This window comes from Streptomyces similanensis, assembly GCF_039543625.1.
In the GTDB taxonomy this organism is placed as follows: Bacteria; Actinomycetota; Actinomycetes; order Streptomycetales; family Streptomycetaceae; genus Streptomyces; species Streptomyces similanensis.
In genome coordinates this window covers 1-52,017 of the sequence record NZ_BAABKC010000036.1, presented here as the reverse complement: position 1 = coordinate 52,017, position 52,017 = coordinate 1, and the positions used below count along the sequence as shown (strand labels likewise).

Annotated in this window: 31 protein-coding genes; 12 read left to right on the top strand and 19 right to left on the bottom strand. The window is 73.3% G+C overall.

Features of this window, described 5'->3' with window-relative positions; all coding sequences use genetic code 11:
• Positions 1–91: 91 nt before the first annotated feature.
• From ABEB07_RS11365 to ABEB07_RS11350, 4 genes are all read right to left on the bottom strand, one after another.
• A complete protein-coding gene (locus ABEB07_RS11365) occupies positions 92–1,189 on the bottom strand; it encodes an FUSC family protein (RefSeq protein WP_345668169.1) in 1,098 nt (365 codons plus the stop codon).
• A gap of 89 nt (positions 1,190–1,278) precedes the next feature.
• A complete protein-coding gene (locus ABEB07_RS11360) occupies positions 1,279–2,727 on the bottom strand; it encodes a sugar porter family MFS transporter (protein ID WP_345668168.1) in 1,449 nt (482 codons plus the stop codon).
• Between the two features lie 269 nt (positions 2,728–2,996).
• The gene (locus ABEB07_RS11355) at positions 2,997–4,043 is read right to left on the bottom strand and encodes a glucose 1-dehydrogenase (RefSeq protein WP_176146664.1); all 1,047 of its coding nucleotides are present in this window, start codon (positions 4,041–4,043) and stop codon (positions 2,997–2,999) included.
• A gap of 192 nt (positions 4,044–4,235) precedes the next feature.
• On the bottom strand, positions 4,236–5,246 hold the full coding sequence (locus tag ABEB07_RS11350) for an aldo/keto reductase (protein ID WP_345668167.1): 1,011 nt from the start codon (positions 5,244–5,246) through the stop codon (positions 4,236–4,238).
• A gap of 206 nt (positions 5,247–5,452) precedes the next feature.
• On the opposite strand from ABEB07_RS11350, the gene ABEB07_RS11345 reads away from it, so the two are divergent.
• Positions 5,453–5,932 carry a diadenosine tetraphosphate hydrolase gene (locus ABEB07_RS11345; RefSeq protein WP_345668166.1) on the top strand — a complete coding sequence of 160 codons (480 nt, stop codon included), beginning with the start codon at positions 5,453–5,455 and terminating at the stop codon, positions 5,930–5,932.
• Between the two features lie 159 nt (positions 5,933–6,091).
• Positions 6,092–7,432: an endonuclease domain-containing protein gene (locus ABEB07_RS11340; protein ID WP_345668165.1), complete on the top strand. Its 1,341-nt coding sequence runs from the start codon at positions 6,092–6,094 to the stop codon at positions 7,430–7,432.
• 131 nt (positions 7,433–7,563) lie between these two features.
• Here ABEB07_RS11340 and ABEB07_RS11335 read toward each other — a convergent pair whose 3' ends face one another.
• The 3 genes from ABEB07_RS11335 to ABEB07_RS11325 all read right to left on the bottom strand — a co-directional run bounded on the left by ABEB07_RS11335 (position 7,564) and on the right by ABEB07_RS11325 (position 11,379).
• Positions 7,564–8,532 (bottom strand): formylglycine-generating enzyme family protein, encoded by a 969-nt coding sequence (locus tag ABEB07_RS11335; RefSeq protein ID WP_176146660.1) that lies wholly within the window; start codon positions 8,530–8,532, stop codon positions 7,564–7,566.
• A gap of 89 nt (positions 8,533–8,621) precedes the next feature.
• Positions 8,622–10,031 carry a sulfatase family protein gene (locus tag ABEB07_RS11330; RefSeq protein ID WP_164586491.1) on the bottom strand — a complete coding sequence of 470 codons (1,410 nt, stop codon included), beginning with the start codon at positions 10,029–10,031 and terminating at the stop codon, positions 8,622–8,624.
• Positions 10,032–10,317: 286 nt separating this feature from the next.
• A complete protein-coding gene (locus tag ABEB07_RS11325; RefSeq protein WP_345668164.1) occupies positions 10,318–11,379 on the bottom strand; it encodes a GlxA family transcriptional regulator in 1,062 nt (353 codons plus the stop codon).
• Positions 11,380–11,450: 71 nt separating this feature from the next.
• On the opposite strand from ABEB07_RS11325, the gene ABEB07_RS11320 reads away from it, so the two are divergent.
• A complete protein-coding gene (locus ABEB07_RS11320) occupies positions 11,451–12,410 on the top strand; it encodes an NADP-dependent oxidoreductase (protein ID WP_345668163.1) in 960 nt (319 codons plus the stop codon).
• Positions 12,411–12,576: 166 nt separating this feature from the next.
• Here ABEB07_RS11320 and ABEB07_RS11315 read toward each other — a convergent pair whose 3' ends face one another.
• Together ABEB07_RS11315 and ABEB07_RS11310 are read right to left on the bottom strand one after the other, a co-directional pair.
• Positions 12,577–13,089 (bottom strand): hypothetical protein, encoded by a 513-nt coding sequence (locus ABEB07_RS11315; RefSeq protein WP_176146657.1) that lies wholly within the window; start codon positions 13,087–13,089, stop codon positions 12,577–12,579.
• 192 nt (positions 13,090–13,281) lie between these two features.
• Positions 13,282–14,019 carry an SDR family NAD(P)-dependent oxidoreductase gene (locus tag ABEB07_RS11310; RefSeq protein ID WP_345668162.1) on the bottom strand — a complete coding sequence of 246 codons (738 nt, stop codon included), beginning with the start codon at positions 14,017–14,019 and terminating at the stop codon, positions 13,282–13,284.
• A gap of 84 nt (positions 14,020–14,103) precedes the next feature.
• On the opposite strand from ABEB07_RS11310, the gene ABEB07_RS11305 reads away from it, so the two are divergent.
• Positions 14,104–14,745, top strand: coding sequence for a TetR/AcrR family transcriptional regulator (locus ABEB07_RS11305; protein ID WP_345668161.1), 642 nt, complete (start codon positions 14,104–14,106; stop codon positions 14,743–14,745).
• A gap of 211 nt (positions 14,746–14,956) precedes the next feature.
• The gene (locus ABEB07_RS11300; RefSeq protein ID WP_345668160.1) at positions 14,957–16,420 is read left to right on the top strand and encodes a hydrolase; all 1,464 of its coding nucleotides are present in this window, start codon (positions 14,957–14,959) and stop codon (positions 16,418–16,420) included.
• Here the strand turns inward: ABEB07_RS11300 and ABEB07_RS11295 are convergent.
• Positions 16,410–17,612 (bottom strand): MFS transporter, encoded by a 1,203-nt coding sequence (locus ABEB07_RS11295; protein WP_345668159.1) that lies wholly within the window; start codon positions 17,610–17,612, stop codon positions 16,410–16,412. The genes ABEB07_RS11300 and ABEB07_RS11295 overlap by 11 nt on opposite strands.
• A 525-nt stretch (positions 17,613–18,137) precedes the next feature.
• On the opposite strand from ABEB07_RS11295, the gene ABEB07_RS11290 reads away from it, so the two are divergent.
• A complete protein-coding gene (locus ABEB07_RS11290; RefSeq protein WP_345668158.1) occupies positions 18,138–21,074 on the top strand; it encodes a helix-turn-helix transcriptional regulator in 2,937 nt (978 codons plus the stop codon).
• A gap of 60 nt (positions 21,075–21,134) precedes the next feature.
• Here ABEB07_RS11290 and ABEB07_RS11285 read toward each other — a convergent pair whose 3' ends face one another.
• From ABEB07_RS11285 to ABEB07_RS11250, 8 genes are all read right to left on the bottom strand, one after another.
• Positions 21,135–23,234 (bottom strand): oxidoreductase, encoded by a 2,100-nt coding sequence (locus ABEB07_RS11285; protein ID WP_345668157.1) that lies wholly within the window; start codon positions 23,232–23,234, stop codon positions 21,135–21,137.
• A 37-nt stretch (positions 23,235–23,271) separates the two neighbouring features.
• Positions 23,272–24,132: a 1-cyclohexenylcarbonyl-CoA reductase gene (gene chcA, locus ABEB07_RS11280; protein WP_176146650.1), complete on the bottom strand. Its 861-nt coding sequence runs from the start codon at positions 24,130–24,132 to the stop codon at positions 23,272–23,274.
• Positions 24,129–25,298 (bottom strand): acyl-CoA dehydrogenase family protein, encoded by a 1,170-nt coding sequence (locus tag ABEB07_RS11275; RefSeq protein ID WP_345668155.1) that lies wholly within the window; start codon positions 25,296–25,298, stop codon positions 24,129–24,131. The genes chcA and ABEB07_RS11275 overlap by 4 nt, the downstream gene beginning before the upstream one ends.
• A gap of 78 nt (positions 25,299–25,376) precedes the next feature.
• Positions 25,377–28,430, bottom strand: coding sequence for a 3-phosphoshikimate 1-carboxyvinyltransferase (gene aroA, locus ABEB07_RS11270; RefSeq protein ID WP_345668154.1), 3,054 nt, complete (start codon positions 28,428–28,430; stop codon positions 25,377–25,379).
• A gap of 140 nt (positions 28,431–28,570) precedes the next feature.
• A complete protein-coding gene (locus ABEB07_RS11265) occupies positions 28,571–29,824 on the bottom strand; it encodes a 3-deoxy-7-phosphoheptulonate synthase (RefSeq protein ID WP_345668153.1) in 1,254 nt (417 codons plus the stop codon).
• Positions 29,825–30,032: 208 nt separating this feature from the next.
• A complete protein-coding gene (locus ABEB07_RS11260) occupies positions 30,033–30,728 on the bottom strand; it encodes an HAD-IA family hydrolase (RefSeq protein ID WP_176146646.1) in 696 nt (231 codons plus the stop codon).
• Between the two features lie 101 nt (positions 30,729–30,829).
• Positions 30,830–31,972 carry a Gfo/Idh/MocA family protein gene (locus tag ABEB07_RS11255; RefSeq protein ID WP_345668152.1) on the bottom strand — a complete coding sequence of 381 codons (1,143 nt, stop codon included), beginning with the start codon at positions 31,970–31,972 and terminating at the stop codon, positions 30,830–30,832.
• Positions 31,969–33,132 (bottom strand): DegT/DnrJ/EryC1/StrS family aminotransferase, encoded by a 1,164-nt coding sequence (locus ABEB07_RS11250; RefSeq protein ID WP_345668151.1) that lies wholly within the window; start codon positions 33,130–33,132, stop codon positions 31,969–31,971. Before ABEB07_RS11250 ends, ABEB07_RS11255 begins: the two co-directional genes overlap by 4 nt.
• Before the next feature lie 348 nt (positions 33,133–33,480).
• Here ABEB07_RS11250 and ABEB07_RS11245 point away from each other — a divergent pair, with 348 nt between their 5' ends.
• The 4 genes from ABEB07_RS11245 (at position 33,481) to ABEB07_RS11230 (ending at position 38,457) form a co-directional block, all read left to right on the top strand.
• Positions 33,481–33,918, top strand: a complete 438-nt coding sequence (locus ABEB07_RS11245) for a type II 3-dehydroquinate dehydratase (protein ID WP_164586458.1) — start codon at positions 33,481–33,483, stop codon at positions 33,916–33,918.
• Positions 33,919–34,022: 104 nt separating this feature from the next.
• Entirely contained in the window at positions 34,023–34,949 is a 927-nt protein-coding gene (locus ABEB07_RS11240; protein WP_345668150.1) for a GNAT family N-acetyltransferase, read from the top strand.
• A gap of 44 nt (positions 34,950–34,993) precedes the next feature.
• Positions 34,994–37,528, top strand: a complete 2,535-nt coding sequence (locus tag ABEB07_RS11235; protein ID WP_345668149.1) for an amino acid adenylation domain-containing protein — start codon at positions 34,994–34,996, stop codon at positions 37,526–37,528.
• Between the two features lie 41 nt (positions 37,529–37,569).
• On the top strand, positions 37,570–38,457 hold the full coding sequence (locus ABEB07_RS11230) for an ROK family protein (RefSeq protein WP_345668148.1): 888 nt from the start codon (positions 37,570–37,572) through the stop codon (positions 38,455–38,457).
• Between the two features lie 428 nt (positions 38,458–38,885).
• Here the strand turns inward: ABEB07_RS11230 and ABEB07_RS11225 are convergent, their stop codons facing one another.
• The gene (locus tag ABEB07_RS11225; protein ID WP_345668146.1) at positions 38,886–39,923 is read right to left on the bottom strand and encodes a 3-dehydroquinate synthase family protein; all 1,038 of its coding nucleotides are present in this window, start codon (positions 39,921–39,923) and stop codon (positions 38,886–38,888) included.
• Between the two features lie 368 nt (positions 39,924–40,291).
• Here ABEB07_RS11225 and ABEB07_RS11220 point away from each other — a divergent pair, with 368 nt between their 5' ends.
• Entirely contained in the window at positions 40,292–50,233 is a 9,942-nt protein-coding gene (locus tag ABEB07_RS11220; RefSeq protein WP_345668145.1) for an SDR family NAD(P)-dependent oxidoreductase, read from the top strand.
• Positions 50,234–50,268: 35 nt separating this feature from the next.
• A partial coding sequence (locus ABEB07_RS11215) for a type I polyketide synthase (protein WP_345668143.1) occupies positions 50,269–52,017 on the top strand: 1,749 nt, incomplete at its 3' end.

Genomic DNA, 52,017 nt, shown 5'->3' with positions numbered 1-52,017 from the left:
CGAGTTCTACCAGCCCGGACCGGCCCACCATGGAGCCTCGACAAGATCCGAACCCCGAACAGTCCCTAGGCCGACACCTTCGGGCCGTCGTTCAGCGGCGGCGCCGGAGGGCGCCGCCGAGGCGCGGTCCGGCGGTCCACCGGAGCGTCGGCGGGGCGCCGACCCGGACCCGGGCGGTTCGGGCGCGGACGGCCTCCCGGGCCTCGCCGGCCGGGACGCCGACGAAGGCGAGGACGTCGAGGACGACCATCGTGAAGCCGGTGGCGGCCGCGGCGCGCTCGACGGGTTCCCCGGCCGCCGGGGCGGGTGCGAGGGCGGCGGCCCTGAGGGCGCCTTCCGCGCCCCGCTGCCGTACCGCGTGGTCGCCGGGGGCGGCGGCGAGCCGCCGCAGCGTGTCCGACAGCGCCCCGACGGCCGGAGTGAACGCGGCCCGGCCACGGGCGTCCAGGGCGAAGAGCGTCCGGGTGCACGTCAGACAGCTCGCGCCCAGCAGGTCCAGTCCGGCCGCGTACCGGGTCTCCCGCTCGATGGGCTCCCGGCGGCCCCACCACAGGGGCGAGCGCCGGGCGGCCGTGGCGGCGTCGGCGCGGGCCTCGCCGAGTTCGGCCAGCCGGGTGTAGGCGGGGCGCAGATGCTCCCAGGTCCACTCCCGCTGTGCGGTGTCGCCGCCCTCCAGGGCCCGTGCGGTCAGGGCCAGCGCTCCCGCCAGCTCGGCGAGCGTGACGGACTCGGCGCGGCGCAGCAGGGCGAGCGGGTGGGCGGGGAACAGCAGCTGGCTGAAGAGCAGGGCCACGCCCGCGCCGAGGAGCGCGTCCACGACCCGGTTCGAGCCGGCCTGGATGCCGGTGCCGACGGCGATGACGGCGCTCACGGCCGCCTGGGCGATGGTGACGCGTTCGCCGCCGACCACCAGGGCAGCGAGGATCGCCAGGAAGACGGCGAGCGCCACGGTGGGGTATCCGTCGCCGAGCAGGGCGACGGCCGCCTCGGCGACGAGGACGCCCGCGACGACGCCCGCGACGAACCGCACCGCGTTCGTGCCGCGCCCGCCACGCGAGGTGTTCAGCGCGACGAGGGTCGTGATGGGGGCGAAGACCGGCTGGTGATGGTGGATGACGTGTTTGGCGATCCACCAGGACAGGGTGGCGGCCGCCGTCTGCTGCGCGACGGGCCACAGGCTCCCGGTCACCCGACGGCAGGCGGCCCGGGCCGCCCGACGCGCGCGGGCCGCGGCCCGCCGGATCGCCGCGCGCGGACGCCGGGGCCAGGGGGCCCGCGTCAACCTCGCTGCCTGAGCGCGGCGGACCCCGGGCGGCGTCCGAAGCGGGACTGGAGGTCGGCGTCGACGGCGTCGTAGTCGCGGTCCTTCGTCTCGGGGACGAAGCGGGCGACGAAGCCCAGTCCGAGCAGGCAGACCACCCCGAAGAGCCAGAACGTCTGCCCCTGTCCGAGCACACCGGCCAGCGGCAGGAACGCCTGGCTCACCACGAAGTTCGACAGCCAGTTGACCGTCGTGGACGCGCTCGACCCGACGGCCCGCTCGGAGGGCGGGAAGACCTCGCCCACCAGCACCCAGAACACCGGGCCCACACCGGCGGCGTAGGCGGCGATGTAGAGGATCATGAAGACGAGCGAGAGCACGGACGGCAACGTGGCCACGAAGCTCAGGCCGAGGAGAGCCAGGGTGACGAGCATCCCGAGCAGCGATCCGATCATCAGCTTCCGGCGGCCGAGCCGGTCCACGCATCTGATGGACACCAGGGTCATGGCGAGGTTGATCAGGCCGATGAACACCGAGTAGAAGATCGAGTTCGACGCGGTCAGCCCCGTGTTCTGGATGATGGTCGGCGCGTAGTAGATGATCGTATTGATACCGCCGAACTGCTGGATCACGGCCAGCGTGACGCCCACGATCAGCGCGGGGCGGACGGCGGGCGCGGTCAGGGCGCGCCAGCCCCGGGACACCGGCTCGCCGGAGCCCTCGGCGCGCCGCCGCTCCTCCCGTCGGTGCCGGAACCTGGCGATCAGCTGGTCGGCCCGCTGTTCGCCGGCCACCGACACGAGCAGTTCCCGCACTTCGCCGGTGCGGTGGTTGCGGATCAGCCATACGGGTGATTCGGGCACGAGGAGCAGCGCGCCGAGGGTGAGGGCGGCGCCCGGGATCAGGCCGACCGCGAACATGGCGCGCCAGTCGCCGCTGGCGGAGAAGGCCAGGTCGATCAGGTAGGAGACGAGGATGCCGACCGTGATCATGAGCTGGTTGGCGCTGAGGATCCGCCCCCGGATCTCGGCGGGGGCGATCTCCGAGAGGTAGACGGGCACGGTCGCGGAGGCGCCGCCGACGGCCAGCCCCAGCACCACGCGGCCGGCCAGCAGCATGCCGTATCCGCCGGCGGAGATCGCGATCAGGGTGCCGATGACGAACACGACGCCTTCCAGGGCCAGGGTCCTGCGCCGGCCCAGGCGGTCGGCGACGCGGCCCGCCGCCAGCGCGCCCGCCATCGCCCCGATCAGCAGGACGCTCACGATGCTGCCCTGCTGGGCGGCGGTCAGGCCGAAGTCGCGGGTGATGAAGAGCAGCGCCCCGGAGACGACGCCGGTGTCGTAGCCGAAGAGGAAGCCGCCGATCGCGATCGTCGCCGCCCAGCGCAGGATCTTCCGCTTCCCGGCGGCGGGGATCGCCTCCAGCGGTCCGCGGACCCCCGGCTCCGTGGTGAAAGCTTGCATGCGTCGTTCTCCTCGGCTGGGAGCGGCGGCCCGCCGCGTCCGCGGGGGGCAGGGCCGTACGGCACGTGGGCACCGGCGGGGCGCCGTCCCGACAGGGTGGGTACGCCGGCTCCGGCGGCGGGCTCCACGCCGAGTCTCGGCACGTTTCCCCGGTCCGGCCAGCTCCGCCGGTCCGTCGGAGGGACGCGGGGACGTCGGAGGGAGGCGGGACTGTCGGAGGGAGGCGGGACTGTCGGAGGGACGCGGGGCCGTCCGGTACGGCCGCGCGCTCAAGCCCGCAGGTCGACCACGACCTTGACGTCGTCCGGGTGCTTGCGCAGGGCCTCCGCGTACGAGTCCATCGGGACCTTGCGGGTGATGAGGCGTTCCAGCCAGGCGCGGTCGGCCTCGGCCAGGGCTCGGGCGGCCTGTTCGTAGTGGCGGCGGGCGGCGTTGACGGTGCCGAAGACGACGGTGTTGCCGAGCACCAGGCGGTTGTTGGCCTCGTCGGTGCTGACGGGGGCGGGCGCCGATCCGCCGGAGATGCCGGTGAGACAGACGACCGAGTTCGGGGTGGCGGCCTTCGTCGCGTCGAAGACGAGCGGGCCGTGGCCCGTGCACTCGATCACGACGTCCGGCGCGACGCCGGCGGCACGCACGTCACCGGTGTGGAACACCGCTCCCACGTCACGGGCGAGCGTGCTCTTGGGCGGCCGGTCCTCCAGATCCAGGACGTGCACCTCCAGCCCCCGCCGCACCCCCATCAGGGCGGCCAGCAACCCGATCGGCCCGGCCCCGGTGACCAGGGCGGTACGGGGCCGCCAGGAGGAGCGCGCGACGATGCGGTCGGTCTGCTCCCAGGCCTTGGCCAGCACCGAGGCCGGTTCCAGCAGCACTCCGCAGTCGCCGAGAGCGGGATCGACGCGCACCGCGAACTCCGGCTCCACCCGCCAGCGCTGCGAGCCGTAGCCGTCGCGTTCCTTGATGCCGCGTTCGGTGTAGCGGCCGTTGCGGCAGAAGTCCCATTCGCCCTGGGAGCACGGGGCGCACGGCTCGGGGTCGGGCCGCCGCACGATCCCCACGACGTGATCGCCGGGCGAGAACCCGCTGTCCGGCGGCGCCTCCAGGACGGCGCCCAGCGATTCGTGCCCGATCACCAGCCGGTCCTGGCCGTGCGGCAGCCACCCGTAACCGTGCTCGACGATGTCGAGGTCCGTCCCGCAGATCCCGAGGAGCCGCCCCTCCACCAGCAGCGCGCCGTCCCGCTCCGGGGGCTCGGGGACCTCTTCGACCCGTACGCGTCCGGCTTCGCCGGGCACGACCGTGATCGCCTTCATCCACACCGCCTCCTGCACCGTCCGCGTCCCGGGGCGGGGACAGAGCGAGACTCCCCGCTGTCGGCTCGGCCCGCAACCGGGGCCGGCCCTTCGCCCCAGGCCGCCGGGCCCCCGGACGGGTCACGGGGCCGCCGACTCTTCCCGCGCCGAGGCGGCCCCGCGGCGCCCCCGCACGCCAGGCCGACACCGGGACTACCGGGAGTCCGCCCCCGGGCGCGGCTTGTAGAAGGACTCCTCCAGGTAGGCGGTCTCGTGCGGCTGGTAGGGCTCCTCCAGGTAGGCGGCCTCCTCTTCGTCGAGTTCGACGTCCACGGCGGCGATAGCGTCGGCCAGCTGGGCCGGCTTGGTGACCCCGACGATGGGCGAGGTCACCACCGGGTTGCGCATGACCCAGGCCAGGGCGACCTGGGCCGGGGACAGACCCCGCCTGCCCGCGATCGCATGGACGCGCTCGGCCACTGCCTGGTCCCCGTCGCGGTAGAGGATCTCGCCGCCCGGGTCTGTCGCGGCACGCGCCGTGGCGGCGTCCCGGACCCGCGTCAGCCTGCCCCGCGCCAGCGGGCTCCACGGGATCACGCCGATGCCCTGGTCGGCGCAGAGCGGGAGCATCTCCCGCTCCGCTTCCCGGTGGATGAGGTTGTAGTGGTCCTGCATCGACACGAACCGGGTCCAGCCGTGCAGGTCAGCCAGGTATAGGGCCTTGGCGAACTGCCAGGCGTACATGGAAGAGGCCCCGATGTAACGGACCTTGCCGGACCTGACCACGTCGTGCAGCGCCTCGAGGGTTTCCTCGATCGGGGTGTCGTAGTCCCAGCGGTGGATCTGGTACAGGTCGATGTAGTCGGTCCCCAGTCGCTTCAGGGAGGCGTCTAGCTCGGCGAAGATCGCCTTGCGGGACAGCCCGGCGCCGTTCGGGCCGGGGCGCATCCGCATCCAGACCTTGGTGGAGAGAACGACCTCCTCGCGCCGGGCGAAGTCCTTGACCGCCCGGCCGACGATCTCCTCGCTGCTTCCGGCGCTGTACCCATTGGCCGTGTCGAGGAGGTTGACGCCGCCCTCAAGGGCCTGCCTGATGATGTCCCGGCCGGCGTCCGCGCCCAGCGACCAGGGCTCGCCGCCCCGGTCCGGCTCGCCGAAGCTCATGCAGCCGAGGGCGATGGCGGAGACTTCCAGTCCGGTCGTCCCGAGTTTGATGTATCGCATGTCCGCGAACCTATGAGTTGGGGTGTGCTCCAACGCAATACGTCCGGGTCCGGGTCCGGGTCCGGGATGCGGAGGCGTGGGGCAGGTGCGCCCTGTCCGTCCCGCCACTGGTGGCGAGGCGGCCGAGGAGTACGCGTCGGCAGCGGTCATCGACCGGGTACCGGTTCCGGCTGACGCGCGCTTGATCGCCGCAATAGGTTTCGGCCATGACTGACGACTGGCGGGCGGATCGGATCGGAGCCGCGCTGAGGGGTGAGAACCCCACCGTGCTGCGGCGGTTGACGTCGGGGTTCGCGGTGATCGGGGATGTCCAGTTCCTGCCGGGCTACTCGGTGCTGCTCGTCGACGACCCCGCTGTGCAGCGGCTGTCGGACCTGCCGAGAGCGAAGCGGCTGTCGTTCCTGTCCGACATGGACCGGCTCGGGGAAGCGGTCGAGCGCGTCTGCGGGCGGCTGGATCGGTCGTTCCGGCGGGTCAACCTGGAGATCCTGGGGAACACGGACTCGTTCCTGCACGCACATGTGTGGCCGCGGTACGCGTGGGAGCCGGCCGATGTGGTGGGCGCCCCAGTATGGCGCTATCCGCGGGAACGGTGGGGTGAGGAGGAGTTCAGGCTCGGTCCCCGGCATGACGCACTTCGGGAGGCGATCGGCAGCGAGCTGGACAGGCTCCGGTCGGAGACCTGAATCGACCCGACCGGGGTGTCAGTCCGCAGCGGTACCGGGAGGGCGCGGTGGCGGCGGCCGGCGGGCCGGTCCCGAGCTGAGGCACTCGAACCGCAGCGCGGCCGGAACGGCGATGGCGGGAGCTGTCCCGCCCGTGGAGCGGGCGGATAGCCTGTCGTCATGTCAGAGCGCGTCATGCCCGGTCACCATGGCCTGATCTCCTTGGGCGCCGCGGACGCCCTGTGGGTCGAGGTGACGGCGGGCAGTGCCGTGCCGACCGCTTCCGGGGCATTCACCCGCTCTCCTGCCGGCGTCCGAGCGGGATACGTCCTGCTCGGCGACCGGGCGGTGACGACGGTGAGGGCGGACAGCGGTCAGTGGACCGTGGCGGAGACCGAGGTACGCCGGGCGGCCGCGGAACTGAGCGCGATCCGGGTGGACCGGCGGGATCTGGTCCGCATCGGCCCGTTCCGTGGAACACCTGGGCAGGGGCGCGACGAGGAGACAGCGCTGCGGTGGCGCCGGCGCATCGAGCGGGAACTGACGCAGCGGGGCGGCCCCGAGCGGACAGCGGGTCGGGCAGCGGACCGGCCGCACCCTCTGGCGGGGATCGACTGGCGGCGGATCCTCGTGGAGCAGACCCGCGACGGGACGCGGCCCACCTGGTGGCTGCCGCGCGCCGTGGTCAGACTGCTCGACGCGGCCGAGCACACCGAGACGCAGTGGGTGCGAGCCGCGAGGACCCACCGGGCAGGCACAGCCGCCACCGAGCCGTCCCGCCCCCCACGCGCCCGGGACGCCGGCGGTCGGCGGACGACCAGCCCCGAGGACCCCGCCACCGCCTCACCGCGCCCGTACGACAAAGAGCTGGAGGGCCAGCTGTACGCGCAGCTCAGCAGAAGGCCCGGCACCTCCCGCAGGATCGCCGGGTGGACATGCGCCGTCTGCCGCACCGCGCCCGCCACCGTTCTCGACCACTGCCACGAACACGGCTACGTCCGCGCCCCCCTCTGCCAGTCCTGCAACACACAGGAACGCCCCGACCACCTGTACAGCAACGACATCCGCGTGGCGAACCACTACACACGCCTCTTCCACACCGACACCCACGACTGGCTCCGCCACTGGCACCGCTGCCCCGGCTGCCGCGCACGCACCACCCTGCCCCTGCCGCACCTCGCCGCATGGACCGCCCACATAGCCTGCCGATCACTGCGGCCGACCCACCGCGCCCCCCGCGGACGCAAGCCCTGCGGCGTCCTGCGCGTGTCCTGGACGGGGAGCCAGAACGCGCCCCGTTCCTGCGTGCTCACCGTCGCCGTCGACTGCTGCCCCTCCGGCGAGCACCGCGTCCTGGCGCGGATCCCCTACCGTGAGGCCGCGGAACGGTTCAGCGTCTGGCTGGCCGAGACGGCCCCCGCCGTCGCCGCCGCGGCCGGCCCCGACCGCCTCGACGACCTCCCGGCCCAGCCCCGCCCGGTCGTCGCGGACACCGACAGCGAAGGCCAGGCACTCTTCTGAGCGGACACCGGAAGCCGCGGGGGTGGAAGACGCCGACGTGAAGCAGAAGGCTCCCCCCGTCGTCCGCGGCCGGCGCGCCCGGCGCACGTCCGACGTGCCGCTGCCGCCGCACTCCTGCCCGCTCGACCTCCTCAGCGCGACCGGGCCACCCGGAACCCGATGTTCCCCGTCGAACTGTCCGGCGTGTTGGAACTGCGCGCCGCGACCCGGTAGCGGTTGCAGTACGAGACGTGGCACAGGTGTGAGCCGCCGCGCATCACCCGTGCCGTGCCGGCAGGGGGACCGGTCGGAGCCTCGCGGGGGCCGGTGCGGTGGTGGTCCGGGCTGAACCAGTCGGCGCACCACTCCCACACGTTGCCGACCGTGTGGTGCAGGCCGAACCCGTTGGGGCGGTGCGAGCGCACCGGCGAGGTGCCGTTGCGCGCGCCGGGCGCCGCCCGGGGGAAGTCGCCCTGCCAGATGGTGAGCATCTCCCGTCCCCGCGGCGCGAGTTCGTCGCCCCAGGGGTACCGCTTGCGCTCCAGGCCGCCCCGGGCCGCGTACTCCCACTCCGCCTCGGTGGGCAGCCGGGTACCCGACCAGGCGCAGTACGCGGCCGCGTCGTGCCAGGAGACCTGGGTGACCGGATGCTGTTGCAGGGCGCGGAAGTCGGAGCCCGGTCCGCTCGGCGCGCGCCACGTCGCCCCGGCGACCGCCCGCCACCACGGTGTGCCCGGCACCGCCTCGGAGACGGACCGGACTTCGGCCGTGAGGAAGCCGTCGAAGACGAAGGAGAAGCCGAAGCGTTCGGCCTCCGTGACGTGACCGGTCTCCTTGACGAACGAGGCGAACTCGGCGTTGCTGACGGTCGCCCGGGAGATCTCGAAGGGCCGCACCGTCACTTCGCGCACCGGGCCCTCGCCGTCCGCCGCGATGCCGTCCGGATCGTCGCCGCCCATCAGGAACGCGCCGCCGGGCAGCGCCACCAGGCCCCGCCGGGCGCGGCGGGCCGCCGGGCTTTCCGCCGCGGGCCGGGGCGCGGGTGACGCGAGGGCGAGAGTGCTCCGGCCCGGCGTGCAGCAGGACGGACGCGGATCGCCGGACGGTCGGGCGTCGGACACCGAATCTCCTCGAAGGCGGGGGAGTTGGGGCGGCTTTCGGCGACATGCCGGCCCGGCGGCGCGTCCGTCGGGCCGGCGTACCGTGCTGCTCAGGCCGCCCGGTCGGCGGCGAGTTTCGCCGCCAGCGCCGGGATGCCGAGCCGCCGCTCGTCGGCCGGGGTCGCGCCGTACAGCAGGTTGGTGAGCTGGTAGGGGTCCTTCACCAGGTCGTAGTACTCGCGAAAGACGACCTCTCCGGTGCCGACCTGCTGTCCGTTGTCGTCGGTGTGCAGGGTGTAGTACTCGACGTACTGCTCGGTGGTGCTCTTGTACGAGGACCAGGTGTGCGGGTTGCCGCCCGGTCCCCGGTGCCACCACTCGACGAGCAGGTGGTCGCGACGGGCGTTCCCGAGCAGCGACTGCCCGTCGTGCAGCGGGCTCGGGGCGATGCCCGCCGCGTCGAGGATGGTCGGCGCGATGTCGATGTTCGCGGCCAGCCGGTCGTCCACGGTTCCCGCGCCCAGGCCGCCGGCCGGCCACGACACGTAGAACGGCACCTCGACCGCCGGGCGGTACGGCACCGACTTGGCGCCCCAGCCGTGGTCGCTCCAGCTGTACCCGTTGTCGCCGAGGTAGAAGACCAGCGTGTTGCGGAGCTGTCCCAGGTCGGCGAGCTTGTCGTGCAACGCCTGCACGGTGTCGTCCACCGACAGCAGGGTGCGCAACTGGTTGCGGCGCACGGTCCGGCCGTCGTCCAGAGTGCGGTTCGCGTTCTGGATGTACGGCGGCTTGTCGCTGCGGTCCGTCTCGGTCACCGACGGCCGCCCGTTCCACTCCGGCACCGGGGTGTTCGCGTACTTGGGCTCCGGTGTGTTCGGCGCGTGCGGGGCCTTCGGCGCGACGAAGGCGAACCACGGCCGGGGGTCGGTGGCCGCCTTGTCCAGGAACTTCAGGGCGCGTTCGCGCACCACCGTCGTGCTGTATCCGGGGATGGCGCGGACGGTGCCGTTGTCGTTGTACGTGCCGTTGTTGTAGGTGACCGGGTCGTTGAGCAGCCACTCCTCGAAGTGCGGCGGGTTGTCGGTGTTGTGCCACGCGTTGAGGTACTTGCCGAACAGTCCGGTCCGGTACCCGGCGTCCTGGAGGTGCCGCTGCACGGTCGTCGACTGGTCCAGGTTGTACGGGCTGCTGTTGTCGCGCACCCCGTGGTGGCGTGCGTGTCGGCCACTGAAGACGGACGACCGGGACGGCGCGCACAGCGGGGTGGCGACGTGCCCGTGGCTGAACCGGACGCCTCCGTCCACCAGCCAGTCCACCGTGCGGGGCGTGGCCCACTCGGTCTCCAACGGCTGGTCGTCGGTGAGGATCACCAGGATGTTGGGTCTGTTCGCCGCCGCGTCGGACACCTCGGCGGCGTCGGCGCGGTGGGCGAGCGCGGGCACGGTGGCGGCTGCCGCGACGGCGGTCGCGCCGGCGAGGAAACCCCGCCGGCCGAGGTCCCATCGGTCGCTCGGGCTCATGGTGGAAACCCTTCTGGGTGGGTGCGATGGCTGGAGCGGAGCGGGCGTACGGCTGTCAAGGAGCACACGAACCTGCGGGCAGCGAGAGGGAGTCGAGCACCTGCGGTGCGGCGCGCCCGGAGTGAACCTAGGAGTGGGCGATGCGCCGGAACAAGGCGGAACTGGCTGCCGACACAGACAGTTCACGTGGGCGCAGCACGACACGGAGGGTTCACATACACGCAGCAATGCGTCCCCCGGCCGGCGCCCGAGCTCACCGCGCCCAGGCCGCAGGCGGGGGCCTCGGTCAGCGGGTCGCCTGGAAGGTGCGCCGGTACGCCTGCGGGGAGACGCCGATCGAGGCGTGCAGGTGCTGGCGCAGGGACGCGCCGGTGGCGAATCCCACCCGGCCCGCGATCTGATCGACCGTCAGATCGCTGGACTCCAGCAGGTCCCGGGCCCGGGAGACGCGCTGCTGGATCAGCCACCGGCCGGGACTGGTCCCCGTCTCGTCGTTGAACCGGCGGACGAAGGTGCGCAGGCTCATCCGGGCGTGCCCGGCGAGGTCGGCCAGGGTGAGCGGCTCGGTGAGGTGTTCCAGGGCCCAGGCCCGGGTGGCGGCGGTGCCGGCGGCGTTCTGTTCGGGCATGGGCCGCACGATGTACTGCGCCTGCCCGCCCTCCCGGAAGGGCGGCACCACACAGCAGCGGGCCACGAAGTTCGCCAGCGCCGTACCGTGGTCCTCGCGGACCAGGTGCAGACAGAGGTCCACGCCGGAGGCGGCGCCGGCCGAGGTCAGGATGCGGCCGTCTGCCACGAACAGCACGTCGGGGTCGAGGTCCACCCGGGGAAACGCGCGCCGGAACCGGTCGGCGAGATGCCAGTGCGTGGTGGCCCTGCGCCCGTCCAGCAGCCCGGCCGCAGCGAGCACGAAGGCGCCGGTGCAGATGGAGACGATGCGCGCGCCGGACGGGATCAGCGCGAGCGCGGCGGCGGTCTCGGCGGGCAGTTCCTCGGCGACGTGGTCGGGCGTGATCGCGGCGACCACCACGGTGTCGGCGGTCGCCAGCGCCTCCGGGCCGTGGGCGACGCCGATCGTGAAGTCCGTGCTGGTGCGCACCGGCCGGCCGTCGACCGAGCAGGTCAGTACCTCGTACCGGCCGTCGGCGGCGCCGAGGATGCGGCTGGGGATGCCCAGTTCGAAAGGGTAGACGCCGTCCATGGCCAGGACGACGACCCGCTCCACGGCCTTGCCCGCGACCGGTTCCCCGCCCGCGCCCGCGCCCGTCTCCTGTGCCGGCCGTTTCGCTTCCGTCCGCTCCGTCCGCTCCGTCCGCTCCGTCCGCTCCGTCCGCTCCGTTCGCCGCATGGCATGATCCTATCGGAGATTGACCATCATGCCATTTCCCTGGTGTGCGGGCCGGGGCACGCTGGTTCACCATGAACGATGTGAAGACCGCTGACACGATGCGTGCCATGGGCCAGGACGTTCTCGGCGGCCCCGAGGTGCTCAAGGAGATCGAGCTGGAGCGGCCGGCGCCGCGCCCCAACGAGGTGCTGGTCCGGGTGCGGGCCGCCGGAGTCAACCCCACCGACTGGAAGCACCGCGCCCAGGGCCTCTTCCTCGGCGAGCCGCCGTACGTGCTCGGCTGGGACGTCTCCGGTGTGGTCGAGGCGACCGGCGTCGGCGTGGCCCTCTTCCGGCCCGGGGACGAGGTGTTCGGGATGCTCCCCTACCCGTTCGGCCACGGCTCGCACGCCGAGTACGTCACCGCCCCGGCCCGCGCCTTCGCCGCCAAGCCCGCCGGCATCGACCACGTCCAGGCCGGCGCGCTGCCGCTGGTCTCGCTGACCGCGTGGCAGGCCCTGGTGGAGCGGGCGGAGCTGCGCGCCGGGCAGCGGGTGCTGATCCAGGCGGCGGCCGGCGGGGTCGGCCATGTGGCGGTACAGATCGCCAAGGCCCGGGGCGCGTACGTCATCGGCACCGCGAGCGCGGGCAAGCACGACTATCTGCGCGAGATCGGGGTGGACGAGCCGGTCGACTACCGCACGACCGACGTCACCGAGGCCGTACGGGACGTGGACGTCGTCCTGGACACCCTCGGCGGCGAGACCTCCGTCCGTTCACTGCGGGTGCTGCGTCCGGGCGGGGTCGTGGTGTCGATCCTCCCGGTCGGCTCCGACGACTTCCCCAGGGAGGCGGAACGGCTCGGCGTACGGGCGGTGAGGATGCTGGTGGACGCCGACCACCACGGGATGCGGGAGATCGCCGACCTCGTGGAGACGGGGCGACTGCGGCCCACCGTCGCCGGTACGTTCCCGCTGGCCGAGGCCGCCGAGGCGCACGAGATCGGCGAGAGCGGACGCACCACGGGCAAGCTGGTCCTCGTCATGGACTGACGCCTGCGCGATGCTCCGCCGGCCCGCGGCAGGACACCCTGCCGCGGGCGGCCCCGGCCCTGCTGCCTGCCGGCCCCGGCCCCCGCTGCCCGCCCGGCGCCGGGGCCGCTGTCGTCGGTCCGGCGGACCCGCCCGGTCGGAGCCCTGCCTAGAAGTCGTCGGGGGCCTAGAAGTCATCGGGGAAGGGGACGGGGATCGGGTCGGGGATCACCCCGATCAGTACGACCGTGCCGTTGACCTGGGCGGCGGCGCCGATCGCTCCGCCTTCGGCGTAGATGGCGGCGAGCAGCGGGATGAAGATCGCTTCGAGTTCCGGGAATCCCTCGACGGCGTCGCCCAGAACCTGTTCCAGAGCCGAAGCGGTGCTGGTGACCATGGTGACGGCGGCCCGATTCAGGTGGATCTTGTACCCGAGGTCGAGGAATCCGTAGAGCTCGCACCAGATGCCGGGGCCGTCGTCGGGAGTCTGCACAGCGGATCGCTGTTCGGCTCCGGCCGCTTCCTGTGCCGCCGCGGCCGACTGCGCCCTGGCCCGCATGGCCCGGCTTACGGACGCCTCCAGGTCGAGCCCCGCTTCCAGCCCCCTGCTCTCCGCCTGCTTGCGTGCGAACACTTCCTGGATCGCCTGGACTCGTGCCTGAACCTGTTCCTTGTCGACCCTGCCGGCGCTTGCGGTCATGATCTCCTCGCTCCCTCATGGAGTGCCGATGCGCGACACCATTCAGCCCGACCCCCTCCGGCCGGTGCACTACCCAATCCGGCCAAACCTGGCTTGTCGTACTTTGTGGCTGCAATCCGTAGAGGGACGGCGCTGTGATCAACCAGGTCGGCCGTGAGGGCATCCCGGCCCTCGGCGGTCTCTTGAACGCCGTCAGGCCCGGGTGTAGCCGCCGTCCGCGAAGAGTTCTGCGCCGGTGACGAACGACGAGGCGTCCGAAGCCAGGAAGAGGGCGGCTTCGGCGATCTCCTCGGCGTCGGCCAGTCGCCCCAGCGGCACGACAGCCTCGGCGAACCGGTCGACGTCCGGCCCCGCGGCGCCGAGGAGGCCAGGGGTTCGCGTGGGTCCCGGGCTGAGCACGTTGACCCGGAATCGGCGCTGCCGCGACTGCCGGGCCCAGTTGTGCACGAGGTTGCTCACCGCCGCCTTCGAGGCGCTGTAGACCTCGAGTTGCTCGTTCGGCCGTACGCTGTTGCTCGACCCGATGACCAGTACGGACGCGTTCTCGGCCAGCAGCGGAAGCGCCTTCTGTACGGTGAACAGCGGGCCCTTGACGTTGACGGCGAGTGTCAGGTCGACGTTCGCCTCGGTGTGGGCGCCGAGTGCGGCGTCCGCGACGATTCCCGCGTTGGCCACCAACACGTCGATGCGTCCGGCCTCCTCGCGGACCCGCGCGTAGAGCGCGTCCAGGTCGGCCAGGACCGAGGCGTCGGATCGTACGCCGGTGGCCGCGGGGCCCAACTCCTTGACCGCCGCTTCGAGCCGGTCGGCGTCCCGGCCGGTCACGAAGACCCGTGAGCCCTCCTGGATGAAGCGGTGGGCGATGGCCAGTCCGATCCCGCTGGTCCCTCCGGTGATCACGGCCACCTTCTCCCGCAGTGCGCCTGGCATGTCGCACCCCTTCAGTTGTGGAATGGATCGTCCATAACATAGGCGGTAATGGACGATCGAGTCAAGAATCAATAGAGTGAGACCATGGCGAGACCACGCGCATTCGACGAACGCCGCGTCCTGGAGCGGGCCCGGGAGCAGTTCTGGGCGACCGGCTACGCGGGAACCCGGATGGACGACATCGCCCGGGCGACCGGTCTGGGCAAGGGCAGCCTGTACGGCGCGTTCGGCGACAAGGGCGAGCTGTTCCACCGTGTGTTCGGCGACTGGTGCACCGCGGTCGTCGAGGTGGCCGAAGGACGGCTGGCGGGCGGCCCGGACGCGGAGGCCCTGGCCCGGCTGGCGGGATACGTGCACCTGATGGCGGAGAACACCGCCTTGGACACCGAGCGTCGCGGATGCCTGCTGGCCAAGGGCGCGGCGGAACTGGCCCAGCACGATCCGGCGGTCGCCGGACGGTCGGCCGAGACCATGACGGCACTGCTGACCCTGCTGCGGACGGAGATCAGCGCCGCCCAGCGCCATGGTGACATCGACGCCTCTGCGGATCCGCAGCGGCTGGCGGCACTGCTGCTGACGGTGGTCCGCGGCATCGAGGCGGTGGGCAAGGCCGGCCTGGACCCGGAGACGCTGCGGAACGTCGCGGACACCGCGCTGGCGGTCCTGCCCGTGCCCGAAGGGCGGAGACACCTGGCAGCAGGGCGCGGCCCGGCCCACGAGAACTGACTCGGCGCCGCCCACCGCCGGCCGTGTGGTCACTCACGAGGGCGCCTGCCGGCTTGCGCCGGTCCCCGTCGGCGCCCACTGACCGGCGACGGTCCGGCCCGCACCTGATCGTCACCCCCCCCGGGAGGGGCGCGCGCTTCCTCCCCTTCGGGCAGCGATCGTGCCCCGGCGACTCCTGACGCGTGAAGAGGGCCTGCCATAGCGTCGACCGGTGAGCCTTTGGACTTCCCTGGAGCCGGCGTCGGCGACCGTGGACCCCGGCGGCAGTACCCGTGTGCGGCTGCGGTTGCGCAACACCGGTGACGTCGTCGACGAATACCGCTTCGAACCCGTCGGCGACATCGCGCCGTGGACGACGGTGGAGCCGCAGACGCTGCGGCTGTATCCCGGTACGACGGGGACGGTGGAGCTGACCTTCAGCCCACCACGCACGCCGGACGCGACAGCGGGGCCGAACCCGTTCGCGGTGCGGATCACGCCGACGGAGCATCCGGAGGCGGTCACCGTCCCGGAGGGCAACCTCACCATCACGCCGTTCACGGAGGTGCGGGCGGAGCTGGTCCCGCCCACCGTGAAGGGACGCTTCCGGGGCCGGCCGCGGCTCGCGGTGGACAACCTCGGCAATACGAAGGTCACCGCGTCGGTGAGCGGCAGCGACAACGGTGATCAGTTGTCGTACGACCTTCATCCGAGCAATGTGCAGATCGAGCCGGGCCGGGCGGCGTTCGTGAAGGCGACGCTGAAGCCGCGGAAGATCATCTGGTTCGGGTCGAAGGAACAGCGGCCGTACACCCTGGCCGTGCAGCGCTCCGGCGCCAAACCCCTTCCGGTCGAGGGCACTTACCTCCAGCGCGGATTCCTGCCCCGCTGGCTCGCCACGTTCTTCGGGGTGCTGATGGCCCTCGGCATCACCTTCGTGATGCTCTGGATCGCCTACAAGCCGAACATCAGCAGCGGCGCCACCGAGAAGGTCGCCGAGGCAGGCAGCACCCTCGCTCCCGCCCCCTCGGCGCCGGCGTCGCGGCAGCCGCCTCTCAGCTCGGCGCCCGAGACGCCCGCCATGCCGCCGCAGGATCCGACGGACGGGGCCGACGCGGATCCGAAGGGCGGGGACGACGGGGACGGCGGGGACGGCGGGAGCGGCGGGGGCAAAGGGGCGCCTGCGGCCACCGTGACCGCCAAGCCCCCGGCGGACACCGCCGCCACCGCCGTGCGGCGCCTGGCCAAGAACGACCCGGGTGGCCGGCACATCTGCTACCGCGCCTTCGTCGCCGGGGAGGGCTGGCAGAAGCCGGTGTGCGACGGCACGATGAGCGGCCGGACGGGCAGCGACGCCAAGATCAAGGCACTGAACGTCGCCACGACGGGAGTGGACGGCTCGGCCGCCAACGCCTTCGTCAACGACCCCCAGTCGACCGACGGCAAGGGCCACTACGTGAAGTGGACGGCCATCGTCGCGGACGGCAAGGACAACTACATCGGCCGCGCCGACAAGGACGCCCCGAGCATGTCGGGCTTCGCGATCAACATCGGCACCGGCCGGATCTGTCAGGTCTCGAGTGTCTGGAGCCGGGCCTGGGGCGCTCAGACGTGCGGTGACCAGCGCCCGGCCCTCGTCTTCGCCGGCACCTTGGACAACGGGGTCTGGCTGGAGGCCGTGAAGCTCACGGTCTGACTCCGGCGGAGCGCGCCCCGACCACCAGGACCATGAGCACCGCGGTGCAACCGCCCAGCGACATGACCGCTGAGGCGGAGGTGCGGTCCAGGATGACTCCCCCGACGAGGGCGCCCATCGAGATCGTCGCCTGGAAAGAGGCGGTGAACAGGACGGACGCCGCTTCCGGTGCGTGCGGCGCCGCCTTGGAGAACCAGGTCTGCGACGCGACGGGTACGGCGCCGTACGCGATGCCCCACACGATCATCAGCAGCACCGCGCCGGTCTCCCCGCGGCCCAGCGCCGGGAGCAGAAGGGTCGCCGCGGCGATCAGGGCGGCCGCGAGTCCGGACACGGTCCGCGGATACCGGGCCACCCGGGCGCCGGCCAGGAAGTTGCCGAGGATGCCGGCGGCGCCGTAGAGCAGCAGGACCGTGGTGATCAGAGCACCGCTCGCGTGGGTGACCTGTTCCAGGAACGGTGTCACATAGGTGTAGGCGGCGAAGTGCGCCAGCACGACGAGAAACGTGAGGACGAGCGCGAAGCGCGTGCTGCCGTCGCGGAGCAGGCCGTTGAGCACACGCAGCCGTGTGGCCCGGACCGGAGGAAGGGGCGGCACGCACCGGAGCAGCATGACCAGTACGCCGACCGTCAAGGCTCCCATGCCGGCGAAGGCCGTTCGCCAGCCGGCGAGTTCACCGATGAGGGTGCCCGTCGGCACGCCGAGGACGGATCCCAGCGGGACGGCGGAGAAGATCACAGCGGTCGCCCTGCCGACCGAGTGCGGCGGCACGAGTCGTTCCGCCAGCCCGGCTCCGATCGACCAGAAGCCGCCGATCGTGATCCCGACCAGGATCCGGGAGGTCAACACGAGCCAGTAGTCGGGCGCCGCGGCGGCGAGGAAGTTCGCCACCGCCAGCAGGAGCAGGAAGGCGCACAGCATCAGCCGGCGGTCGAAGCGGGCCGTGGCCACGGTGACCAGCGGAGCGGCGATCGCTGCCAGGAAGCCCGGCATCGTCATCATCAGCCCGGCCATCCCGTCCGAGACGGTGAAAGTGGATCCGATCGAGGTCAGCAGACCGATCGGCAGGATCTCGGTGGTGACGATGACGAAGATGCCCAGCATCACCGAGACGACGGCCGGCCACCCCCTCAACGGGGACCGAGGGGGTGAGAGCTTGCCGTCGACCGAAGCGGCAGTGGTTGCCTGCATGGGCGTCCCGTCCTGTGGAAGCAGCGTGTTTCGCGATCAGTCCAGCAGGCCTCATCGGCAGGTGGCTGGCAGATTCGCGACCGCACCCTCGCCCTTCACGGGTGAGGTCGCATTCCCGCTGCACGTGTGCACGCGAGCGCACACGCGCCGGGGGCGAAGGGCACACCTGGGTGTCCTCGCGCTCGCAGTTTGGCGGACGCATTAGGAATCATTGATTGCACATTGCTTGTCCCGGAGGTCGGGAGAGGAGGGGAAAACGTCTGAATCTTGACTGTTTCATGGAGGGGTATTCATTTCGAGGTCTCCTTCACCCACATGTTCCGTAGTCCGAAAACACCCCCCTCCATCTGGTTGCACGTCGCAGCGAAGCAGTGTACTAACGGCTGCTCGACCGGCCGCAGCTCAGCGACTTGTCCGGTCATGACTCCCGCAGGTGAGGGCCGTGCGTACAAAAAGCGACACTACCGAACGGGATGTTGATCGGTTAACGTGGCAACCGGAACGTGTGTCCAGCCTTTCAAGGAGATGCATGAACTCCTTATCCGTGAAGTCCAGCTCCGACGGGGCGGAATGCCGACAGTCGAATGCGACGCGGGGGGAGGCATGACACGGGGCCTGCCGCCGGTCGCCCCGTCCCCCGGTTCCGGCCCGCACCAGGCGCGGGTGCCCGTGTTGAGGGAACGAGAAGCACCGCTCAACCGCGTTCGGGCGTGGTTGGCGTCACCCCCGCCGGGGACAGGGCAGTTGTTCCTGCTGGAGGGGACCGTCGGCGCGGGCAAGACGGAGTTCCTGCGCGAGGTCACGGAGTACGCCCAGTCCGTCGAGGTCATCCCGCTGAACGTCGTCTGCTCCCCCGAGGAGCGGGATCTGCCGTTCGGGGCCCTCAGCCAGCTGTTCGACAACCCGGCGCTCCCCGCGGAACTGCGCGGGCGCGTCTCACCGGTGATGCGCGCACTCATGAGGTCGGCCCGGGCCGAGAGCATGCACGAGGCCGTGGAGCGCAACAGGGCCGACATCTGGTACGACCTCTTCCTGCCCGTGATCGAACTGGCCGCCACCACACCCGTCGTGGTGTGCGTGGACGACATCGACCACATGGACGCGGCGTCGCAGCAGTGCCTGTTGTACCTGGTCCGCCGGCTCAGCTCGGTACCGCTGGTGATGGTGTTCACCGAACTCGCCGGGCCGAGCGGAGCCCACCGGCCCTTCCACGCCGAGCTGCTGCGCCAGTCCTCCGTCACGTCCGTCCGCCTCACACCGCTCTCCCCGGAATCCGTACGCACCCTGATCACCCTGCGCCTCGGCGTGGGCGCGGCCCGAGAGCTGGGCGACAACTTCATCACCTACAGCGGCGGCAACCCCCTGCTGCTCGACGCCCTGATCCATGGCGAGCGGCTCGGTGGCGACGCCCGCCATCAGGACTACGGGCGCGCGCTGCTGAACTGCCTGCACCGCAGCGAGGCCCACATACTGCGGGTGGCTCGCGCCATGGCGGTCTACGGCGACGATGCCTCACCGGACGATCTCGCAGCGCTGATCGACGCGGACCCGGGTACCGTCGAGCGGGCACTGCGCACCATGACCGAGGCCGGACTGCTGTGGGCCGGCCGCTTCCGGCACACGCTGGCCGCGCGCGCCGTGCTGGACGACGTGCCCCCCGCCGACCGAGAACAACTGCACCACCGGTCAGCACGACTGCTCTACAACAAGGGCGCCACCGCGGCCGCCGCCCGTCACCTGGCCGAGGCCGGCCGGGTACAGGAACCCTGGGCGCTGCGCGTCCTGCTGGAGGTGTCCTCGGAGGCCCTGCTGCATGGTGAGGTGCAACGCGCCCTGCGGTACCTGAACTCGGCACAACGGTCGTGCACGAACGACCGCGACCGCTGGGAGATCCGGGCCAGGCTCGCCCAGGCCGAGTGGCAGCTCAACCCCTCGGCGTCACTGCGGCACCTGCTCGCGCTCACCGAAGCCGTACGCAACGATCAACTGGGCCCCTACGACACGATGCTGCTCGTGCGGCAACTGCTGTGGATGCACCGTACGCAGGAGGCCGCCGACATCCTTTCGCTGCTCCGCAAACGGGCGGCGCGGCTGCCGTCCGCGGGAATCGTCCCCCCGGCCGGCCCGCTGAACCAGCCGGCCGAACTGCACGCCATGGAGGTGTGGCTGGCCTGCACCTATCCGCCGCTCGCGGGACGGGTGCAGAGCGGGTCCGCGCCCACCGACCCCGAGGGCGCGCCCACCACCCGGGGCCGTACCTTCTGGCTCCAGTCGATCGGCGTGCTCTCCGGCGGCCTCGTGCGCAGGCGCGGCGACGAGACGCAGGAATGGGCCTCGCACGTCCTCGGCCAGCTCGACCTCAACCACAACACCCCCTGGGCCGAGGAAGCGACCCTCCTCGCGCTGATGTCCCTCGTCTACGGCGGCCGGCTGAGCGAAGCGGCCAACCGGTGCCGGAGCCTGGACGAGCGACACAACGGGCAGCTCTCCCCGATGTGGCAAGGCGTCCTCGACGCCGCCGAGGCGGAGATCCGGCTGCGCCGAGGCGACCTCCGCGAGGCGGTGAAGCGTGGCACATCGGCCCTGGAACAGGTGTCCGTCCAGGGGTGGGGCACCGCCGTCGGTCTGCCCCTGGGCACACTGATCCTCGCTCACACCCGCATGGGGGAACTGGACGAGGCCACGGAGCTGGTCACCCGGAGCGTCCCCGACGAGATGTTCCAGAGCCGCTACGGGCTGCACTACCTGTACGCCCGTGGACACTACTATCTGGCCATGAACCGGACGCGCGCGGCGCTCGGTGACTTCCTCTCCTGCGGCGAACTCATGGGCAAGTGGGGCCTGGACCTGCCCGGCATCGTGCCCTGGCGGACCAGCGCGGCCGAGGCGTGGCTGCTCCAGGGCAACCGGGACCAGGCCAAGCGCCTGGTGAAGGACCAGCTGACCTCGCCGGGGCCGGAGGACACCGTCAGCCGGGCGCTCGCCCTGCGCCTGATGGCCGTGTTCAGCTCGCTGGGACAGCGCCCGCGCCTGCTCGGCGAGGCCGCCGACCTCCTGGAGGCGGACGGCTGCGCCTACGAGCTGGCCAGGACCTTGTCCGACCTGGGCCGGGCCTATCACGCGCTGGGCAAACGCCGCCGGGCGCGGGTGATCGTCCGCCGTGCCTGGCGGGTGGCACACCTGTGTCAGGCGGAGCCGCTGTGCAGGGAATTGCTGCCGGACGCGAGCGGCGACGCGGGCCTGGCGGAGGACGAGGGGAGGACGGCGGTCGTCGCCTCCCTGACCAACTCCGAACGCAGGATCGCCTCGATGGCGGTCATGGGGTACACCAACCGGGAGATCGCGGAGAAGCTGTTCATCACACCCAGTACGGTCGAGCAGCATCTGACCCGGGTCTACCGCAAACTGGCCGTCAAGAACCGCAAGAGCCTGCCGGGCTACCTGCGCGGTGAGCCCGGATGACCCGCCCGGCGCGACGACGCCGCGCTCCGCTCCGGGCGAGAACCTTCCAAAGATCCCGCACTACCCGGTTCGCCCCGGCTCCCCCGACCCGGTCCGCTCCACGATGCGGTGGGCGGCGCGCAGTCCCTGCGCGGTGGCGCGTACGGCGTTGAGCGCCCGGGCGTCGTCGGCGCCACCGGCGATCTCGAAGGGAACGCCGGCCTGGCGGAGCAGGGGGACGACTTCCCGTCGGCTTAGCTGACCCGTGGCGAGGACGACATGGTCGGCTGCCACCAGCCGCCGTTCCCCGTCGGCCCCGATGACGACGACACCCTCCCGGGTGATCCCCTCGTACCCGACGTCGGTGAGCAGGCGCACGCCGCGGGCGCGCAATTCCTCCAGGACCACCCAGCGGGTGGACGGCCCGATGCCGGCGCCGATCCTGCCGCCGCGCCGCATCACCGTGACCCGGCGGTGACCGCCGGCCGGGGCGGCGCCGGGCCCTGACACCGGGACCGCGCCCGGCAGCGCGGTGAGGGCGCGCGAGGCGAGGAACTCCTCCGGGGTGAGGGCGGGGGAGGCTCCCCCGGCGAGGAGGTGGGCCAGGTCGACGGCGATTCCGCCGCCGCCGATGACGGCGACCCGCGGACCGAGCGCCTCGGGGGCGGCGAAGGCCCGGGCGTAGTCGAGGACGTGCGGCAGGTCGACGCCGGGCAGGTTCGGCCGATGGGGGCGGACCCCGGTGGCCAGGACCACTCCGTCCACGGCGCGCAGGCGTTGCACGTCCCGCACACCGACGCGGTGCCCGAGGTGCACGGGCACGTCCAGCGCCGCGAGTTCCCGCACGCGCTGTCGTACGGTCGCGCCGAAGGCCGCCTTGCCGGGCACCCGGGCGGCCAGTCGGAACTGGCCGCCGGGCTCGCCCGCCGCCTCGTACACCTCGACCTCGTGCCCGAGTCGCGCCAGCGTGCGGGCCGCCTCAAGACCCGCGAGCCCGGCGCCGATGACGGCGTACCTGTTCCGGCACGCGGGGAACCGCCGGCCCGGGAAGACGCTCTCGTAGCCCGCCCGCGGATTCACCAGGCAGGACACCCGTTCGGTGCCGAAGGACCGGTCGATGCACGCCTCGTTGCAGGCGATGCAGAGATCCACCGACAGGTCCGACCCGGTGCGGGACTTCTCGACGATGGCCGGGTCCGCGAGGAACGGGCGGGCCATGGCCACGAGATCGACGTCGCCCCCGGCCAGCACCTCATCGGCCTGGGCGAGCTGGTTGAAGCGATTCGAGGCGATGACGGGCACCGCCTCGTGTCCCGCCGCCCGCAGTGCCCGCTTGACCCGCTGGGCGTACACGGCCCAGGTCCCCGCGGGCACCTGCGCCTGCACGGTCGGCACCGGGGACTCGTGCCAGCCGACGCCCACCGCGAGCGCGTCGGCGCCCGCCGTGGCGAGCGCGACAGCCAGCGCGGCCGTCTCCTCCCACGGAGTGCCGTCGTCGACGAGGTCGGCGCCCGACATCCGGAAGAGGACCGGGAAACCCGGTGGCACCGCGGCCCGTACGGCCCGCAGCACCTCGACGGGAAAGCGCCGCCGCCGCCCGGCGTCACCGCCCCAGGCGTCGTCGCGGCGGTTGGTGAGGGGCGCGGTGAACTGGTTGATCAGATAGCCCTCGGAGCCCATCACCTCGACCGCGTCGAAGCCCAGCTCGTACGCCGCCGTGGCGCCCCGGGCGAAGGCGGCGACGGTCTCGGTGATCTGCCGGCCGGTCATCGCCCGCGGAGCGGTACGGGAGAACCGGCTGTACACGGCGGACGGCGCGAGGGGCGGGGCGCCGTCCGCACCGGAGGCGCCGGGCAGCGCGTACCGTCCGGCGTGGAAGAGCTGGAGGGCGATGAGGCCCCCGGCGTCGTGCACCGCGCGGGCGGCCCGGGCCAGCGCCGCCCTGTGGTCCACGTCGTCGAGCACGCCGTAACCGGGGCCCCCGGAACCCGCCGCGTTCACCGCGGAGCCGCCGGTGACGATCAGGCCGGCGCCGCCCCGCACCCGTTCCGTGTAGAACGCGGCCAGGGCGGCGCCGCCGTCGCCGAGGGTCTCCAGATTCAGGTGCATGGCGCCCATGACGACGCGGTGCGGCACCGTCAGACCACCGATCGCGCAGGGTCTGAAGACGTGGTCCAGCACCTGCTCTCCCTCCCGTCGGTCTTGCCGGTCGCTCCGTTCAGGCGTCCCGCGTCGGCCGGGGAGGCAGCTCCAGGGCCTCGCCCGCGTCCGCGAAGAACGGCGGCGCGACGATGCTGAGCCCGCCGTCGACCACGAGGGTCTGCCCGGTGATGTAGCCCGCCCCCTCGCCGAGCAGGAAGACGATGGTGTCGGCCATCTCCCGCACGGTGCCCGGCCGGCGCGCGGGGATGCGGTCGAGGACGCCCCGCATGGGCGGCATGCCCTCGACGTTGTAGAAGAACTCCAGCGAGTCGGAGTCGATCAGACCGCCGTTGACACCGTTGACGTTGATGCCGTAGGGCGCGAACTCCACCGCCATGTACCGCACCCACGACTCGATGGCGGCCTTCATACCGCCGAGCATCGCGTAGGTGGGATAGGCGCGGATCGAACCGTAGGAGGACAGCGCGACGATCCGCCCGCCGTTGTCCATCAGCTTCACGGCCTGCTGCGCCCCGAGCACGAACGGCCTCAGGTTCATCGCGTACGAGCGGTCCAGGTGGTGCGGGCCGACGTCGACGATGTTCTTGAACGCGCTGGCCGCCGCGTTGGAGACGAAGTGGTCGAGCCGTCCGCAGCGCCGCGCCACCTCGTCGAACAGCTCCGTGACGCCCTCGGTGGTCTCGACGTCCGCCCGGACGGCGAAACCCTGACCGCCGGCCTCCTCGATCTCGGTGACGGTCTTCTGCGCCAGATCGGCGTTCTTCTTGTAGTTGACGACCACGGTGCCTCCCCGCCCGGCGAGCGTGAGGGCCAGGGTGCGGCCGATGCCGCGTGACGCCCCGGTGATCAGCGAGACCAGCTCGCGGTCGGGCGTCCGGTTCCCGTGCGGGCCGTTCTTCCGGTGCGCGCTGTTCATCGAATCGTTCCTTCCGGGTCCTGGGACGTGGCACGCTGGAGCAGTTCACGGAAGACGACGGCCTTCTGCACCTCGTTGGTGCCCTCCTCGAAGCGCTGGGCACGTGCGTCGCGGTACACCCGCTCGATCGTGCTCGACTTCCAGTAGCCGAGTCCGCCGTGCACCTGGAGCGCCTTGTCGGTGACGTTCGTCAGCATCGTCACCGCGTGCATCTTCGCCATCGACGAGAGCATCGACGCGTCCGGCGCTCCCTCCTCGAAGCGGCGCGCCGCGTGCAGGACCAGCTGCCGCGCGGCTTCGATGTCCGCCGCGTTCTCCGCCAGCATGAACTGGATGGCCTGGCGCCGGGTGAGCGCCTTGCCGAAGGTGACGCGGTGGCGGGCGTACTCGACCGCCAGCTGCTGAGCGCGCTGCGCGAGCCCGACACAGCTCATCGCCACGGAGATCCGGGACGGGGTGAGGAAACCGCCGAGGAACACCTCCAGGCCCTCGCCCTCCGCTCCCAGCCGGTGGTCCACCGGCACCGGGGTCCGGTCGAAGAGCAGGGACGCGTGGTCGGTACCCGTCACACCCATGGTGTGGGAGGTGTCCTCGACCTCGACCCCGGGGGCGTCGCGCGGCACCAGCAGCGCCACCGTGCCCCGGTGCCCCGTGCTGCCCTCGACCCGGGCGGCCAGCAGGTAGTAGTCGCAGCGCACCCCGAAGGTGATGAGGTGTTTGCGCCCCGAGAGGTAGTAGGTGTCGCCCTCGCGCACCACGGACGTGGTGATGTCCGCGCCGGTGCCGTTGCCCGGCTCGGTGAGCGCGAAGGCGATCTTGATGTCACCGGTGACCGAGGGGATGACGAACCGCTTGCGCTGTTCGTCGTCGGCGTGGCCGTCCATCGCCCGCCAGATGCCGTTGACCACGTGCACGATCATGCGTACCGAGCCGTGCGAGCGGGAGAAGACCTCCATCAGCTCCATCCAGCGGGTGAAGCCGACGTCCTGGCCGCCGTACTCCCTCGGAGCGGCCATCCGCAGGAAACCGAGGCGGTTGAGCTCGGCCCACAGCTCCTCGGGCGCCTGCCCGGTCTCCTCGATGCGCTCGGCCCACCGCTCACCAGGTCCCGCCACCCACTGCTCGACCTCGCTGAGCAGCTTGTGGAACAGCTGGTCGTCCGTCATGCTCCGCCTCTGTTTCTGTGTCGTCGTTCCGGTCCGCCGCCCTCGCCCCTCGGCGGATATCGCCGGGGGCGCGCGGGATCAGGGGGAGTTCTCTGCGTGGGGCCGCAAACCGCTCGCCAGCGCCCGCAGTTCGAACTTCTTCACCTTGCCGATCGGGTTGCGCGGCAGGACGTCGATCCGCTCCAGGCGCTCCGGCCAGTACTGTTTGGCCACCTCGTGCTCGTCGAGGTAACGCCGCATCGCGTCGAAGGTCAGCTCCGCCCCGCGCGCCGGGACCACGAAGGCGCAGGCGCGTTCGCCGAGGCGTTCGTCCGGCATGGCCACCACCGCGACGTCGTCCACCGCGGGATGCCCGAACAGCAGTTGCTCGATCTCCGCGACGGGGATCTTCTCACCGCCGCGGTTGATGACGTCCTTCACCCGTCCGGTGATGCGCAGGAACCCCTCCGAGTCGATGGTCGCCAGGTCGCCCGTGCGGTACCAGCCGTCCGCGGTGAACGCCTGCGCCGTCAGGTCGGGACGGCCGAGGTAGCCCTCGAAGACCGTGGGCGAACGCAACTCGAAATTGCCCTCCTCGCCCGCCGGCAGCACCCGCCCGTCGTCGTCCGTGACCCGCAGGTCGATGCCGTCCAGCGCGCGGCCGTCGGAGCCCCAGCGCTGCCGGGGCTCGTCGTCGGGCGCCGACAGCGCCCCCAGACAGGTCTCCGTGGTGCCGAAGGCCCCGCACACGCCGGTGCCCAGCACCCGTCCGGCGCGCTCCGCGAGGCCGCGCGGCACCATGGCCCCCGTCGCCACGAAGATCCGCAGGTGCCGCGGTGTCTCGCCGCTCTCCTCCACGGCCTTCACCAAGTCCGCCAGGAACGGCGTCGCGGCCTGCACGAACGTCGCCCGGTGGTCGTTGAGCGACTGCAGCGCCCGCTTGGCGTCCCACTCGGGTTGCAGGATCTGCGGGACGCCCAGCACCAGAGCGAGCACCATGCCGTACAGGAAGCCCGTCTGATGGGCGAGCGGCGACGGCACCCAGATCGCGTCCCGCTCGCCGAGCCCGAGGTGCGCCGTCTCCATCGCGACGGCCCTGACCAAGTTGCGCGTCGGCTGGGTGACGCCCTTGGGCTCGCTGGTGGTGCCCGAGGTGAACAGCAGCTGCGCCGTCATCTCCGGGGTCGGCGCGAGGGCGTCCAGCGCCGCGCGGTCGACCGTCGTCGCCGACAGCGCCTGCTCCCAGTCGTGTACGGCCGGTCCGCCGGCGGGGGACTCGGGCAGCAGGGCGGAGCCGCCCGCGGCGGCCAGCACCACCACGTGCTCCAGGTCCAGGTCCGCCCCGTGCTCGGCGGCCAGTTCCAGGGCCTCCCCGGCGGGCAGGCGCGAGCGGTGACGGTCCGTCACGACCAGCACGCGGGCCCGGGAGCGCCGCAGCACGAAACCGACCTCGCGCTTGCGGAAGAACGGGATGACCGGGCAGCACACCGCTCCGACGCGCAGTGCCGCCAGCGACAGCACCACGAACTCGACCCGGTTCGGGAGCTGGTACGCCACGTTCTCGCCCGGCCGTACACCGAGCCGCAGCAGCAGGGTCGCCACGCGGTCCACCTGCTCGGCCAGCTCGCCCCAGGTGATCACCTCGTCCCGGTCGGAGCGCACGTCCACGACGGCGGTGTCCGCGGGCCGGGCCTCGGCCCGTCGGCGCAGCCACAGCGGCAGCGTGACCCGCGAGGCCGCCTCCGGGCCGACGGGCTCCGGCTCCGCCATGAGGCCGCCGGGCTCCGGCTCCGCCTGGGGGCCGACCGGCTCCAGCACCGGGGTGGGGGCCCCGGCGGAGCCGGCCGAGCCGGCCTCCACCGACATCGGGACGGCGAGGGTGTTCATCGCGTCGAGGAACGTCGGGTACGAGATGCGGTACGCGTTCGGGAACGTCAGTGTCGAACGCCCCCGCGCCCGCGACGAGGCCACCGCGAGCGACATCAGGACGCGGTGGTCGTTGAAGGAGGACAGCCGGGCGCCGGTCAGGCCGTCCACGCCGCGCACGCGCAGCGCGTCGTCCGACAGTTCCAGACGGCCGCCCATGGAGTTGAGCTGGAGCATCGCGGCGGCGCGGTCGGACTCCTTCAGCCGGGTGTGCGCGATGTTGCGGAACACCGAGGCGCCGGCCGCGAACGTGCCGAGCGTCGACAGGATCGGCAGCATGTCGGGGATGTCGCGGCAGTCGACGTCGACCGCGGTGAGCCGGGGCGCGTCCTGCCGGATCCGCAGCCCGCCGGCCGCCCTGTCGATCTCCATCGGGACGCCCATGGACCGAGCGACGTCGAGGAAGTGGAACTCGGGATGGTCGGCGGGGCCGCCCTCCAGCGTGGTGATTCCGCGCAGCAGCACGTCACTGGGGTGCAGCGCGGCGGCCGCGATGCCGAACGCGGCCGAGCCGATGTCCGGCGGCAGCGTCAGATCCACGCCGCGCACCCGCTGGCCGGGCGGTATGCGAAAGCGCCGCCAGTCCTCGGAGACGGCGATCTCCAGCCCGAACTGCCGCATCATCGCCACGGTCAGCTCCAGGTAAGGGCGTTCGTTGAGCTCGCCCGTCACCTCGACGGTGGTGTGCCGGGTCGCGAACGGGGCCAGCAGGATCAGGCCCGAGACCCACTGGGACAGGGTCCCCGCGATGGTGACGTGGCCGCCCGTGGGCCTGCGGCCCCGCACCCGGACGGGCAGGCAGTCGTCGGCCGACTCCAGCTCCACACCCATGTGTTCGAGGGCGCGCAGCAGGGGCCCGACCGGACGCCGTCTGAAGTACTTCTGCCCGGTCACCGACACGGTGCGGTCCGACAGCGAGGCCAGACCGATCATGAAGTACAGGGTGGTGCCGGAGCTGCCCGCGGACACGGCCTCCCGGCGCGGCCGGTACCGCCCGCCGAGCCCTTGCACCACGAAGGTGTCGGCGTCCTTGGTGATCTCCACGCCGAGGCCGCGCAGCAGCCGCACCGTGTACGCGACGTGCCGGGCGTCCGACAGTCCGTGGACGCGGCTGACGCCGTCGGCGAGTGAGGCGAGGATCAGCGCGCGGTGCGCGTGGTACTTCGAGTTCGGGACGAGGATCTCACCGGTGACCCGGTGCTGGATTCCGCGGACGAGAAGGTGCATGGGTCCTACTACTCCCTGGCGATGGGAAGGAGGCCGAGACAGGACAGGGAAACGGTTCGCGTGCACGAGCCGGGCGGGCGGCCCCGCCAGGACGCCGGTTCACTTCGCGCCGCCGGTCGCCGGCTGCCGGACCACGGGCGTCACCGGGGAACGGGCTGAGCGGCCGCTCCGCACACTGGTGCCGCCTGAGCCCCGGCGCCGCGGCGGACGTCCACGTCGGCCCAGACGGAGGCCAGCGCGACGGCCTGCTCCGGATTGAGCTGAGGATCGCACAGGCTGGAGCGCCGGACGGCCCTCCCCTCGAACACGGAGAGGTCCGCGACGCATTCGAGGACGTCGTCGGGGGTGGTCTCCAGGTGCAGCCCGCCCGCCGTGCCGCCGGCGTCGGTCACGGCCCGGAGAAAACCCCGTATCTCCCGTGCCATGGTCTCCAGCAGGCGCGTCTTGTGACCGTCCGGGCCGGTGACGGTGTTGCCGTGCATGGGATCGCTGAGCCAGATCACCGGATGGCCGGCCATCCGGACCGCCTCCACGAGCGCGGGCAGTGTGTCGCGGACCAGGTCGGCGCCCATGCGCGCGATCAGGGTGAGACGGCCCGGGTCCCGCAGCGGGTCGAGCCGTTCGCACAGGCCGGTGATCTCCGCCACGGTGGTGGTCGGACCGACCTTCACCGCCACCGGGTTGACGATGTCGGCGACGAGGTCCAGGTGCGCGCCGTCCAGCTGGCGGGTCCGCTCGCCGATCCACGGCCAGTGGGTCGAGCCGAGCCAACGGCGGTCGTCGCCCAGCTCCCGGACCATCGGCAGCTCGTAGTCGAGGACGAGGGCCTCATGGCTCGTCCACACCCGGGGTTCGACCAGCGGCGGCTGGTGCCCGGCGAACGCCGAGCCGCGCCAGCCCAGGTGTTCCATGACGTCGCCGGCCGACATGTACGAGGTCAGCAGGCGCAGCGGATCGTGCCGACGGGCCTCGGGGGTCGGCTCGGGGCCGTTGACCATGTGGCCCCGGTAGACCGGCAGTTCGCGGCCCCCGACCCGCTCCACCGCACGGGAGCGCGGCTTGGCGAACTGGCCCGCGATCCGTCCGACCCGGATGACCGGCTTGTGGGCGGCCATCTTCAGCGTCGCGGCGAGCATGTCCAGGACCGCGGACTTGCGCGACACGTGTGCGGCGTCGCAGTCGTCCGGGTTCTCGGCGCAGTCGCCGGCCTGCACCACGAGGGCGCCGCCGCGGGCCACCTGGGCCAGCAGCGTCCGCAGCGCGCACACGTCCTCGGCCCGGACCAGCGGGGGGCGTGCGGCCAGTACCTCACGGATCCGCCGGACCTGTGACGGGTCGTCCCACTCGGGCTGTTGCAGGGCCGGCTTCCGCACGTCCGTCACGGCTTTTCCCACGTCGGGTCTCCGGTGAAATAGCGGTCGAGAGAGGGCTGGGAACAAAGGAGGGCGATGGTCGACGACACTCGGGCAGCCCCTGCCGGGGCCCGTGACAGGTCGGGACGGGCGGTGGCCACTGCCTGACGCATCCCACTGGCTCTTCCTCCGTCGGATTCCGGGAGCGGTGACACTCGGTGGCGGGGCGCGGAGTGTGCGAGGGCGGGGATCAGCGCGCGCGGGAGCCGTCGAGACACACCGTGAGCAGTTCCGCGGGCGAGCGCAGCACGGCGTCGGGGTTCTCCGCGAGCAGGGTCTCCTCGTCGGTCTCGCCCCACAGGGCGGCGATGGCGGTGACACCGGCGGACCGGGCACTGGCGAGGTCGGTCACCGCGTCGCCGACCATGATGGTGCGCGAGGGGGCGGAGCCGAGCACGCCCAGAGCCTTGAGCACGATGTCGGGGGCCGGCTTGGGCCGCGCCACCTCGTCGGAGCCGATCACCACGGCGAAGAGGTCCAGCAGACCGAGCTGTTCGAGGAGCGAACGGGCCCGAGGGCCGCTCTTGCCGGTGGCGACGGCGAGCGGGACACCGCGCGCCCGCAGCTGCCGGAGCATCTCCGGTACGCCGTCGTAGACCGGGACGAGATGGGCGAGCCGGTAGCTCTCCCGGACGAACGGGGCCTCCATGTCCAGTGGCAGCCCCATGATCCGCATGATGTCGGGGAAGTAGCGGCCCAGATGCCGCTCGTACTCCTCGAACGGCGGGTCACCGTCCCCCACCACCTCGGCGTACGCGGTGGTGAACGCCTGGCGCATCACGGCGAAACTGTCGACGAGCACTCCGTCGAGGTCGAAGACGACCCCGCTGACCGGTTCTGCCTGGTCGTCGCGGACGAGGCATTGGCTGGTTCCGGGACTGTTCATGGTGCTGTACTGCTCTCCTTCGTGGGGGCGGCCTCGGGTGGGGGACCGCTCCGCCCGACGGGGGGCGGCCCCGGGACCGGTCCGGCGGTCGGCCGAGCCGGTCACACCCGGTGCGAGGGGGACTTCTCCTGCGCTGCGCGTGCCGAGGCGTAGATCCGCTCGATGGCGCCGATGGTGCGGCGCGCCTCCCCGACGGCCCGGCGCGGTCCGGCCGGGTCCCGCAGCCGGCGGAGCACCTCGTCGAGCTGCCGGTCGTACTCCGCGCCGACGGGCTCCTCCGGCACGGCGACGGCACGCGTCCGCCCGTCGACGGTCCGGGTCAGTTCCGGGCGCTCCAGGCGGTTGGGGCTGAAGCCGAACGTGCAGCGCAGGGTCGCGCTGCCCGCGCTCGCGTCGACCCGGACCCGGGTGACGTCGCGCTCCTCGTGCGAGGCCCAGCTCACGTGCAGGGACAGGGAGACTCCGTCGTCGGTGACGAGGAACGCGCGGGCGGTGTCCTCCACGTCGATGACGCCGCCGGGCGCCCGCCCGCTCACCCGGCCCTGCTCCGGGCCCGCCGCGGCCTCCTCGGCGCGCCAGGAGACCCGTGCGGTGTCCCGCCCGATGAAGTCGGCCGAGACCGCGCCGGTGACCTGGGCGAACCCGGCCGGGCCGAGCAGGGGAGCGGCGACGTCGAACAGGTGCCAGCCCAGATCCACCAGCGCGCCGCCGCCCGACAGCTGACGTCGGGTGAACCAGCCGCCCGCGTCCGGCACGCCCCGGGCGCGCACCCACGACACCTCGACGTGACGGACCGCCCCCAGGCCGCCGGCGCACGCGAGCAGGGCCCGGACATCGGCGCGATGGCGTGCGGCGCTGCCCGCCAACAGCCGGGCGCCGCCGACACGTTCGGCCTCGGCCAAGAGGTCCGCCTCCGCGGACGTCAGGCACACCGGCTTCTCCAGGAAGACCGGGACGCCCTTGCGGAGCAACTCGCCGGCGATGTCGCAGTGCAGGTGATTGGGGACGGCCACGACGGCCAGGTCCGTCCGCGCGGGGTCCAGATCGTGCACGGCCGCCAGGGCCGGGGTGTCCGGGTCGTCCGCGACGGCGGCCGCGCGGGAGACCGGGTCGGGGTCCACCACCGCGCCCACGACGAAACCGGGGTGCTCGCGCAGCCGCGGCAACCAGATGGACCGGGCCGCCCAGCCGAGCCCCACCACGGCGACGCGGAGCGGCCCGCCGTCCGGGTACGGCGCGCTCATGAGCCGAGGACGTCGGCTATGACGGCGGCTACCTCGTGCATCTGCTGCTCGGTGCCGAGCAGCGTCCGGTGGTGCAGCCACAGGCAGTCCGACGTCAGCGCCTCGGAGTGCGGGCAGCGGCGGGCCAGCTCGTCCACCGACAGGTCCGGCGCGCCCCTCTCCCAGAAGGCGTCCGTGCGGTAGACCGAGCGGAACGCGACGAACGCGGGCACACCACGCTCGATGAGGGTGTCGACGACCCGGGCGCGCCGCTCCTCGGAGATGCCGGGGACCCGGAACATGGCCATGTAGTGCGGGTTGCGGCCGGCCCGGCGGTCCAGCCGCTGGGGCACCACGCCGGGGATCCGGGCGAGCAGCGAGGACAACAGCGGCCAGCGCTCCTCACGTGTGCCGATCTGCGCGTCCAGGCGCGCGAGCTGGGCGCGCAGCACTGCGGCGGAGAACTCGTTGAGCCGGAAGTTGGAGCCCGAGGTGCGGTGGAAGTAGCCGCGGTCGTCACGGGGGCGCCCGCAGCTGTGCCGCACGAAGGCGTGCTCCGCCATCTCGGCGGTCGGGAACAGCACCGCGCCTCCCTCGCCCGCCGTCATCAGCTTGCCGTTCTGGAAGGAGAACGCGGCGACCGAGCCCAGCTCGCCGATCCGCCGGCCGTTCCAGGTGGCGCCCTGCGCGTGTGCGGCGTCCTGGATCAGCGGCACGCCCGAGTCGGCGGCCAGCTTGTCGAGGGCGTCCATGTCGGCGACCTGGCCCGCCATGTGCACCGGCATGATGGCGCGGGTCCTGGAGGTGATGGCCTGCTCGGCCGCGGCCGGATCGATGCAGTACGTCCCCGGGTCCACGTCCACCGGCACCACGACCGCGCCGAGCCGCTGGGCGGCCTGGGACGAGGAGATGAAGGTGAACGCCGGCACGATCACCTCGGTGCCGGGGCCGACCCCCATGACCTCCAGGGCCAGTTCGAGGGCGTGCGTGCCGTTGGTGACCGCCAGCGCGTGCCGGCCGCCGTGGTACGCGGCGAACTCCCGCTCGAAGGCTTCGACCTCCGCGCCGCCCACGCGCCACCACTGACCCTGCTCCAGCGCACGGATCAGGCCGGTCCGCTCCGTGTCGTCGTACTGCGGCCACGCCGGAAGGTCGGAGCCCAGTTGCACACCACTGCTCATGCTGTTCCCTACTCCTTCGGTCTACGCGCATGCGAACGCTGCCGCGGCGATCGCCACGGAGGCACGAAACGGACCCGCTCCTCACGCAAGGGAGCCACACGGACGCCGGCGCCGGAACACGACCTCGGCGCGCGCCGCGGACCCGGCCGGGCGGCCCGGCAGCCACTTCCCGGCGGATCGGTCGTCGCGACCAGCACGCTAACCGAGTGGATGACCAGGCGTCATTCCCCTGGCGACCCCCCTATGTTCCCCCTTGTGACTGCGGGCATACCGAGACCGCTGTTCACCTGTCAATGTGGGTGCCGCGGAATCCATTTCCCGGCCGATTCGTATAAGGCGTGGTGCGCATTGAGCAGCCTGTTGTTGATCAATGGACCGAATCTCGGCATACTCGGCAGCCGTCAGCCCGAGATCTACGGCACGGACACGCTGGCCGACATCGAAGGATGGGTCGCCGAAGAAGTGGCGGGACGCGGCTGGAAAGTCGAAGCGTTCCAGCACGACGGCGAGGCGGAGATGATCCGCACCCTTCAGGCCCACTACGACACCGTCGGCGCGATCATCAATCCCGCCGCGCTGATGATGGCCGGCTGGGGCCTGCGGGACGCGCTGGCCGACTACCCGCGCCCGTGGATCGAGGTCCACCTCTCCAACGTCTGGGCCCGCGAGCAGTTCCGCCACCAGTCGGTGACCGGACCGCTCGCCACCGGCGTCATCTTCGGCCTCGGCGCCACGGGTTACCGGCTCGCGGCCCGCGCGCTGCTGGAGAAGGTCACCGACCGCTGACGCTGTGCCGGCCGACGCGACGGACCCCCGCGTCCCCGCGCCGGCCCCTTCCCGATCCCGCCACGGACACGACGGACACGACGGAAAGCCGAGGACACGACACGATGCTCCAGGGACAGACCGCGGAAGCAGTGCTGGTCGCCCACCGCGACCGGCTGCGCCCGATCGACCGGATGATTCCGGAGGCCGACGCGCTGCCGGAGCCCTCCGACGGCGAAGAGCTGCTGGAGGTGAGCGGGGCGCAGGGCCTGCTGACGCACACCCGCGTCGACCCCGACGCGCTGGAGGCGGTGCTCGGCCCGCTGGACCGCTGGGAACTCACCCCCCGGGTCGCCGGGCCCGACGAGATGGCCGCCCTGCTCACCCACTGGCGGCAGCACATGGAGAGCCACCCGGAGCGCCCTTCGGCGGACTCGATGGCCGCGGTCGAGTGGCCCAGCCGGGACGTCGCCATGACCCGGGTGCTGCGCGCCTTCGGGTTCGTTCCCGAGTTCGTGATGATCGGCCGGCTCAAGGGCACCGAACTGGTGCCGGAGTCGGGCCGCGTCCACGTGCGCCGGGCCACCGCCGACGACAGCGAGGCGGTGTGCGAACTGCAGATGGTGGAGACCCGGTTCGACGCCGCGGTCAGCGGCGCCGTCGAGCGCGCCACCACCGAGGCGCTGCTGCGCGAGGAGATCAGCGCGTCGTTCAAGCGGGACGACCCGCTGATCTGGGTCGCCGAGTACGAGGGCGCGATCGTCGGCATGCACCGGGGCGAGGACTTCTCCGAGCCGCAGCAGGCGTGGCTCGCCACGAAGATCACCGCCGCCCCGGTCGCGCACCTGGTCTGCCAGGCCGTCAAGGAGGGCTACCGCAGCCTGGGCATCGGCACCTCCCTCGCCCACCACGTGCACGCCGACCTGGACGCCATGGGCGTCGGCGCCGCGGTCGGCTACCACGCGATGTTCAACCCGATATCCACCCCCTTCTGGCACCGGCACGGCTGGCGGCCGTACTGGAACCGCTGGATGCGCACCCCGGCCGTCTGAGCGGCGCCGTGACGAGAGTCCGTACGAGCCCTGTGGAGGGGAACATGCTGGTGCAGGCGCTGGAGGCGCGGGCGGACTCCGTCCCGGACCTCACGGCCCTCGAATGCGAGGGCGTGGAGCTGACGTACCGGGAGGCCCACGAGCGGGCCAACCGGCTCGCACGTCACCTGGTCGCCCGGGGAGCGGGACCCGACAGCGTCTTCGCGGTGATGCTGCCCCGCTCCACGGACCTGCTGGTGACGCTGCTGGCGGTGCTCAAGGCCGGGGCGGCCTATCTCGCACTCGACCCGGAACACCCCGCCGAACGCGTGGCCTTCCAGATCCGTGACGCCGCGCCGGTCGCCCTGCTGACCTCGACCCGCATCGACGCCGACCGCACCGACGTGGGCGTTCCCCGCATCGTGCTGGACGACCCCGCGACGGCCGCGACGGTGGCCGCGCTGCCCGCCGGGCATCTGACCGACGCCGAGCGCGCCGCCCCGCCGCGTCCCGAAGACCTCGCCTACATCATCTACACCTCGGGCTCCACCGGCACCCCCAAGGGCGTCGAGATCCCCGTGCGCGCCCTGCACAACCTGCTGGAGGCGATGCGGGAGCGGCTGTCCATGGGACCCGGCGACCGCATGCTGTCGGTCACCACCGCCACCTTCGACATGTCGGTGCCCGAGCTGTTCCTGCCGTACTACACCGGCGCCCGCGCGGTCATCGCGCCCCGCGCCACCGGACAGGACCCGCAGGCGCTGGGCGACCTGATCCGCCGCCGGGAGATCGGCACCGCACAGGCCACCCCCACCCACTGGCACATGCTGGCCACCGTCAGCCCCGCGGTACTGCGCGGCCTGCGCATCCTCATCGGCGGCGAGGCGCTCTCGGAGAAGCTGGCGGCGACCCTGCTCGACCTCGGCGCCGAGGTCATCCAGTGGTACGGGCCCACGGAGACCACCGTGTGGTCCACGGTGCACCCGGTCACCCGCCCCGAGGACGCGGCTGTCATCGGCACGCCCCTGCGCGACACCCGGCTGTACGTCCTCGACGAGGAGCGGGCGCCCGTCCCGCCCGGCGCCGAGGGCGAGCTGTTCATCGCCGGCGCGGGCGTGGCCCGCGGCTACCTCAACCGGCCCGAGCTGACCGCCGAACGCTTCCTGCCCGACCGCTCCGGCGCCGACGGCGCGCTGATGTACCGCACCGGCGATGTGGTGCGGCGGCGCGCGGACGGCGCCCTGGAATACCTGGGCCGCGCCGACCACCAGGTGAAACTGCACGGCTTCCGGGTGGAACTCGGCGAGGTCGAGGCAGCCCTGGAGCGGTCCGACGACGTCGCCCAGGCGGCCGCGACGGTCCGGGAGGACCGGCCCGGCGACCGGCGCCTGGTGGCGTACGTGACGGCGGCCCCCGGCCGGACGCCCGACGGCGGACAGCTGCGGGACCTCGTGGCGGACACCCTCCCCCCGTACATGGTGCCGACCGCCGTGGTGGCGCTGGCGGAGTTCCCCCGCACCCCCAACGGCAAGCTCGACCGCAAGGCGCTGCCGGCCCCCGTCGTCACGCGGACGGCCATGGTCGAGACGCACCTCACACAGTCGGAGCTGCTGCTCGGCCGGCTCTTCGCCGAGGTGCTCGGCGAGGAGCAGGTCGGGCCCCGGGACAGCTTCTTCGACCTCGGCGGCTCCTCGGTGCTCGCGGCCCGGCTGCTCGCCCGGGTGCGCTCCGAGATGGGCCTGGAGCTGCCGATCCGGACGCTCGTGGAGTTCCCGACGCCGGCCGAGCTGTCCAGGCGGCTGACCGGCGAGGAGCCCCAGGACTCCTTCGACGTCCTGCTGCCGCTGATGACCAAGGGCTCCGCACGGCCCCTGTTCTGCATGCGCCACCTCGGCGGCACCGCCTGGTGCTACGGGGTGCTCGCCCAGCACTTCAGCCTGGACTACCCGATCTACGGCCTTCAGTCGCACACCTTCCAGGAGCTCGACACTCCCGTCGACACCATCGCGGCCATGGCGGCGGACTACGCGGACCGCATCAGCGCCGTCCAGCCCGAAGGGCCGTACCGCATCCTGGGCTGGTCCTTCGGGGGCGTACTGGCCCACGCCGTCGCCGCCGAGTTCCAGAAGCGCGGCGCGGAGATCGAATTCCTCGGCGTGTTCAACACCAACCCCCACATCACGGAGAAGGAGGACCGTGACGAGCAGGGCCTGATCGAGCTGATCCTGCTGATCAACGGCAAGGACCTCACCGCGTACGAGCGCCCGCTGCGCTACGACGACATCGCCGAGTTCGCCGACATGGCGACCAACTACGCCTGGCACGGCAGGAGGAGCGCGGCCGAGACCTTCGTCCGGACCATGCTGACCGACCTCGGCGCCTGGAAGGCCCACACCCCCGAGAAGTACAGCGGCACCATGCACCTGTTCGCCGCCGAACCCAGCCCGGTGGCCGACGCGGCCTCCAGCGAGGCCTGGGCGCCGTACGTCGCGGGCGAGATCGCGCGCCACGAACTGGGCTGCGGACACGAGGAGATGCTCAGCAGCCCACGGGTGCTCCGCCGGGTCGCCGAGATCGTCACCGCCCAGCTCGGGCACTGACCCGGCAGGAGGCGGCCATCCCTCACCACCTCGGCATCGACGTGGGCGGCAGCAAGGTCGCCCTGCGCGCGGAGCACGCGGACGGCACCGTACGCGAGGCCGGCTTCCGCTGGCCGCGTGCCGCGGAACGGCCCGCGTCCGCCGCGGCGGACCTGGACCTGCTCGCCCGGCACGTCCGGCGGCTGCGCGACGGCGCCCCGGGCGGGTTCGCGGGCGTCGGAGTGGCGATGCCCGCCACCCTCGACCCGGCGGGCGTCGTCACCGCCTGGCCCAACCGCCGGAGCTGGACCGGCCTCGATCTCGGCGGCGCGCTGCGCCGGATCGCGGGCACCACGGAGGTGGTCTGCGCCGACGACGGCGACGTCGCCGCGCTCGCCGAGGCACACGCGGCGGACCGTCCCGATCTGCTGTACCTCGGCGTCGGCACCGGCGTCGGCGGCGGGATCGTCCGCGGCGGCCGGCTGCTGCCCGGCCCCTCACGCGGCTCCTGCGAGATCGGCCACCTGATCGTGGACCGGTCCGCCGCACGCTGCGACTGCGGACGCCGCGGCTGTGTGCAGTCCGTCGCCTCCGGACCCGCCGTACTGCGCCGGGCCGCCCGCGCCCGCGGCGCCGAGGTGACCTTCGCCGAACTGGCGCGGGCCCTCGCCGACGGTGCCCCCTGGGCCGTCGACGCCGTACGCGAGGGCTGCGCGGCGCTGGCCGCGGCCGCCGTCGGGGTGAGCGAACTGCTGCGCCCGGCACTGGTCGTGGTCGGCGGCGGATTCGCCGGCGGCCTGCCCGGCTTCACCGCCATGGTCGCGGCGGAGGTGACGCGCCTGGGCCGCCCAGGGCACCCGCCGCCCCCGGTGGAACCCGCGCGCCTCGGCGGACTCTCCTCACTGCACGGGGCGATCCTGCTGGCCAAGGGCCCCCCACCGGAGAACTGAGCCCGGTCGGATCGCGGCGGCGGCGTCCCCGCCGACCGCCCGCCGCTCACCGCCCGCCGCGGTGGCACCGCGACCGACGCGGTGCCACCGCGGCGGGCGGAGTCTCCCGTCCGGGCCGCGCCGAGTCGCCGTCCGGGGCGGGCGGAGTCTCTTGTCCGTGCCGCGCGGAGTCTCTTGTCCGTGCCGCGCGGCGTCCCCTGTCCGGGCCCGCGCGGAGTCTCTTGTCCGTGCCGCGCGGCGTCCCCTGTCCGGGCCCGCGCGGCGTCCCCCGTCCGGGCCCGCGCGGCGTCCCCCGTCCGGGCCCGCGCGGAGTCTCCCGCCCGGGCTGCGCGGACTCGACGTCCGGGCTGCGGGCCGCGCGGACTCGACGTCCGGGCCGGGCGGACTCGACGTCCGGGCCGGCGGGGGCACTGTGCGCGGGCCGCTGCTCAGGCCGTCGCGCGCGGCATCTCCGCCAGCGTCCGCGCGACGACGGCCGCCGGCAGATCCCGTACCAGCTCCGCGCCGTCCGTGCCGTCCAGCACGAAGGTCAGCCCCGACGTCGCCTTCTTGTCCAGCCGCATCAGCTCGATCAGCCGGGCCGGTGCGACGCCCTCGGGAAGCTCGTGGGGCAGCCCGTAGTGGCGCACCACCTCCAGATGCTCCGCCGCCCGCCGTTCGTCGATCCGGTCCAGGGCCCGGGCGAGCCGCCCCGCGAACACGGTGCCGATCGCGACCGCCTCGCCGTGCCGCAGCCCGAAGTCCGTGGCCAGTTCCAGCGCGTGCCCCAGGGTGTGACCGTAGTTGAGCAGATGGCGCAGGCCGGTGTCACGCTCGTCGGCGGACACGATCCACGCCTTGCGCGCCACGCTCGCCGCGATCTGCTCCGGCAGCGGCAGCCCCCGCAGGTCGCCGGCGCCGATGAAGTGGCACCGGGCGATCTCCCCGTAGCCGTTGAGCATCTCCCGCTCCGGCAGGGTCTCCAGGTAGTCGGTGTCGCAGAGCACGGCGCTCGGCTGCCAGTAGGCGCCGATGAGGTTCTTGCCCTCGGGTGTGTTGACCGCCGTCTTGCCGCCCACACTGGCGTCCACCTGCGCCAGCAGCGAGGTCGGCAGATGCACCACGGGCACGCCGCGGTGGAAGAGCGCGGCGGCGAGTCCCACGACGTCCGTCGTGGTGCCGCCGCCGACGGAGACGACCACGTCGTCACGGGTCAGGCCGAAGCGCACGAACTCCCGGCACAGCGACTCGACGGCGCCGAGCGTCTTGTCCGGCTCGCCGTCACGGGCCCGGACGACCAGCGTGGGCACGCCGCAGTCGGGGATCCAGGAGTCCGGCCGGGCGGAGACCACCGCCGCGCGCCGCGCCCCCAGCCGCTCCACCGTCCCGGCCAGCGAGTGCCGCACCCCGGGCCCGATGTCGACCGGGTACGAACGCTCTCCGAGTTCCACCCGGATACGGGTGCGCCGGGATGCTGAATCCGTCATGTCCACGTGTGTCCCCTTTTCCCGTTTTCCCGTTTTTCCTGCCGTTTCGCCGTCGGGGAGAAATGCCGGGCGAGGGAATTGCGCTCCCCGGGCGCTCGCGGGAATGTGTCGACCGCTTATCACAGAAGTATTTCGGGCCGATGTCCGATAACCCGGCGGCCGTCCGTACGGCGGTGGAGCCTAATACCGGCGGTCCGCCGGTCCAAACAGGCGCTGATTAATTCTCGTCACTCCGCAAGTTAGGGCGGTGTAGGGGGGTGATGAGGGGGTGAGGACGAGCGCCGGACCAGAAGACTGTGGCCAGCAGGGCGAACCGTCTGCCGTTACGGGCCGCCCGTCTGCTGTCGCCCCGGAGGGATCACGACGACATGTTGCGCACGGAGCTGATCCGACCGCTTCCCGAGCTGCTGACCCAGCAGGCTCGGCGCTTCGGCGCCAAGGTCGCCTACAGGGACGCCCGACGGAGCGTGAGCTACGCCGACCTGGAGTTGCGGACCCGCCGACTGGCCGGGCACCTGGCGGAGTCGCGACTGCAACCGGGCGATCGTGCGGCCGTCTGCCTGGGCAACCGGGTCGAGATCGTCGAGAGCTACTACGCCATCACCCGGGCCGGCGCCATCGGCGTCCCGGTCAACCCGCGGAGCAGCGACGCGGAACTCGCCCACATCCTGGACGACAGCGGCGCCCGGCTGGTCATCACCGACCACCCGCACGTGGAACAGCTGCGGCGCCTGCTGCCGGAGCGCCCGCACCTGACGGTCGTCCTGGTCGGCGACGAGCCGGTGCCGCCGGGCTTCCTGGCCTACGAGTCGTTCGCCACCCGGGAACCCGCCACCCCGGCCCGTGACGACCTGGGCCTGGACGACCTGGCGTGGATGCTCTACACCTCCGGCACCACCGGCCGGCCCAAGGGCGTGCTCTCCACCCAGCGCAACTGCCTGTGGTCGGTGGCCGCCTGCTACGTGCCGGTGCCCGGACTCGGCCCCGAGGACCGCGTCGTCTGGCCGCTGCCCCTCTTCCACAGCCTCTCCCACATCGCCTGCGTGCTGGCCGTGGTGGCCGTGGGCGCCAGCGCCCGCATCGTCGACGGCCTGTCCGCCGAGGACGTGCTCACCGCGCTGGACGAGGAACGCGCCACCTTCCTGGCCGGCGTCCCCACCCTGCTGCACTACCTGCTCGACGCGGCACGCGACCGCGGCTTCACCGCGCCCGGACTGCGCGTCGCCCTGGTCGGCGGCGCGGTCACCACCGCCTCGCTGCGCCGATCGTTCGAGCGCGTCTTCGGCGTGCCCCTGATCGACGCCTACGGCTCCACCGAGACCTGCGGCTCCATCACCGTCAACTGGCCCTCCGGCGCCCGCGTCGAGGGCTCCTGCGGCCTGCCCGTGCTGGGCCTGGGAGTCCGCCTGGTGGACACCGGCACCGGCGAGGACGTCACCGACGGCCGGGAGGGCGAGGTGTGGGTACGCGGGCCGAGCGTCATGGCCGGCTACCACAACCAGCCCGAGGCCACCGCGGCCGCCTTCCACGACGGCTGGTACCGCACCGGGGACCTGGCCCGCCGCGACGAGGCCGGCTACTTCACCATCACCGGCCGCAAGAAGGAACTCATCATCCGCGCGGGGGAGAACATCCACCCCGGCGAGGTGGAGGAGGTCCTGCGCGCCGTGCCCGGCGTCGCCGACGTCGCCGTGGTCGGCAAACCGCACGACGTGCTGGGCGAGGTGCCGGTCGCGTTCATCGTCCCCGGGCCCCAAGGACCCGACACAGGACGGTTGTTCGCCGAATGCCGCGAGCGGCTCTCCTACTTCAAGGTGCCCGAGGAGCTGTACGAGATCGAGGCGATCCCGCGCACCGCCTCCGGCAAGATCATCCGGCACCGGCTGCTGGAGACGCCCGCCCGGCTGCGCGCCACCAGCAGCGGCCTGTACGACGCGCTGTTCCGCGTCGACTGGATACCCAGCTCCCTGCTCCCCCAGGGCGGAGCCCCGGACGAGCCGGACGGCTGGGCACTGGCGGGCTCCGACGCGCTCGGCCTGTCGGCCGCCCTGGCGGACACCGGCGTGCCCTGCGCGGTCCACACCGACCTCGCCGCCGCCCGCACCGCCCACGGCGGCCCCGGCGTCCTCCTCGTGGACCGCACCGCCTACGACTCCGCGGCGGGCATCGAGGAATTCGTCACCTCCCTCCACCACTGGCTGGCCGACGACCGCGACCCGGACGTCACACTCGTCGTCCTCACCCGGCGTGCCGTGGCCGCCGGCGACGGCGAGGACGTCAGGGACCCCGCGCACACCCCGCTGTGGGGCCTGGTCCGCGCGCTCCAGAGCACCCACCCGGGCCGGCTCGTGCTCGCCGACCTCGACACCGACGGCCTCGGCGACGACGGCGCCCGGCCCCTGGTCGCGGCCGTGCGGGGCGGTGAGCCTCAGTTCGCCGTCCGCTCCGGCGTCGTCCTGCTGCCGCGCCTCGCCCGCGTCTCCATGGACCGCGAGGAGCCGCCGCGCGCGCTGTTCGAGCCGGACGGGACGGTCCTGATCACCGGTGCCGCCACCGCCCAGGGCGCCGCGCTCGCCCGCCACCTCGTGACCGCCCACGACGCCCGCCACCTGCTGCTGGCCCACCAGCCCGGACAGGGCGACGAGAAGGTGCGGGCCCTGTGCGCCGAACTCGCCGGGAACGGCGCCCGCGCCACCGCCGCCGCGTGCGACCCGGCCGACCGCGCCGCGCTCGCCGCACTGCTGGCGGACGGCGACCGACCGCCGCTGACCGCCGTCGTGCACGCGGAGGAGATCACCGGAAGCGGTGCCGCGTCCGCGGCGGCGCACGCCCTGCACGACCTGACCGCCGACCGCGACCTGACCGCCTTCGTGCTGTGCGCCTCGCCCCTCGGCGTCCTGGGCGCCCCCGGCGCCGAGGACATCGCGGCCGAGAGCGCCGGGCTGGAGGCACTCGCCCACCACCGGCGCGCCCACGGGCTGCCCGCGCTGTCCCTGGCCTGGGGGCCCTGGCCGGACGGCGCGGCCCGCGGCGCCGTCCCCTTCGCGGCCGGTGAACTCACCGAGCAGCAGGCCCTGATGATGTTCGACGCCGCGCACGGCGCCGACGAGGCCGCGTTCGTCGTGATGCGCCTCGACAACGCCGCCCTGCTCGGCGGCCCGGTCCCCGCACCGCTGCGCGGACTGATCGACACCACCACCCGGCAGGCACCCGCCGGGACCCCGGAACTGCGCGGCCGCCTGGACAGTCTGCCCGCACCGGAGCGGGAGCCGACCCTGCTGCGACTCGTCCGCACCGAGGTCGCCGCGGTCATCGGCCGCACCGGCACCGAGGACGTCCCGGCCGACCGGGCCTTCAAGGAGCTGGGGTTCACCTCCGTCATGGCCGTCGCCCTGCGGGACCGGCTCGCCACCGCCACCGGACTGCGGCTCCCCGCCACCAGCGCCTTCGACCACCCCACCCCGGCCGCCCTGGCGCGGCGGCTGCTGGGCGAGGTCTACGGCGAGTTGGACGACGTACCGGCCCCGTCCGCCGCCGCGGTCCGCGACGAGCCGATCGCCATCGTCTCGATGGGCTGCCGGCTGCCGGGCGGCATCACGTCGCCCGAGGACCTGTGGCGACTGGTCGCCGACGGCGCCGACGGCCGCTCCCCGTTCCCGGCCGACCGGGGCTGGAATCTGGCGGAGCTGTACGACCCCGACCCCGACGCCGCCGGAACCTCCTACGTCACGGTGGGCGGCTTCCTCGACGACGTGGCCGGCTTCGACGCCGAGTTCTTCGGGATCTCCCCGCGCGAGGCGCTGGCCATGGACCCGCAGCAGCGGCTGCTCCTGGAGACGTCCTGGGAGACCCTGGAGCGCGCCGGCCTGGACGTGACCGCCCTGCGCGGCACGGACGTCGGGGTCTTCGCCGGCGTCATGTACCACGACTACACCACCCGGGCGCCGCGGCCCGCCAAGGAGATCGAGGGCTACCTCGGCGTCGGCGGCGCGGGCAGCGTCGCCTCCGGCCGGGTCTCCTACACCTTCGGCTTCGAGGGCCCCGCGGTGACGGTGGACACGGCGTGCTCCTCCTCCCTGGTCGCCCTGCACCTGGCCGCCCAGGCGCTCCGCGCCGGAGAGTGCTCCCTGGCGTTGGCCGGCGGTGTCGCGGTGATGGCGACGCCGGGCAGCTTCGTGGAGTTCTCGCGGCAGCGCGGCCTCGCCGCCGACGGACGCTGCAAGGCGTTCGCCGCCGCCGCGGACGGCACCAACTGGTCCGAGGGCGTGGGTCTGCTCCTGCTGGAGCGGCTGTCGGACGCCCGCCGCAACGGCCACGAGGTCCTCGCCGTCGTACGCGGCACCGCCGTGAACCAGGACGGCGCCTCCAACGGGCTGACCGCGCCCAACGGCCCCGCCCAGCAACGCGTCATCCGCCAGGCCCTCGCCAACGCCGGCCTGACCCCCGCCGACATCGACGCCGTCGAGGCGCACGGCACGGGGACCGCCCTCGGCGACCCCATCGAGGCACAGGCCCTGCTGGCCACCTACGGCCGGCAACGGCCCGCCGACGGCCACCCGCTGTGGCTCGGCTCCCTCAAGTCCAACATCGGCCACACCCAGGCCGCCGCCGGTGTGGCAGGCGTGATCAAGATGGTGCAGGCGATGCGCCACGGCGTACTGCCCAAGACCCTGCACGTCGACGCCCCGACGCCCGAGGTGGACTGGACCAGCGGCGCGGTCGAACTGCTCACCGAGGCGAGGAACTGGCCGGAGACCGGGCGCCCTCGCCGCGCCGGCGTGTCCTCCTTCGGCATCAGCGGCACCAACGCCCACGTCCTCCTCGAACAGCCCACCACTGAGCCCGACACGAGCCCCGCGGCGAACCCCACCGGGGGCACCGCCACGAGTTCGGCCGGGGTGCCTGCCGCGCAGCCTGCCGGGGTGCCTGTCGCGGGTTCGGCCGGGGTGCCTGCCGCGCATCCTGCCGGGGGACCTGTCGCGAGCCCGGCCGGGGCACCCGCCGGGATAACCGCGGTGCCTCCCGCCGGGGAACCGGTCGTGTCTCCCACCGGAACACCCGCCGCGCCCCCCGCCGGGGAAACCTCCCACTCAGCCGTCGGGGAATCCGCCGCGCGTCCCGCCGGGGAAGCCCCCCACTCAGCCGTCGGGGAATCCGCCGCGCGTCCCGCCGGGGAAGCCCCCCACTCCGCCGTTGCGGAATCCGCCGCGCGCCCCGCCGAGGAAACCCCCCACTCAGCCGTCGGGGGACCCGCCCCGCACCCCGCCGGGGAAACCCCCAACTCCGTCGGCGGGCTGCGGGGCACGCGGCCCGCCGACGGACCGGAGTCGCCGCACGCGCCGGAGCGCGCCCTGCCCGAAGGGCTCGTCCCGCTCGTCCTCTCCGCCAAGTCCCCGCAGGCCCTGCGGGCCCAGGCCGGGCGGGTCGCGGCCCTGCTCGACGCGCGGCCCGCACCCGCCCTGGCCGACGTCGCCCTCACCCTCAGCGGCCGCGCCGCCTTCGCGCACCGATCGGTCGTGGTCGCCGGCTCTCCGGAGGAGGCCCGCGGCGACCTGGCCGCGCTCGCCGCCGGTGACGGCACGACCGGCACCGCCACCGGCGGCGGGCTCGCCGTCGTCTTCTCCGGCCAGGGTGCGCAGCGGCCCGAAACCGGCCGCGAACTGTACGAGACCTTCCCGGTGTACGCCCGCGCCCTCGACGAGGTCTGCGCCGCGGTGGACCGCCGCCTCGACCGCCCGCTGCGCGAGGTCGTCCTCGCCCCGCCCGGCACCCCGGACGCCGCCCTGCTCGACCGGACCGCCTACACCCAGCCGGCCCTGTTCGCCGTGGGCGTGGCCCTCTACCGGCTGGTCGAGTCCTGGGGCGTGCGCCCCGACCTGGTCGCCGGACACTCCGTCGGGGAACTCGCCGCCGCCCACGTGGCGGGCGTGTGGTCCCTGGCGGACGCCGCGGAACTGGTCGCCGCCCGCGGCGCGATGATGCAGCGGCTGCCCGAGGGCGGCGCCATGATCGCCGTCCAGGCCACCGAGGACGAGGTCCGCGCCGAACTCACCGACGCGGTCGCCGTCGCCGCGCTCAACGGCCCCGACGCCGTGGTCCTCTCCGGTGACACGCGGGCCGTCCAGGCCGTGGCCGCCGCCTTCGCGGCCCGCGGCCGCAAGACCAAGCGGCTGCGCGTCTCGCACGCCTTCCACTCGCCGCGCATGGAGCCGATGCTCGGCGCGTTCCGGGAGGTCGCCGCCGGACTCGCCTTCCACACCCCCGCCCTGCCCGTCGTCTCCAACCTCACCGGCGCCCTCGCCGACCCCGCCGAGCTGTGCGCCCCCGAGTACTGGGTGCGCCACGCCCGCGGCACGGTCCGCTTCGCCGACGGCCTGCGCACCCTGCGCGAACAGGGCGTCAGCACCGTGCTCGAACTCGGTCCCGGAGGCGTACTGACCGCCATGGCACGGGACTGCCTGCCCGAGGACGTCGACTGCGTGCCCGCACTGCGCGACGGGAGGCCGGAGCCGAGGACGCTGCTCGCGGCCGTCGCCCGCGCGCACACCCGGGGCGCCCGCGTCGACTGGCCCGCCCTGTTCACCGGCAGCGGCGCCCGCCGCACCCCCGTACCGACCTACGCCTTCCAGCACCGGCGCTACTGGCTCGACGCCACCTCCCCCGGCGACCTGCGCGCCGCGGGCATCACCGCCTCCGGCCACCCGCTGCTCACCGCGGCCGTGGACCTGCCCGAGGCCGGTGCGGTCACCTTCACCGGACGCCTGTCCCAGGCCGACCGGCCGTGGCTCGCCGACCACGCGGTGGGCGGCACCGTCCTGCTGGCCGGCACGGCCCTGGTGGAGATGGCCGTCCGGGCCGGCGACGAGGTCGGCCACGGCACCGTCCGCGAACTCGTCCTGGACGCGCCCCTGGCGCTCCCCGCCGACGGCGCGGTCCGCGTCCGCGTCCACGTCGGCGCCCCCGACGAGCGCGGCGACCGCCCCGTCACCGTCCACTCCCGCCCCGACGGCGCCGACACCCCGTACACACGCCACGCGAGCGGGGTCCTGGCGCCGACGGACCCCGACGACGCGCCCGGCACCGACCAGGCCCCCTGGCCCCCCGCGAACGCCACGCCCGTACCCGTCACGGACTTCTACCGGGAACGCGCCGAGGCCGGCTACGAGTACGGCCCCGCCTTCCAGGGCCTGCGCGCGGCCTGGACCCTCGGCGACGAGATCCTCGCCGACGTCGTCCTGGCCGACGAACACCACGCCGAAGCCGACCGGTTCGGCCTGCACCCGGCCCTCTTCGACGCCGCGCTGCACCCCACCGCCCTGGGCGGCGTCGCCGAACCCGGCGACGGAAGGCGTCTGCTGCCCTTCGCGTGGAACGGCGTACGGCTGCACGCCTCGGGCGCCAAGGCCCTGCGGGTCCGGCTCACCCCGGCCGGGGAGAACGCGGTGTCCCTGCGCCTCACCGACGCCGCCGGAGCCCCGGTCGCCGACGTCGACTCCCTCGTCCTGCGCCCCGTCGCCGCCGAACGACTGCGCCCGGCCGCCGACACCGGACACGCGTCCCTGTTCCGCACGGAGTGGACGGCCCTGCCGGTCACGGCGCGCGCCGGCGGACTGGACGGCCTGCGCGTCCTCGACGCCACCGGCGACGGCACCACGGCCGAGGACGTGCGCGCACTCACCTCCCGCGTGCTGGGGGACCTCCAGGCATGGCTGGCCGAGCCCGGCGACGAGAGCGCACGGCTGCTGGTGGTCACCAGGGGCGCCGTCGCCGTCCGCGACGGCGAGAGCGTCACCGACCCGGCGGGCGCGGCGGTCTGGGGCCTGGTGCGCTCCGCCCAGTCCGAGAACCCCGACCGCGTCGTCCTCGCCGACGTCGACGGACACGACGCCTCCCGCGACGTCCTCACCGGCATCCCGGCGGCGGCTGCCGCCCTGGAGGAGACGCAGTTCGCGATACGCCACGGCGAGACGTCCGTACCCCGCCTCGTCCGCGCCACCGCCACCGGCCTGACGGTCCCCGACGGCGCCTGGCACCTGGACACCACCGGGCCCGGCACCCTGGAGAACCTGGCCCTCGTGCCGGACCCCGAGCCCGGCCCGCTCGGCCCCGGCCAGGTCCGCGTGGCCGTCCGCGCCGCCGGCCTCAACTTCCGCGACGTCATGATCGCCCTGGACATGTACCCGGGCCGGGCGGCGATCGGCGGCGAGGGCTCCGGCATCGTCCTGGCGACCGGCCCCGGCGTGACCGGCCTGTCGCCCGGCGACCGGGTCATGGGCCTGTTCCCCGGCGCGGCGATCGCCCCGGAGGCCGTGACCGACCACCGCAGACTGGTCCGGATCCCCGCCGGATGGACCTTCGCCCAGGCCGCCGCCGCCCCCATCGCGTTCCTCACCGCCCTCTACGGCCTGCGCGACCTGGCCGGCCTGCGGACCGGCGAGAGCGTCCTGATCCACGCCGCGGCCGGCGGCGTCGGCATGGCCGCCGTCCAGATAGCCCGTCACCTGGGCGCCGACGTCTACGGCACCGCCAGCGCCGGCAAACGGGACACCCTGCGCGCCCAGGGACTCGACGACGCGCACATCGCCGACTCCCGCACCACCGCCTTCGAACAGCACTTCCTGGACAGCACCGGCGGTCGCGGTGTGGACGTCGTCCTCGACGCGCTGACCGGCGCGTTCGTGGACGCCTCCCTGCGCCTGCTGCCGCGCGGCGGCCGCTTCCTGGAGATGGGCAAGACCGACGTCCGCGACGCCACCGAGACCGCCGAACGCTTCCCCGGCGTGGACTACCGGGCCTACGACCTCGCCGAGGCGGACGACGACCGGATCCGGGAGCTGCTCGACGAACTCGCCGGCCTCTTCGAGAGCGGCGACCTCACCCCGCTGCCCGTCACCGCGTGGGACGTACGGCAGGCCCCGGACGCCTTCCGGCACCTCAGCAGGGCACGCCACATCGGCAAGGCCGTACTGACCCTGCCGCACCGGCCCGACCCCGAGGGCACCGTCCTGATCACCGGCGGCACCGGCTCCCTCGGCGCACTCGTCGCCCGCCACCTCGTCACCGAACACGGCGTCCGCAACCTGCTGCTCGCCGGCAGGCGCGGCCCCGACGCACCCGGCGCCCGCGAGCTGGCCGCCGACCTCACCGCCCGCGGGGCGACCGTGACCGTCGCGGCCTGCGACGCCGCCGACCGCGACGCCCTGGCCCGGCTGCTGGACTCCGTCCCCGCGACGGCGCCCCTGACCGCCGTGGTGCACACCGCGGGCGTCATCGACGACGGAGTGCTCGGCGCGCTCACCCCCGAGCGGATGGCCACCGTCCTGCGGCCCAAGGCCGACGCCGCCCTGAACCTGCACGAGCTGACCCGCCACCTCGACCTCGCCGCCTGGGTGCTGTTCTCCTCGGCCGCCGGCGTCCTCGGCAACCCCGGGCAGGCCAACTACGCGGCGGCCAACTCCTTCCTCGACGGGCTCGCCCGCCTCCGCCACAGCGAGGGACTGCCCGCTGTGTCACTCGCCTGGGGCCTGTGGGCCCACGCCAGCGACATGACCGGCGCCCTCGCCGAGACCGACCTGCGGCGCACCGAACGCGACGGCATGCTCGGGCTGACGGCCGAGGAGGGCCTGGCCCTCCTCGACGCCGCCCTCACCGCCGGACAACCCGCCCTGGCGCCGGCCCGGCTCGACCCGAGCGTGCTCCGGGGCCGGGCCGCCACCGGCGGGCTCCCCCCGATGCTGCGCGCACTCGTCAGGACCCCCCGCCGCGCCGCCGCCACCGGCGCCGCCCCCGCGAGCACCCTCGCCGAACAACTCGCGGCACTTCCCGCGCACGAGAGGACCGCACGCGTCCTGGACGTGGTCCGCAAGGAGGCCGCGACCGTCCTGGGCCACGCCGACGCCTCACTCGTGCCGCCCGACCGCCCCTTCAAGGAGGCCGGGTTCGACTCGCTGACCGCGGTGGAACTGCGCAACCGCCTCGGCAGGGCCGCCGGCACCCGGCTGCCCTCGACGGCCGTGTTCGACTACCCGGCCCCCACCGTCCTCGCCGACTACCTGCTCAAGACCCTCGACCAGCGATCCGACCCCGTCGCGGCCAAACTCGACGCGCTGGAGACGGCGCTCGACGCCCTGCTGACCGAGGAACTGGCGCACTCCGGCATCCACTCCCGGCTCAGATTCCTCGGATCACGCCTCGAAGAGGCCGCCCTCGGCGGCGGCGCCACCGAGGGCACCGACCCGGCCGGACAGCTCGAAACCGCCACCGCCGACGACGTCTACGCCTTCATCGACAACGAACTCGGGCTCGGCTGACCCGCCACGCCGTCCGGAAGAGGGGAACAGGTTCCATGACCACCGACGAGAAGGCGCTCACCTACCTCAAGCGGGTCTCGGCCGAACTGCGGCAGACGCGGGAGAAGCTGCGCGAGGAACAGGGCCGGCGCACCGAACCCCTCGCCATCGTGGCCATGGGCTGCCGGCTGCCGGGCGGCGTGACCTCGCCCGAGGGACTGTGGCGGCTGGTGTCCGCGGGCGCCGACGCCGTCGGCGCCTTCCCGGCGGACCGCGGCTGGGACCTCGACGCCCTCTACGACCCCGACCCGGACGCGTCCGGCAAGTCCTACGTCCGCGAAGGCGGCTTCCTCGACGACGTGGCCGGTTTCGACGCGCCCTTCTTCGAGATCTCCCCGCGCGAGGCGCTGGCGATGGACCCGCAGCAGCGGCTGCTCCTGGAGACCTCCTGGGAGACCCTGGAACGCGCCGGGATCGATCCCGCCACGCTCAAGGGCGAGAGCGTCGGCGTCTTCACCGGCGTCGCCGGACAGGAGTACGCCCCCCGCATGGGCACCGGATCCCAGGAGACGGAGGGCTACGTCCTCACCGGCGGCGCGGGCAGCGTGGTCTCCGGCCGCGTCGCCTACACCCTCGGCCTGGAGGGCCCCGCGGTGACGGTGGACACCGCCTGCTCCTCGTCCCTGGTGGCGATCCACCTCGCCGCACAGGCACTGCGCTCCGGAGAGTGCTCGCTCGCGCTCGCCGCCGGCGTGGCCGTGATGTCGACCCCGGGCGCCTTCGTGGAGTTCTCCCGCCAGCGCGGCCTGTCCGTCGACGGACGCTGCAAGGCGTTCGCCGCCGCTGCGGACGGCACCGCCTGGGCCGAGGGCGTGGGGGTGCTGCTGCTGGAGCGGTTGTCGGACGCCCGCCGCAACGGTCGTGAGGTTCTCGCGGTGGTGCGGGGCAGCGCGGTGAACCAGGACGGGGCGTCCAATGGTCTGACCGCGCCCAATGGCCCCTCGCAGCAGCGTGTGATCCGGCAGGCGTTGGAGAACGCCCGGTTGTCGGCCGCGGAGGTGGACGTGGTGGAGGCGCATGGTACGGGTACGGCGTTGGGTGATCCGATCGAGGCGCAGGCGTTGTTGGCCACGTACGGCCGTGGGCGTGCGGAGGGGTCGCCGTTGTGGCTGGGGTCGTTGAAGTCGAACATCGGTCATGCGCAGGCGGCTGCGGGTGTGGCGGGTGTGATCAAGATGGTGGAGGCGATGCGGCACGGTGTGCTGCCCAGGACGTTGCACGTGGACGCTCCGACTCCTGAGGTGGACTGGTCGTCGGGCGGGGTGGAGCTGCTGACGGAGGCGCGGGAGTGGCCCGAGCGGGACGCGCCGCGGCGCGCCGGAGTGTCCTCCTTCGGCATCAGCGGCACCAACGCCCACATCATCCTGGAGCAGGCCCGGCCCGCCGAGCCCCCCGAGACGCCCGCCGCGGCCCGCACCGCCCCCGGCGGCGTCGTCCCGCTCGTCCTGTCCGGCAAGACCCCCGACGCCCTGCGCGCCCGGGCGGCCTCCCTCGCCGACCACCTCCGCACCCACCCCGGCACCCCGCTGCACGACGTCGCCCTGTCGCTGCTGACCACCCGGACCCCCTTCCCGCACCGCGCGGCCGTGGTCGCCGGCACCGGCACGGAAGCGGTGGAGCGCCTGGCGGCCCTCGCCGTCGCGCCCGACACCGCGCCCCGAGTCCGCGCCGAGGAAGTCGTGTTCGTGTTTCCGGGGCAGGGGGCGCAGTGGGTGGGGATGGCGTCGGGGTTGTTGGCGGAGTCG

Coding starts and splice junctions, on each gene's coding strand:
- chcA (WP_176146650.1), bottom strand. CDS start 24,132: ATGAACAGCGCGCACCGGAAGAACGGCCCGCACGGGAACCGGACGCCC.
- ABEB07_RS11345 (WP_345668166.1), top strand. CDS start 5,453: ATGACTGACGACTGGCGGGCGGATCGGATCGGAGCCGCGCTGAGGGGT.
- ABEB07_RS11250 (WP_345668151.1), bottom strand. CDS start 33,132: ATGAGCAGTGGTGTGCAACTGGGCTCCGACCTTCCGGCGTGGCCGCAG.
- ABEB07_RS11295 (WP_345668159.1), bottom strand. CDS start 17,612: ATGCAGGCAACCACTGCCGCTTCGGTCGACGGCAAGCTCTCACCCCCT.
- ABEB07_RS11220 (WP_345668145.1), top strand. CDS start 40,292: ATGTTGCGCACGGAGCTGATCCGACCGCTTCCCGAGCTGCTGACCCAG.
- ABEB07_RS11350 (WP_345668167.1), bottom strand. CDS start 5,246: ATGCGATACATCAAACTCGGGACGACCGGACTGGAAGTCTCCGCCATC.
- ABEB07_RS11330 (WP_164586491.1), bottom strand. CDS start 10,031: ATGAGCCCGAGCGACCGATGGGACCTCGGCCGGCGGGGTTTCCTCGCC.
- ABEB07_RS11225 (WP_345668146.1), bottom strand. CDS start 39,923: ATGACGGATTCAGCATCCCGGCGCACCCGTATCCGGGTGGAACTCGGA.
- ABEB07_RS11355 (WP_176146664.1), bottom strand. CDS start 4,043: ATGAAGGCGATCACGGTCGTGCCCGGCGAAGCCGGACGCGTACGGGTC.
- ABEB07_RS11290 (WP_345668158.1), top strand. CDS start 18,138: ATGCATGAACTCCTTATCCGTGAAGTCCAGCTCCGACGGGGCGGAATG.
- ABEB07_RS11360 (WP_345668168.1), bottom strand. CDS start 2,727: ATGCAAGCTTTCACCACGGAGCCGGGGGTCCGCGGACCGCTGGAGGCG.
- ABEB07_RS11340 (WP_345668165.1), top strand. CDS start 6,092: ATGTCAGAGCGCGTCATGCCCGGTCACCATGGCCTGATCTCCTTGGGC.
- ABEB07_RS11275 (WP_345668155.1), bottom strand. CDS start 25,298: ATGACGGACGACCAGCTGTTCCACAAGCTGCTCAGCGAGGTCGAGCAG.
- ABEB07_RS11260 (WP_176146646.1), bottom strand. CDS start 30,728: ATGAACAGTCCCGGAACCAGCCAATGCCTCGTCCGCGACGACCAGGCA.
- ABEB07_RS11325 (WP_345668164.1), bottom strand. CDS start 11,379: ATGCGGCGAACGGAGCGGACGGAGCGGACGGAGCGGACGGAGCGGACG.
- ABEB07_RS11305 (WP_345668161.1), top strand. CDS start 14,104: ATGGCGAGACCACGCGCATTCGACGAACGCCGCGTCCTGGAGCGGGCC.
- ABEB07_RS11320 (WP_345668163.1), top strand. CDS start 11,451: ATGAACGATGTGAAGACCGCTGACACGATGCGTGCCATGGGCCAGGAC.
- ABEB07_RS11235 (WP_345668149.1), top strand. CDS start 34,994: ATGCTGGTGCAGGCGCTGGAGGCGCGGGCGGACTCCGTCCCGGACCTC.
- ABEB07_RS11315 (WP_176146657.1), bottom strand. CDS start 13,089: ATGACCGCAAGCGCCGGCAGGGTCGACAAGGAACAGGTTCAGGCACGA.
- aroA (WP_345668154.1), bottom strand. CDS start 28,430: ATGCACCTTCTCGTCCGCGGAATCCAGCACCGGGTCACCGGTGAGATC.
- ABEB07_RS11255 (WP_345668152.1), bottom strand. CDS start 31,972: ATGAGCGCGCCGTACCCGGACGGCGGGCCGCTCCGCGTCGCCGTGGTG.
- ABEB07_RS11310 (WP_345668162.1), bottom strand. CDS start 14,019: ATGCCAGGCGCACTGCGGGAGAAGGTGGCCGTGATCACCGGAGGGACC.
- ABEB07_RS11240 (WP_345668150.1), top strand. CDS start 34,023: ATGCTCCAGGGACAGACCGCGGAAGCAGTGCTGGTCGCCCACCGCGAC.